At 29.9% G+C, this 57,671-nt stretch carries 50 protein-coding genes, 1 pseudogene and 1 riboswitch (1 of these 52 running past the window's edge); of the genes and pseudogenes, 13 read left to right on the top strand and 38 right to left on the bottom strand.

Annotated elements, in window-relative coordinates; all coding sequences use genetic code 11:
• A pseudogene (locus EII29_RS05405) lies at positions 1-232 on the bottom strand (hypothetical protein); the annotation flags it as partial.
• 181 nt (positions 233-413) lie between these two features.
• Between EII29_RS05405 and EII29_RS05410 the strand changes: the two are divergent.
• Positions 414-1,106 carry a S24 family peptidase gene (locus EII29_RS05410; RefSeq protein WP_158612475.1) on the top strand — a complete coding sequence of 231 codons (693 nt, stop codon included), beginning with the start codon at positions 414-416 and terminating at the stop codon, positions 1,104-1,106.
• A 195-nt stretch (positions 1,107-1,301) separates the two neighbouring features.
• Here EII29_RS05410 and EII29_RS05415 read toward each other — a convergent pair whose 3' ends face one another.
• From EII29_RS05415 to mutS, 24 genes are all read right to left on the bottom strand, one after another.
• Positions 1,302-2,906, bottom strand: coding sequence for a peptide ABC transporter substrate-binding protein (locus EII29_RS05415; RefSeq protein WP_125236523.1), 1,605 nt, complete (start codon positions 2,904-2,906; stop codon positions 1,302-1,304).
• A gap of 29 nt (positions 2,907-2,935) precedes the next feature.
• The gene (gene metK / locus EII29_RS05420) at positions 2,936-4,087 is read right to left on the bottom strand and encodes a methionine adenosyltransferase (protein WP_125236524.1); all 1,152 of its coding nucleotides are present in this window, start codon (positions 4,085-4,087) and stop codon (positions 2,936-2,938) included.
• Positions 4,088-4,170: 83 nt separating this feature from the next.
• Positions 4,171-4,275: riboswitch (SAM riboswitch) on the bottom strand.
• 449 nt (positions 4,276-4,724) lie between these two features.
• Complete coding sequence (gene recR, locus EII29_RS05425; RefSeq protein WP_125236525.1) at positions 4,725-5,312, bottom strand: recombination mediator RecR; 588 nt, start codon at positions 5,310-5,312, stop codon at positions 4,725-4,727.
• Positions 5,313-5,477: 165 nt separating this feature from the next.
• Entirely contained in the window at positions 5,478-6,893 is a 1,416-nt protein-coding gene (gene pykF, locus EII29_RS05430; protein WP_148096406.1) for a pyruvate kinase PykF, read from the bottom strand.
• 46 nt (positions 6,894-6,939) lie between these two features.
• Positions 6,940-7,902 (bottom strand): 6-phosphofructokinase, encoded by a 963-nt coding sequence (gene pfkA / locus EII29_RS05435; RefSeq protein WP_125236526.1) that lies wholly within the window; start codon positions 7,900-7,902, stop codon positions 6,940-6,942.
• A 211-nt stretch (positions 7,903-8,113) separates the two neighbouring features.
• Entirely contained in the window at positions 8,114-9,310 is a 1,197-nt protein-coding gene (locus tag EII29_RS05440) for a dicarboxylate/amino acid:cation symporter (protein ID WP_125236527.1), read from the bottom strand.
• Positions 9,311-9,353: 43 nt separating this feature from the next.
• A complete protein-coding gene (locus EII29_RS05445) occupies positions 9,354-10,316 on the bottom strand; it encodes an L-threonine 3-dehydrogenase (RefSeq protein WP_125236528.1) in 963 nt (320 codons plus the stop codon).
• Between the two features lie 83 nt (positions 10,317-10,399).
• Positions 10,400-11,590, bottom strand: a complete 1,191-nt coding sequence (locus EII29_RS05450) for a glycine C-acetyltransferase (protein WP_125236529.1) — start codon at positions 11,588-11,590, stop codon at positions 10,400-10,402.
• 437 nt (positions 11,591-12,027) lie between these two features.
• The gene (locus EII29_RS05455; RefSeq protein WP_125236530.1) at positions 12,028-12,981 is read right to left on the bottom strand and encodes an acetyl-CoA carboxylase carboxyltransferase subunit alpha; all 954 of its coding nucleotides are present in this window, start codon (positions 12,979-12,981) and stop codon (positions 12,028-12,030) included.
• Positions 12,982-13,017: 36 nt separating this feature from the next.
• Entirely contained in the window at positions 13,018-13,869 is an 852-nt protein-coding gene (gene accD / locus EII29_RS05460) for an acetyl-CoA carboxylase, carboxyltransferase subunit beta (RefSeq protein ID WP_125236531.1), read from the bottom strand.
• A gap of 131 nt (positions 13,870-14,000) precedes the next feature.
• On the bottom strand, positions 14,001-14,906 hold the full coding sequence (locus tag EII29_RS05465) for an RluA family pseudouridine synthase (protein ID WP_125236532.1): 906 nt from the start codon (positions 14,904-14,906) through the stop codon (positions 14,001-14,003).
• A gap of 23 nt (positions 14,907-14,929) precedes the next feature.
• Complete coding sequence (gene rodA / locus EII29_RS05470) at positions 14,930-16,036, bottom strand: rod shape-determining protein RodA (RefSeq protein ID WP_125236533.1); 1,107 nt, start codon at positions 16,034-16,036, stop codon at positions 14,930-14,932.
• A 2-nt stretch (positions 16,037-16,038) separates the two neighbouring features.
• The gene (locus EII29_RS05475; protein WP_125236534.1) at positions 16,039-17,265 is read right to left on the bottom strand and encodes a pitrilysin family protein; all 1,227 of its coding nucleotides are present in this window, start codon (positions 17,263-17,265) and stop codon (positions 16,039-16,041) included.
• A gap of 169 nt (positions 17,266-17,434) precedes the next feature.
• Positions 17,435-18,511, bottom strand: coding sequence for an LptF/LptG family permease (locus EII29_RS05480; RefSeq protein ID WP_125236535.1), 1,077 nt, complete (start codon positions 18,509-18,511; stop codon positions 17,435-17,437).
• A 4-nt stretch (positions 18,512-18,515) separates the two neighbouring features.
• Positions 18,516-19,613 (bottom strand): LptF/LptG family permease, encoded by a 1,098-nt coding sequence (locus EII29_RS05485; RefSeq protein ID WP_125236536.1) that lies wholly within the window; start codon positions 19,611-19,613, stop codon positions 18,516-18,518.
• Positions 19,597-20,190: a CvpA family protein gene (locus EII29_RS05490; protein ID WP_125236537.1), complete on the bottom strand. Its 594-nt coding sequence runs from the start codon at positions 20,188-20,190 to the stop codon at positions 19,597-19,599. The genes EII29_RS05485 and EII29_RS05490 overlap by 17 nt, the downstream gene beginning before the upstream one ends.
• A gap of 17 nt (positions 20,191-20,207) precedes the next feature.
• A complete protein-coding gene (gene alr / locus EII29_RS05495) occupies positions 20,208-21,299 on the bottom strand; it encodes an alanine racemase (protein ID WP_125236538.1) in 1,092 nt (363 codons plus the stop codon).
• A gap of 22 nt (positions 21,300-21,321) precedes the next feature.
• Positions 21,322-22,281 carry a protein translocase subunit SecF gene (gene secF / locus EII29_RS05500; protein WP_125236539.1) on the bottom strand — a complete coding sequence of 320 codons (960 nt, stop codon included), beginning with the start codon at positions 22,279-22,281 and terminating at the stop codon, positions 21,322-21,324.
• Positions 22,281-23,483 (bottom strand): protein translocase subunit SecD, encoded by a 1,203-nt coding sequence (secD, locus tag EII29_RS05505; protein ID WP_125236540.1) that lies wholly within the window; start codon positions 23,481-23,483, stop codon positions 22,281-22,283. Before secD ends, secF begins: the two co-directional genes overlap by 1 nt.
• Positions 23,484-23,541: 58 nt before the next feature.
• Positions 23,542-23,958 carry a Holliday junction resolvase RuvX gene (ruvX, locus tag EII29_RS05510; protein ID WP_125236541.1) on the bottom strand — a complete coding sequence of 139 codons (417 nt, stop codon included), beginning with the start codon at positions 23,956-23,958 and terminating at the stop codon, positions 23,542-23,544.
• 36 nt (positions 23,959-23,994) lie between these two features.
• Positions 23,995-26,607, bottom strand: coding sequence for an alanine--tRNA ligase (gene alaS, locus EII29_RS05515; RefSeq protein WP_125236542.1), 2,613 nt, complete (start codon positions 26,605-26,607; stop codon positions 23,995-23,997).
• 55 nt (positions 26,608-26,662) lie between these two features.
• On the bottom strand, positions 26,663-27,397 hold the full coding sequence (gene lptB, locus EII29_RS05520) for an LPS export ABC transporter ATP-binding protein (protein ID WP_125236543.1): 735 nt from the start codon (positions 27,395-27,397) through the stop codon (positions 26,663-26,665).
• 43 nt (positions 27,398-27,440) lie between these two features.
• Entirely contained in the window at positions 27,441-29,636 is a 2,196-nt protein-coding gene (locus tag EII29_RS05525) for an LptA/OstA family protein (protein ID WP_125236544.1), read from the bottom strand.
• Entirely contained in the window at positions 29,636-32,269 is a 2,634-nt protein-coding gene (gene mutS, locus EII29_RS05530) for a DNA mismatch repair protein MutS (protein ID WP_125236545.1), read from the bottom strand. The genes EII29_RS05525 and mutS overlap by 1 nt, the downstream gene beginning before the upstream one ends.
• A gap of 271 nt (positions 32,270-32,540) precedes the next feature.
• Between mutS and EII29_RS05535 the strand changes: the two genes are divergently transcribed.
• From EII29_RS05535 to EII29_RS05555, 5 genes are all read left to right on the top strand, one after another.
• Positions 32,541-33,779 carry a DUF1576 domain-containing protein gene (locus EII29_RS05535; protein ID WP_125236546.1) on the top strand — a complete coding sequence of 413 codons (1,239 nt, stop codon included), beginning with the start codon at positions 32,541-32,543 and terminating at the stop codon, positions 33,777-33,779.
• A 2-nt stretch (positions 33,780-33,781) separates the two neighbouring features.
• Positions 33,782-34,123 (top strand): hypothetical protein, encoded by a 342-nt coding sequence (locus EII29_RS05540; RefSeq protein WP_125236547.1) that lies wholly within the window; start codon positions 33,782-33,784, stop codon positions 34,121-34,123.
• Positions 34,124-34,269: 146 nt separating this feature from the next.
• On the top strand, positions 34,270-35,412 hold the full coding sequence (locus tag EII29_RS05545) for an SIMPL domain-containing protein (RefSeq protein ID WP_125236548.1): 1,143 nt from the start codon (positions 34,270-34,272) through the stop codon (positions 35,410-35,412).
• 23 nt (positions 35,413-35,435) lie between these two features.
• Positions 35,436-36,485, top strand: a complete 1,050-nt coding sequence (locus EII29_RS05550) for an SIMPL domain-containing protein (protein ID WP_125236549.1) — start codon at positions 35,436-35,438, stop codon at positions 36,483-36,485.
• Between the two features lie 361 nt (positions 36,486-36,846).
• Entirely contained in the window at positions 36,847-38,286 is a 1,440-nt protein-coding gene (locus EII29_RS05555) for a nicotinate phosphoribosyltransferase (RefSeq protein ID WP_125236550.1), read from the top strand.
• A 379-nt stretch (positions 38,287-38,665) separates the two neighbouring features.
• On the opposite strand, the gene EII29_RS05560 is transcribed toward EII29_RS05555, so the two are convergent.
• Positions 38,666-38,857: a hypothetical protein gene (locus tag EII29_RS05560; RefSeq protein ID WP_125236551.1), complete on the bottom strand. Its 192-nt coding sequence runs from the start codon at positions 38,855-38,857 to the stop codon at positions 38,666-38,668.
• Positions 38,858-39,421: 564 nt separating this feature from the next.
• Here EII29_RS05560 and ahpC point away from each other — a divergent pair.
• Together ahpC and EII29_RS05570 are read left to right on the top strand one after the other, a co-directional pair.
• Positions 39,422-39,988 (top strand): alkyl hydroperoxide reductase subunit C, encoded by a 567-nt coding sequence (ahpC, locus tag EII29_RS05565; RefSeq protein WP_125236552.1) that lies wholly within the window; start codon positions 39,422-39,424, stop codon positions 39,986-39,988.
• A 40-nt stretch (positions 39,989-40,028) separates the two neighbouring features.
• Positions 40,029-40,661, top strand: a complete 633-nt coding sequence (locus EII29_RS05570) for a thioredoxin family protein (protein WP_125236553.1) — start codon at positions 40,029-40,031, stop codon at positions 40,659-40,661.
• A gap of 304 nt (positions 40,662-40,965) precedes the next feature.
• Here the strand turns inward: EII29_RS05570 and EII29_RS05575 are convergent, their stop codons facing one another.
• The 12 genes from EII29_RS05575 to EII29_RS05630 form a co-directional block, all read right to left on the bottom strand.
• Entirely contained in the window at positions 40,966-42,039 is a 1,074-nt protein-coding gene (locus EII29_RS05575) for a MupG family TIM beta-alpha barrel fold protein (protein WP_125236554.1), read from the bottom strand.
• A 13-nt stretch (positions 42,040-42,052) separates the two neighbouring features.
• Entirely contained in the window at positions 42,053-43,858 is a 1,806-nt protein-coding gene (pbp4b, locus tag EII29_RS05580) for a penicillin binding protein PBP4B (protein WP_125236555.1), read from the bottom strand.
• A gap of 11 nt (positions 43,859-43,869) precedes the next feature.
• A complete protein-coding gene (locus EII29_RS05585) occupies positions 43,870-44,379 on the bottom strand; it encodes an alpha/beta hydrolase family protein (protein ID WP_255411021.1) in 510 nt (169 codons plus the stop codon).
• The gene (locus EII29_RS13050; RefSeq protein ID WP_255411022.1) at positions 44,313-44,657 is read right to left on the bottom strand and encodes an alpha/beta hydrolase-fold protein; all 345 of its coding nucleotides are present in this window, start codon (positions 44,655-44,657) and stop codon (positions 44,313-44,315) included. Before EII29_RS13050 ends, EII29_RS05585 begins: the two co-directional genes overlap by 67 nt.
• A 5-nt stretch (positions 44,658-44,662) precedes the next feature.
• Positions 44,663-46,084 carry a PTS transporter subunit EIIC gene (locus EII29_RS05590; protein ID WP_125236556.1) on the bottom strand — a complete coding sequence of 474 codons (1,422 nt, stop codon included), beginning with the start codon at positions 46,082-46,084 and terminating at the stop codon, positions 44,663-44,665.
• A gap of 17 nt (positions 46,085-46,101) precedes the next feature.
• The gene (locus tag EII29_RS05595) at positions 46,102-46,938 is read right to left on the bottom strand and encodes a MurR/RpiR family transcriptional regulator (RefSeq protein WP_125236557.1); all 837 of its coding nucleotides are present in this window, start codon (positions 46,936-46,938) and stop codon (positions 46,102-46,104) included.
• Entirely contained in the window at positions 46,916-47,827 is a 912-nt protein-coding gene (gene murQ, locus EII29_RS05600) for an N-acetylmuramic acid 6-phosphate etherase (protein WP_125236558.1), read from the bottom strand. The genes EII29_RS05595 and murQ overlap by 23 nt, the downstream gene beginning before the upstream one ends.
• Positions 47,828-47,961: 134 nt before the next feature.
• Complete coding sequence (locus EII29_RS05605; protein ID WP_125236559.1) at positions 47,962-48,615, bottom strand: HAD family hydrolase; 654 nt, start codon at positions 48,613-48,615, stop codon at positions 47,962-47,964.
• A gap of 70 nt (positions 48,616-48,685) precedes the next feature.
• Positions 48,686-49,411, bottom strand: a complete 726-nt coding sequence (locus EII29_RS05610) for a hypothetical protein (RefSeq protein WP_125236560.1) — start codon at positions 49,409-49,411, stop codon at positions 48,686-48,688.
• 202 nt (positions 49,412-49,613) lie between these two features.
• The gene (locus EII29_RS05615; RefSeq protein ID WP_125236561.1) at positions 49,614-50,132 is read right to left on the bottom strand and encodes a ClbS/DfsB family four-helix bundle protein; all 519 of its coding nucleotides are present in this window, start codon (positions 50,130-50,132) and stop codon (positions 49,614-49,616) included.
• A gap of 142 nt (positions 50,133-50,274) precedes the next feature.
• Positions 50,275-51,366 (bottom strand): effector binding domain-containing protein, encoded by a 1,092-nt coding sequence (locus EII29_RS12805; RefSeq protein ID WP_233573263.1) that lies wholly within the window; start codon positions 51,364-51,366, stop codon positions 50,275-50,277.
• A gap of 173 nt (positions 51,367-51,539) precedes the next feature.
• Positions 51,540-52,433 (bottom strand): YafY family protein, encoded by an 894-nt coding sequence (locus EII29_RS05630; protein WP_125236562.1) that lies wholly within the window; start codon positions 52,431-52,433, stop codon positions 51,540-51,542.
• Positions 52,434-52,575: 142 nt separating this feature from the next.
• Here EII29_RS05630 and EII29_RS05635 point away from each other — a divergent pair, with 142 nt between their 5' ends.
• From EII29_RS05635 to EII29_RS05655, 5 genes are all read left to right on the top strand, one after another.
• Complete coding sequence (locus EII29_RS05635) at positions 52,576-53,310, top strand: hypothetical protein (RefSeq protein ID WP_125236563.1); 735 nt, start codon at positions 52,576-52,578, stop codon at positions 53,308-53,310.
• 4 nt (positions 53,311-53,314) lie between these two features.
• Entirely contained in the window at positions 53,315-53,551 is a 237-nt protein-coding gene (locus tag EII29_RS05640) for a helix-turn-helix transcriptional regulator (RefSeq protein WP_125236564.1), read from the top strand.
• 471 nt (positions 53,552-54,022) lie between these two features.
• Complete coding sequence (locus tag EII29_RS05645) at positions 54,023-55,765, top strand: ABC transporter ATP-binding protein (RefSeq protein ID WP_125236565.1); 1,743 nt, start codon at positions 54,023-54,025, stop codon at positions 55,763-55,765.
• The gene (locus EII29_RS05650) at positions 55,759-57,489 is read left to right on the top strand and encodes an ABC transporter ATP-binding protein (RefSeq protein WP_125236566.1); all 1,731 of its coding nucleotides are present in this window, start codon (positions 55,759-55,761) and stop codon (positions 57,487-57,489) included. The genes EII29_RS05645 and EII29_RS05650 overlap by 7 nt, the downstream gene beginning before the upstream one ends.
• A gap of 96 nt (positions 57,490-57,585) precedes the next feature.
• Positions 57,586-57,671 carry the 5' portion of a hypothetical protein gene (locus tag EII29_RS05655; RefSeq protein ID WP_125236567.1) on the top strand. It continues 331 nt past the right edge of the window, so the window shows 86 of its 417 coding nt (coding positions 1-86); it begins with the start codon at positions 57,586-57,588; its stop codon lies off the right edge, out of view.

Raw genomic sequence — 57,671 nt, forward strand, 5'->3', positions numbered from 1 at the left:
TCTCAAATACTTTCTCCTTTCCCTGCTCTTTTGATTTCAAATCTTCCACTTCAGCTTCAAGCTGTACTTTCTGTGCTTCAAATTCTCTTTTCTTTTGCACTTCCTTTTCAAGAAGATCATTAAATTTTGCTTCTATTGCATTCAGACTTTCAGCTAAGCTTTTTTGTGGTGCTGAATAACTTACTGATGATAACACCAGTATTTCGACTAATAAAAATATTACTTTTTTCATAGTTATCCTCCTTTAGAATATTAATTTATATTTTTTATTTAAAAATTTTTCATTTTTTTTAAATTATGTACCATATTTTATTTTAATTATACCTTATATATTTACAAAAAGTAAAATATAAAATATATATTTTTCTAAAAAGTAATAAAATAATATGTATAATAGCATAAAGGAGATGCATATGAGATTTGAAGTCAATGATGATAAATTACTTGAATTCAGTAATTTTCTCAAAAAATTAAGAGCTGAAAATAACTATACATTTGAATATATTAGAAAGCATACAGGTATTAATATAGCTGACTTAAATAGGCTTGAGAATGGAAGTAAAAAGAAAATCAATCCTTTTCATCTTATTGAACTTTCAAAAATATATAAAATTAATGTTTTGAAATTTTATGAAATACTAGGTTATATAGATCATGATAAAATTGACAGTTATGTTGAAAAAAATGTTATTGAAGAAAAAGTGGCGGATTTTTTAATTGAAAAAGAAAATCGAAATCAAAAAATCCCTTTATTCTCTTCAATTTCATCCAGCATTGAAAAAATGAAAAATTCTATTCCTGAAAGTTTTATTCAATTTCCTTTAAAGAATGAAAAAGCTTTAAAAGCAGCCTATCTTTTGGATAATACTATGGAACCTACTTTAAATAAGGGCTCTATAATAATTTTTAATTCTGATATTACCGAGTTAAGTAATAGTGAAATAGGAATTTTCCATTATAATAAAGAATATTCTGTAAAAAGATTCTATAAAGTCAAAGATGAAACTATTCTTCAAAGTGACAATTATGATTATCCTCCTATAATTATTAAAGAATATGATAATTTTAAAATTTTAGGAAAATTTGTAGGTGTAATTACTATTTAAATATACAATTAAATTAAAAAATAACGGTTATATTTTAATAAGAAACTTTTATTAAATATAATCGTTATTTTTTTATTAATTAAAGAAATAGTTTTATTTTTAATATAATTTTAGAATTTAAAAATATAAAAAACTTGAAAAAACTGAATACTTAAAAATCTATAAATTGCAAACCATACTTACAACTTCTATATATTATTTTCTATAGGCATGATCAAAAGAGGCAATTCCCGTAATCGGTCTTCTTATTATCCCTTTTATCTGAGAATTTCTATAATGATTTTCCACAGAAAAATATAACGGCACTATTACAACTTCATCAATCAGTATACGTTCCGCCTGATTTATTTTTCTATCTCTCTCTATTCCGTTCCCTAGAACTAGTATTTCATTTATAAGAGAATTATATTTATTTTTAGACCATATATCCTGATTTTTTTCATTTTTCTGTTTCCATCTTTCTAAATATGACAGAGAGTCATCGTATTTCGGTGACCATGTATTTAAAACTATATCATAATTCCCCGCCCTTGTTCTTGTAAGCCTTTCCTTAAAAGAAACCGTCACCACTTCAGTTTCCAGTCCGAGTTTTGTTCTTAATTCTTCTTGTAAAAACTGTATTTCAAGTATTTCAGGATCTGAATTTCCGGTTAAAAGCTCAAGCTTAAGTTTGCTAATTCCCAATTCTTTTAATGCTTCTTTATAAAGTCTTTTAGCATTTTCTATATCATTATCCTTAAAATATTTGTCATCAGGATAGTTATCCCTATATTTTCCGTTATATCCCGTTATTATATTACTTATTACGGATTTTGCAATAATAGAACCGTCTTTTTTTATTTCTTTTACATATTTTTCTCTATTTATTGCAAAAGATATAGCTTGTCTTAATTTTTTATTTTCTAAAAACTGATTATTAAAATTAAAATCAAGATACCATAATCTTCCATTTATAAAAGTGTCAAGTGTACCTTCTTTCTTATATTCCGGTAAATTATAATGTTCCACTCTTGACATGTCTATTTCCCCATTTTTTATAAGGTTATCGACTACTCTGAAATCCCTTGACACTATATATTTTATTTTGGGAATTTTTATATTTTTACTATTCCAATAATTTTCATTTTTTTCAAGAAGTATTTCATCTTCTTTTAAACCGGTAATCTTATAAGCACCGTTAAAAAGAAATCCTTCAAGCTTTACAGCATACCTGTCTCCTTTTGATTTATAAAATTCTTCTTTTAAAGGAACAGCAATAGGTAATGTCAATATATATTTAAAATATGGAACAGGATTTTCAAGCTCTATTTCTAAAGTTTTATTATCAAGTGCTTTTATCCCCAAATCTTTTTCTTCCACTTTTCCCTCATAATACTTTTCGGCATTTTTTATAGGAAATAACATTTCAGAAAATTGAGCTGCTGTTTCAGGATTAAGAACCCTTTTAAAAGCAAATACAAAGTCGTTTGCAGTTATTTTGCTTCCGTCACTCCATTTAGCATTTTCTCTTAATTTAAAAGTTATTTTATTATCAACTTCAGTGAAACTTTCAGCCACGCCTCCCGTATAATTACCTTTTTTGTCCAATATAAGCAATCCTTCATAAATACCTGAATCTATCTGTACAGCTATCATTTCGGTAAATAAATGAGGATCCAGAGTGTTATAATCACTCCCTAAATTAAAAATAACCGGAGTTATGCCTTTTCCTTCATTATTTTTTTTCGGATAAAAAAACAACACTGTAAATATTCCTATTACTAATAATATTCCTATAATTTTTTTTATATTTTTCTTCATTTATATCCGTTTCCTTTTTTATTTCAGCATTACAAATGTTTTTTTATTTCATCAGCTTTATTTACTTTCTCCCATGGTAAATCTATGTCCGTTCTTCCGATATGTCCAAATGCCGCTAAATCCTGATATCTGAATTTCGGATTTCTTAATTCCAACGCTTTTTCAATCCCTCTCGGTGTCAAATCAAATACTTTCTCTATGGCTTCTTCTATTTTCCCCTCATCAACTGTTGATGTACCGAATGTTTCCACTCTTATAGATACGGGTTCTGTCACCCCTATAGCATAAGAAAGTTGGACTTCACATTTTTCAGCAATTCCTGCTGCAACAATATTTTTAGCTATCCATCTTGCAGCATATGCAGCAGATCTGTCTACTTTTGAGGGATCTTTCCCTGAAAAAGCACCTCCTCCATGTCTGAAATATCCTCCATAAGTATCTATTATTATTTTTCTTCCTGTAAGTCCTGAATCTCCATGTGGACCTCCGATTACAAATCTTCCGGTAGGATTTATATGGTATTTTTCAACTTTGTCATAATCTAAACCGTATCTTTCAAGTACAGGTTTTATAACAAATTCTTTTAAATCCTTTTCAATTTTTTCTTTTCCGGTATCTTCATCATGCTGAACTGACAGTACAATTGTATCTACATTTAAGACTTTTTTCGCCGTTTCATCATATGCTAAAGTCACTTGTGCCTTAGCATCAGGTCTTGCCCAACTTAAAGTACCATTTCTTGTAAGTTTTGTGAGAAGTATTATAATTTCTCGTGCCAATGTCATAGCAAGAGGCATTAATTCTTCAGTTTCGTTCACTGCACCTCCAAACATTATCCCTTGATCTCCTGCCCCTCCATAATCTACTCCCATTGAAATATCAGGAGATTGAGAATGTATAACATTCATTACACCACAATCCGAGTCGAATCCCATTCCGGGCTTATATCCTATTTCCATTATTTTATTTCTTACAATGTCCTGTATGTCAATATATGTTGTAGTAGTTATTTCTCCTCCTACTATTACAAGTCCGGTTGTAGCAAATGTTTCACATGCCACTCTTGCATTAGGATCTTCTTTAATACATGCATCCAACACAGCATCCGATATCTGATCACATATTTTGTCAGGATGTCCCGGAGATACAAATTCCGATGTAAAATAAACTTTTTTTGACACTTTATTCCTCCTTAAAAAATTTTTTTAATTTATTTCAAGAATTTTTTCTAAAAAAAAACTCTTCACCAAGAAGAGAATGTAAATTTTTATCTTTGCATTATATATGCCGGGAATTGGCACCTTATATTTTCATATAGGTTGCCGGGTACTATTAGCGGGCCCGTCCCTCATACCTCTCTTGATAAGTTTCATATTTAATTGTGATATTATTATAATATATTTTTTTTATTCTGTCAAACTTAACTTTTTTCATAAAGGATTTACAAACCTTTTTGAAAAAAATTTACAAAAAACTTTCAACTCAAATTATTTTATACTCGAAAATACTTCATTCATTGAAAGTAATAAACTTACTCCGCTCAAACAATAATTTTTCTTTGTAATCGTTCTCACATTTTTTCATTGAAATAATTTAAATATTTTGATTTTACGGTACACTTATATTTATTTTATTATTTTTTTGGGTCCTGACATTCAAAATTTTCCGAAAAATATGAAATTTTTTCAAACAGAAAAACTGCTGTTTGAACATTACAGGTTTGTTGTTATTCAAGAATAAATAAGTATTTTTAAAGTTTTAAAAATTTTGTAGTTGGTAACTGAAGAGTGAAGATAGGAATCAACCTCTACAGAAAAATCACTCTACTTCAGTTCTTCCTTCAAGAGATTTCCCTAACGTTGCCATATCAGTATATTCTATATTTCCCCCCATAGGTATCCCGCTTGCAATTTTTGAAACTTTTATATTCTTCTCTTTTAATATTTTAGTGAGATAAAGAGCTGTTGTTTCTCCTTCCAAGTCAGGATTTAATGCAAGAATAATTTCGTCAACTGTACCGTCAAGCCTCTCTATAAGTTTATTAATATTCAGATCTTCAGTTGTGACACCGTTCAAAGGGTCTATTTTCCCGCCAAGCACATGATAAAGTCCATTATATATTGCTGATTTTTCAAAAGCAATTATATCACGTACTCCTTCAACTACACATATTATATTTTTATCCCGTTTTTCATTTAAACATATTTCACATATTTCATTTTCCGATAAATTACCGCAAGTAGTGCAATGCTTTATATTTTCATAAGAATCTTTTATTATCTGAAGCATTCTGTTTACTTCTTTCTCATCTTTTTCTAAAAGATCAAAAGCTATTCTTATTGCACTTTTTCTACCAATTCCGGGTAACTTTGCAAAAACATTTATTAAATCATCTAATTTTTTCATTTTTCACCTTGATTTTTATTTTATACTTAAATCTAAAAAAAGAATGTCTCGAAAATAAGAAACTGCTTTATTTCAAAACTTTCCAACAAATCGAATTCAGACAGTAAACTTTAACTTTTGGACATCCTTTTTTCAAAAAATTTCAGTTTTTAATCAATGACTTTATTAAATTCTTTCAACTTTAAATGTATTAGTCGTTCCTGTTTCAGAAATACCCGTTACCAATACTACTAATTCTCCTCTTTTTACTTCTTCATGTTTTGAAGCAACTTCTTTCGCCTTTTCAAAGAAATCATCAGCTTTATCAAGATTTTTCTCAACATAAGCTCTGACTCCTCTTACCAATGCAAGCTGTCTTGCTGTCTGCTCACTGTCAGTAAGAGCTATTATAGGTACAGTAGGACCGTATTTTCTTAACATTCTTGCAGCTCTTCCCGTTTTTGTCCAGCAAATTATCAGCTTAGCATCAAGTATTTGAGTAGATTCCACTGCCCCCAGTGATATTGCCTCAGTAACTGTTACGGTTCCTGTTTGAGGTACTGTTATATTTTTAAATTTCTTAAACTCATCTGTTCTTTTTGAAATACTTGCCATCATTTGTACTGATTCTACAGGATATTTCCCCTTTGCAGATTCTCCTGAAAGCATTACTGCATCGGTTCCGTCCAAAATAGCATTTGCAACGTCTCCCGCCTCAGCTCTTGTAGGTCTCGGATTTCTTATCATTGAATCAAGCATTTGAGTAGCTGTAATTACAGGCTTCCCTGCCGCATTACATCTTCTTATCATCATTTTCTGAACAAAAGGAACTTCTTCAGCAGGAATTTCTACTCCTAAATCTCCTCTTGCTACCATTATTCCGTCACTTAATTCTAATATTTCATCAAAATTGTCTACACCTTCTTGATTTTCAATTTTAGAAATTATTTTTATATTTGCTCCTCCATTTTCATCCAATACCTTTCTCACTTCCGCAACATCTGAAGCTTTTCTTATAAATGAAGCTGCAACAAAATCAACACTCTGTTCACAACCGAACTTTAAGTCAGCTATGTCTTTTTCAGATAACGCCGGCAATCCTACAGACACTCCCGGTAAATTTACTCCTTTTGTTTCTCCCAATTCACCTGTATTTTTTACTGTACATAAAACTTCATTTCCGTTTATTGATTGAACTTCAAGCCCTATCAGCCCGTCATCCAATAATATTACATTTCCCGGTTTCAAATCATTTACAATTCCCGGATATGAAACGGATATTTTATCTTTATTTCCTATATGTGAATAATCAGTAGTTACTGTTATTTTATTTCCTGCTTCAAGTAATATATCTTTTCCGTTTTCCAATTTTCCCGTTCTTATTTCAGGACCTTTCGTATCTAGTAATATTCCTATATTTTTACCTGTTTTTTCCATTACTTCTCTGATTCTTTTAATTCTTGTCCCGTGTTCTTGAAAATCTCCATGAGAAAAATTGAGCCTCATAACATTCATTCCGCTTTCTACTAATTTTGTAAGCATTTCCTCACTTTCAGTTTTAGGACCTATTGTACACACTACTTTTGTCATTTTTATTTTCATTTTTTCCTCCTTTAAATTTATGACATTAAAAATATTATTCTTTTATTTACAGTGATAGCATATTGGCTATTGCATAATCTGCAAACGAACTTTTTGTATAATTTTCCCAAGCATAAGATAAAGAATGAGTAGTGACTTTTTCACTTTGAAGTCCTACCATAAGTCCTCCTTTTCCTTCTACAAGTAGTTCTACAGCTTTTACTCCCAATCTTGTTGCAAGTATTCTGTCAAATGCTGTAGGAGCTCCTCCTCTTTGAACATGACCCAATATTGTCACTCTTATACTTGTATTCACTTTTTGAGAAAGTTCTTTTTCTATTTGAAGTACATTTCCCACACCTTCAGCAACTACAATTATATCATAAAGTTTTCCTTCTTCTCTTCTATATCTTATTACTTCAGCAATATCATCTATTGAAGATTCCACTTCAGGAATAAGTACTCCGCTCGCTCCTCCTGCTATTGCCGAATATAATGCTAAATCTCCACAGTTTCTCCCCATAACTTCCACTAAATAAGTTCTTTCATGTGAGATTGCAGTATCTTTTATTCTTGATATTGCATCTAATATTATATTCAAAGCAGTATCATAACCTATTGTATAATCAGTCCCCGCTATGTCGTTATCTATTGTTCCGGGTATTCCTATTGTTTTAATTCCATGTTCTTCGTATAAATAATGTGCCCCGTGAAAAGAACCGTCTCCTCCTATTACTACCAGTCCTTCTATTCCTCTTTTTTTCAAATTTTCAGCTGCTTTAGCTCTAACTTCAGGATCTTTAAATTCAGGCAATCTTGCTGACAGCAATATTGTCCCTCCCTGATCTGCAATTCCGCTTACATCAAGAGCATTCATTTGAAATATCTGATCTTCCAGCATTCCTTTATAACCTCTTCTTATTCCGAAAACATCAATTCCTTTAGTCATGGCCGTTTTGGCAACAGCTCTCACAGCGGTATTCATCCCCTGAGAATCTCCTCCACTCGTTAAAACTGCAATTTTTCTCATAACATTATCTCCTTCTTACTTTCAAACTCTTTAACTAATAAATAGTACCATTTTTTCAATTTTTTTTCAATGACTATTTTTAAACACTAAAAAGAAGTTCTTAAATCTTTTTTCAATTTAAAAACTTCTCTTTAAAAGTTTATTTTTAATATAAAAATAAAATTATAATATTGTCCATTTTCAGCAATTTTACTTTTTTTATAAATCCACTTTATTCATCATCCTTTACAAAAACACTTGTAACTGCTGCTATAGCTCCATCTCCTGTAACATTACATGCTGTTCCGAGTGAATCTTGAGCTATATAAAGAGCTATCATAAGAGACAGCATTGTTTCATCAAATCCTAAAACTGAACTTAAAATCCCCAATGCAGCAACTACAGCACCTCCCGGAACTCCGGGAGCCGCTACCATCGTTACACCCAAAAGTAAAATAAACTTTATCATTAATCCCCAGCCCGGAAGCATTCCATGCTGCATAAAGAATACTGCTGTAGAGCACGACACCAAAGTTATCGTACTTCCTGACAAATGAATAGTGGCACACAAAGGTATGGCAAAATTGACAACTTCTTCCCTTATCCCCATTTTTTTTGCCGATTTAAGTGTTACAGGTATTGTCGATGCAGAGGATTGAGTCCCTAAAGCGGTAAAATATGCAGGCATCATTGTTTTAAGCATTTTAAATGAATTTTGCTTTGTCATTATTCCTGCTATTGTATATTGAAAAATAAGTATAGAAGCATGAAGAATAAGAATCATTATAAATACTTTTATAAATACACTTATTATGCCTGTTATCTGACCTGCCGCGGTCATGTTGGCAAATACTCCCAAAATATAGAACGGAAGAAGAGGAACTATAATTTTTTCCAACATTCCTTCTATAATTGTCTTGAATTCATCCATAACATTAAATAAATGATTTGTTTTCAGTACCGACATTCCCAAGCCCAGCACAAATGCCAACACAAGTGCTGTCATAACCGCCATAGGAGCGGGAATATCAATAATAAAATATCCTTTTAAAAGAGCTTCTTCAGGATTTGCAAAGTTTGCTACTGACTGTCCTTTCAGTATAATAGGATATAAAATTGATGCAGTTATAAAAGCGGTCATTCCTGAAATAATAGTAGACCCGTAAGCAAATCCGGTAGTAATTCCTAAAAGCTTTCCCGCTCCCTTTGCCAAAGCACCTATACCGGGAGCTATAAAAGCTAATATAATTAAAGGTATAAGGAATTTAAGCAGCTGTCCAAATATATCCGAAAAAGTTATTAATATTCTGACAAGATTAATACTGAATACTTTAGTTATCATCAAATCTTTTGATGCAAATTTCCCAAGCAGAATTCCCAAAATAATAGCTATAACAATCTGAAGCAGTAACGGAATTTTTTTTAACATAACATTCTCCTTAATATTATAATTTTTTATTTTTTATCGATACTTAAAATTTCACGTTAGATTTTACTTCAAGCTTTTTTGATAATTCTTTTAACATAACTTCAGTCATTTTATCCAAATCATATTTAGGAGAAAAATTCCACTCTTCTCTGGCACAAGAATCATCTAAAGAATTCGGCCAGGATTCAGCGATTTTCTGTCTGACAGGATCTACATCATACTTCAGTTTAAATTCAGGTATGTATTTTCTTATAGATTCTGCAAGCTGTTCAGGCTCAAAACTCATAGCAGTTATATTAAAGCTGTTTCTATGTTTAAGTTTTGAAGGTTCAGCATTCAAAATGTCCACTATAGCATCAACGGCATCATCCATATACATCATATCCATATAAGTTTCCTTATCTATAAAACTTGTATATTCACCTTTAGTAAGAGCATCATAATAAATATGAACAGCATAATCCGTTGTCCCACCACCGGGAAGAGTTTTATGAGAAATCAATCCCGGAAATCTGACTGATCTCGTATCAACTCCAAATTTAGTATAATAATAGTCACATAAAAGTTCTCCTGAAACTTTTGTTACTCCATATATAGTATTAGGACGCATTAATGTATCTTGCGGTGTATTATCTTTCGGAGTATTTTCTCCAAATGCCGCAATTGACGATGGAGCAAATAATTGAGTCTTGCACTCTTTTGCAATTTCCAAAGCATTAACCAGCCCATTCATATTTAAATTCCATGCAAACAAAGGATCCTTTTCCGCTGTTGCGGAAAGAAGAGAAGCCAGATGGATAATAGTATCTACATTATTATCTTTAGCAATCTTCAAAAATTTTTCATAATCCGTTACATCCATAATTTCAAAAATACCTTCATTAGCCACTTCTCCTGATTTAATATCCGTAGCTATAACATTTTCAACACCTAAATCCTTTCTAAGTCTTGCAGTTAATTCAGTACCTATTTGTCCGGTTGCTCCTGTTATTAAAACTTTTTTCATGGACTTTTTCCTCCTCAAAATTATTTTTTAATTTCGTCATTTACTATTTATAATATACTTTAATAACCTTAAACTATAAGATCTTAAATTACTCCCAACTCTTTCCCGACTTTTTCATAAATACGTATCACTTCATCAAGCATTTCCTTTGTATGACTTGCTTGAGGCATATTTCTCACACGTCCTGTTCCTAAAGGCACAGTAGGATATGTAATAGACTTTGCATACACTCCTTCCTCTATAAGTCTTTTTGAAAATAGTTGAGTTTTCTTTTCATCTCCAATGATAACAGGAGTTATAGGCGTTACTGAAACACCTGTATCATATCCTATTTTTTTCAATTCTTCTTTAAGATATGCACTGTTTTCCCATAATTTTTTCACCAATTTTTTTTCATTTGAAATTATTTCTATTGATTTTTTTGCTGCTCCTGCAGCTCCCGGAGTAAGTGAAGTAGAAAATAAGAAAGGACGTCCACGTACTCTCAGCCAATCTATTAATTCTTTACTTCCTGCGACATATCCTCCGACAACACCTACAGCTTTTGAAAGAGTTCCTACCTGAATGTCTATATCTTGTGAACATCCGAATTCTTTTACTGTTCCTGCTCCGTCACCCATTACTCCTGAACCGTGTGCATCGTCAATATATGTAATTAATCCGAATTCTTTTGCAACTTCTACTATTTCCTTTATTTTCGCTACATCTCCATCCATTGAAAATACTCCATCGGAAATGTACATTATTTTATTGTATAATCCACTTTCTATAGCTTCTTTAGCCTTTAATCTTAAATCTTCCATATCCTGATGTTTACAACGTATTATTTTTGCACCTGATAACCTACATCCGTCAATAATGGATGCATGATTAAGTTCATCTGATAAAATAGCATCCTGTTTATCCATTATAGCTGATACTGCTGCCATATTACAGTTAAATCCTGACTGAAATGCTATAGCAGCCTCAGTATGTTTAAACTTTGCAATGGCTTCTTCCAATTCCTTATGTATTTTCATTGTTCCGTTAATAGTTCTTACTGCTCCCGCTCCTGCTCCATACTTTTCACATGCTTCTATTTCAGCCTGTTTAACATCTTCTCTATTTGCCAAACCTAAATAATTATTTGAAGACAGATTTATGAGCTTTCTTCCTTTTATAAAAATTTCAGGACCGTTTGCTCCATCAAGGACATCTATTTCATTATAAAGTCCTTTTTCTTTCAGTTCTTCAAGTCTGGGAAATAAAAATTCCTTTAATACGCCGTTACTCATTTTCAATACCTCCATTATAATTTATAGTTACTTTTTATATACCTTAAAATTTATTTTTTTACACATCAGATTTGTCAGAATTTTTCAAAATTTTTCATTTAAAAGTTTTACAATAAGATTATACCTTGAAAAGATGAAAAGTCAACAAGTAATTCCACAATCCGTTATTACTGCTTTCCAAGCATAATGGATGTTTTATTTTACAGTTGATACCCTGAATATGAAGACTGAAATAAGTTTTCATAGAAAGAAAATTGAGTTTAAAATAATTAAGTATTGTATTTTACTTAATTTTTAATTTTATATCTTTACTGTCATTACAGTTTAAACTATAATTTTTTATTTAATAATATTTTTAAATACCGAGGGAAACTAAAATTCCCCTCGGTACTAAAATTTAAAAACTTTTCCCAAAAATCTAAATATATTTTTATTCTTTATTCTTCAGTTTCAAAATATTCTCCCATATTTCTAAATTTTTCATATCTTCTTTCCAATAATTTTTCAATAGTAAGTTTATCTATTTTTTTAAATTCTTTTAAAACCGCATTTTTTAAACTTTTTGCAGTTTTCTCAAAATTTCTGTGCGCTCCTCCGAGAGGCTCTTCTATTATTTCATCTATTATTTTCAGACCTTTCAAATTAATCGCATCCATTTTTAGACTTTTGGCAGCTTCAGAAGCTTTAGATGCATCATTGAAGAGTATAGATGCACATCCTTCAGGAGAAATTACAGAATACACACTGTTTTCAAGCATTAAAACCGAATCTGCAACACCTATTCCCAAAGCTCCTCCACTTCCTCCTTCTCCTATAACTACTGAAACAATAGGAACCTTAAGCCCAAACATTTCTGACAGATTTTTGGCAATAGCTTCACCTTGCCCTTTTTCTTCAGCCTCAATCCCGGGATACGCTCCTGAAGTATCTATAAGAGTAAGTATAGGCAACTTAAATCTTTCAGCCATTCTCATTAACCTCAATGCTTTTCTATACCCTTCAGGGCTTGCCATCCCAAAATTTCTGTACATATTTGATTCAATATCTCTTCCTTTTTGATGACCTATTATCATTATCTTATAACCATCTACTGTTGCAAGCCCCCCTATTATAGCATGATCATCTTTAGACAGTCTGTCTCCATGAAGTTCAACAAAATCTTGAGTCAGTTCATTTATATAATCAAGAGTATAGGGTCTTTTGGGATTTCTTGAAATCTGAATCCTCGCCCATGAATCCATTTCTTTTTCAGAAAACTCCATATATTTTTCTTCAAGATTTTTTTCCAATTCTTTTACCTGTTTTGAAAAATCAATTTTTTGATCATCTGAAAAACGTTTTAATTCTTCTATTTTATTTTCCAGTTCTTTTATTTCCTCTTTTATACTCATTTTTCCTCCAAAATTGTAAAATGTGTAAAACTGCTCTTATATAAGTTTTTCAAGTATACGGTAAATCGTCATTTTCAATTCTTTTCTTTCAGAAATTACATCTACCATTCCATGTTCAAGTAAAAATTCGGCTCTTTGAAAGCCCCTAGGCAATTTCTGGTTTACTGTCTGCTCTATAACTCTTGGTCCTGCAAAAGCAATCAATGCATTAGGCTCTGTAACAATAACATCTCCAAGCATTGCAAAAGATGCTGTAACTCCTCCTGTAGTGGGATCTACAGGCACTGAAATAAAAGGTATCCCCGCTTCATTAAGTTTTTTAACTGCTCCTGATGTTTTTGCCATTTGCATAAGCGAAACTATACCTTCCTGCATTCTTGCTCCTCCCGAGCTTGAAACAATAACAACCGGAATTTTTTTTTCAAGACCTCTTTCCAAAGCCCTCGTAACTTTCTCCCCGACAACTGAACCCATACTTCCTCCCATAAAACTGAATTCCATAGCGGCAATACTTACTTCAATCCCGTTTATTTTTCCGGTTCCGCTTATAATTCCGTCAAGCATTCTGCTTTTTTCTCTGGAACTTTCAAGTTTATCCTGATATCCCGGAAAATTTAAAAAATCCTTTGAATTTAAAGTCATATCCTCTTCTATAAATGTACCTTCATCAATAAGTAACTCTATTCTTTCAAAAGCTGTCAATCTAAAATAATTTCCACACTTAGTACATACATTCAAATTATTTTTCAAATCCTCGTTATATATTATTTCATTACATCTGCTGCATTTTTTCCATTTGTTGTCATCGACTACATCTATAGTCAACTTTGATTTTGAAGTAACCGTTGCATATTTATTTTTTGACTTTTTACTTGAAAACAATCCCATTTTTCTCACCTTTCTGAAGATTTTCAAACTTATTTTATATTTTTATTAATTCAGATTAATAAATAACTCATGTTATCTTTAAATTTTACCTTACGAAACTTAGAAATAACTTTGCTTAAAGATTTAAACAGCTATTTAAAATAATCTTTTTCTTCTTTTAATATAAATTCATATTCATCAAATAATATTGAATAACAACATAAATACAGCTTGTCTTTTTTTTGACCTTTTCCGTATTTATTGTCTCCTACTATGGGATAACCGGCATTTGACAGCTGAACTCTTATTTGATGTTTTCTTCCTGTTATAAGGTCAATTTCTACTAATGAAGTTTTTTCCCCATTATTTATTTTTATAGTATTTAAAAAACTATTTTCTATTTTTTTATATTTTGTAATACTTCTTTTTGCTTTTCTGTCATTTTTTTCTTTTACTTCTTTTACTCCATTTTCAGTAATTTTTAAATAACTTTCTATTATAAATTCTTTTTTTTGGAGGATTCCATGAACAACTGCAACATATTTTTTCCTGACTTCATTATTCCTTATTTTTTCAGAAATATACCTTAAAAATTTTAAATTTTTACAGCCTATGACAAGCCCGGAAGTTTCATAATCAAGTCTATTGGCAAAATTTATATGTTCATTTTCATATATTCTTTTGTAAATTTCGGAAAGACCGTATTCATGTCCTGTTCCTTTGTGCATAGGAATATTGCCTAATTTATTTACAATAAAAAAATTATCATTTTCAAAAATTATCATTTTTTTATATTTTTTCTCATCAATTTTAAATTTATTTTTATAATTAAAAATTATTTTGTCGGTATCTTCTACACTCAGATATTTTATAAATACATTATCATTTAAACATAATCTATAATTTTCCTTGGATTTTTTACCATTTACTTTTATATCTCCTTTACGTAATGCTCTGAAAATATTACTGAGATTTTCATTTTTACATATTTTTTTTAAATATCTATCCAGTCTCATCCCTTCTGTTTCACTGTCGATAATATATTCAAAAACTTTCATTTATCACTCCAAATAATTATTTTTTAATCTTCTATATTTATTTTAATGCTTTCAGCAAGTCCTATCATAATAAAAGAAGATAAAAAGGAACTTCCCCCATAACTTAGAAATAACAAGGGTTTTCCGGTTACAGGTACTAAACCTATGGTCATCCCGATATTTACTACAACATGCATAAAAAATATCCCTGATATGCCGTACAATATAAGCCTTCCAAAACGATCTTGAGTAAGTTTGCTTATTCTCATTAAATTAAGTATAAGTAAAAAATAAAGTATTATTACTGTTGTAGAGCCTATAAAACCTGTTTCTTCAGAAATTATGGAAAAAATAAAGTCAGTCTGAGCTTCTGGAAGAAACTCAAGTCTGCTTTGACTGCCTTGAAGTACTCCTTTACCGTATAATCCTCCTGCTCCTACTGAGATTTTTGACTGAGTTACATGCCACCCGCTTCCTTTACTGTCTTTTTCAGGATTAAGGAATGTTTCCACTCTCGTTCTCTGATAATCGCTTAATACAAACCTGTACACAGGATATACAGATAAAATGACAATTATCCCTATAATCCATATAGGTTTCATATCCGCTCCATATAAAAATATCATAAATACAAAAGAAAACACAGTTATAAGTGTAGTTCCCAGATCTGGCTGTATCAGGATGAGTAATATAAGGGGCAACACCGGAAAAAAAGCTCCTATTATATCTTTCAGATTATTTATCCCTTTCCTGTATCTTTCAACTATCCAGAAAGCTATTATAACTATTATTGCTATTTTCACAAATTCGGACGGTTGAAGCTGAAAAGGTCCCAAAGCTATCCATCTCTGAGCTCCCAAGGTTTTTTTTCCTGCAAATCTTACAAGAAGAAGAAGTATAACACTTAAACCGTAAATTTTCCATATATGTTTCTTCATATCTCTATAATCAATAAAAGATACACCTATCCAAAGAAAAGTTCCTATACTTATCCATATAAGATTTCTAATTACAAAACCGGTAGATCTCGTAGCACTATATACAAAAATCGTACTTATAGTTACAAGAGCATAAACAAACAGTAACAGCATTTTATCCATTTTCAATATATTGCTTTTTATTATTTCCGTTAATCTCTGATTTTGAAACATAGTTATTTATCTCCCTTTAAATTTCCTAAAATAGTAATATTTTTATTTTTATATTGATTTTTCAAAAATTTATTTATATTTTCCAGATTTACATTTTCAATTTCCTGTTTCAACTTATTTATATTTATTATTTCTCCTTTTCTCACATAGTAATTTCCGATAATACTCATTCTCGATCTCGGATTTTCCATTGAAAAGGCTATCTTACTCAAATATTTATTTTTAGCCTTTTGAAGCTCAATAGGAGTAATCCCTTTTTCTCTCATTTTTTCAAATTCATTTAGTGTTATTTTCACGGCTTCTTTATAGCTCTCTCTACTGGTTCCGATATAAGTACTTGTAATTCCTCCTTCTTTATAATACTGATTATATGTATAAATGGAGTAGGCAAGTCCTCTTTTTTCCCTAATTTCTTGAAAAAGCCTTGAGCTCATGGATCCCCCCATAATGTTTGTCAGAATATCCGCATAAATCCTATTTCTACTGTTATAAGATTGTCCTTCATGGGAAATACATATATTTACTTGATTTATATCTTTTTCATAACTGTTTTCCCCACTTTTAAATCCAAATTCTATTTCTGTTCTTCTGTCGATTTTCCTATCTTTTAATTTTGAAAAGTATTCATTAGATTTTCTTATTATCTTTTCTTTGTCGAAATTTCCTGAAACAACTATGACAATATTATCTTTTGTATATCTTTCATTATAATATTTTTTTATCATTTCCGATGAAAAACTTCTTACACTTTTTTCAGTTCCTATAATCGGCTTTCCGTATTGACCGTGAATACAATCCGAATAATTTAATTCAAAAATAAAATCATCGGGACTGTCCTGATACATTTTTATTTCTTCAACTATTACATCTTTTTCCTTCTTCAACTCTTCTTCAGGAATCAATGAATTTGTAACAATATCAAATAAAATGTCTACCGAATTTTCCAAAAATTCAGTTAAAGCATTTATGTAAAATACTGTTTCTTCCTTTGTTGTATGTGCGTTTATACTTGCTCCGAGATAATCCGTTTCTTCTGATATTTCAAAATAATTTCTTTTAGCAGTTCCTTTAAAAATCATATGTTCCAAAACATGTGAAATCCCTTCTTCTTCATCGCTTTCATCTCTAGAACCTGTTTTGACAAATACACCTACTGAACAAGTAGAAATATTGTCAAGCTCATCGAAAATTATTTTTACCCCCTGATTTGTTATTATTTCTTCCGTCATTTTTCCTCCGTATTATTTTTTATACTTTTGTACCAATAATTACTAAAAAATACAAATTAAATACTTTGCTGTTATCCGAACAAAGTCTAATCTGAAATAAATTTACTATTTATCATAAAAATTTCTATCCGTTACTTTTTATCATTTTTTAGGAAAAAATGAGTCCGGATTAATATTCTGCATTTGAAAACAGTTTTATTCCTACTCCGAAATAAATTAGAAGAGGTAGAAAACACGCCAAATATACAGGTACCGTCCCTGTAGAAGCTAATGATTTCAATATAGTACTGAATCCATAGTAGGAATATCCTATTATTACCGACAATCCTATATTTACAGCTGCTCCCCCTCTCACATAACGGCTGCCTAAAGACAATCCTATAAAACACATTACAAATGAAGCAAGAGCAAATGATATTCTATAATAAAAATCAATGAGCAAATCTATTGAATCAGCTCCTACCCTTGTGAAATAAACTATTTTTTCTCTCAATTCTTTCATTGTAAGATTTTTCGCTTTTACAGGATCTGCTAATATGTCATCTATAGGAACTTTAAACTTAAATTTAGTCATATCAACTGTTTTAGAAACATTTGAAGCTATGTCATGTTCTTTCAGATTTTCAAAATTCCAGTTATTTGTTCCTTTTTCCATGACAGCTCCTGTTGCCGTATAAACCGATTTTATTTGTTTAAAATTATCCGACATTTCTATTATTTCTATTTCTTTCATAATACCATCTTTTTTATTCACATAACCGCTGTATAGCACTTTATTTTTATCAATTTTTACAAGTACAAAATTCTTTTCTATTTTTACCGGCTCCGTTTGCTCCAGTTTAACCAGTTTCATATTACTTTTTCTACTATTGGCTTTACCGAGTATATTTATATTTACAAAAAGAACGAATATACTTACAACAAATGAAAAAATCAACGGAAAACAGGCTATCCTCAAAAAACTTATTCCACTTGTTTTCATTGCGGTTATCTCGAGCTGCTTTGCCATTTTACTTATTGCCAAAAGACTTCCGAGAAGTATTCCTAAAGGTGCAGTATTAGTAATAATTTCAGGTATACCATAGGACAGATATTCAAAAGCTTCTTTTAAAGTGAACTTTCCATCCATTATCCAACCTGTAAGACTTATACTTTCTGCAAGAATAAATATCAGGAAAAACATCATCATTCCGAGAAAAAAACTTTTTATGTAACTTGAAATTATATATTTATCCAGTTTATTCATTAAATTAATGTCTCCTATATTTTTTTATTGAAAAATAAACACATAATACAAACAAAATAAAATTCGGTATCCACATTGCCACTGAAACAGGAATATTATTTTTCAGTATCATAATTTTTGCATAATTTACAATAGCTATATATCCGAATATTACTATCAGACTTATTCCGAAACTTATTCCTTTTCCGCTCCGCTTGTTTCCTACCGACAGTAGAACTCCCAGCCAGCAGAGAAACACACTTGCAAGAGGTCCTATCAGCCTTTGATAAACTTCTATCAAAGCTTTTAATGCAGCTTCTTTCATATCGGGATTATTTACATTATTTCTATAAAATTCCTTTAATTCTTTTAAATTCATTTCGCTACGTTTTTTCTGATGTTCTCCTTCTCCGGAAGAGAAAAAAGTCGAAATAGGTACTTGCTGTTCTTTATATTCTGCAGCTACCTGACTATTTCCTTCTTTATCAAAAGAATATCCTTTTACATCATTCAGCACTATTATTCCCGGATCAAATCTCGCATTTTCAGCTAAAAATATCACAGGATAAGGATTGTTCCCCTGTTTGTTAAGTAAAAGAAACTGACTTGCGGAAGCTTTCTTATTGTCAACTTTGTCTATATAAAATCCAAAGCCTTTTTCAGGATTTGTCAAGAATATTTTTTCTTCAGTCAGTGAACTCGGTCTGGTAGACAATAATACTTTCGTTTGTTTATTAATATTTTCAAGTGCTCTGGGATTTACATATATTTCAAGTCCCAATCCTATGAATGTCAATATAAGTCCAAATATAAAAGCAGGTCTTATAATCCTGAAAAGACTTATCCCCGAACCTTCCATAGCTATTATCTCATTTGTTTCAGAAAGCCCTCCGTAAACGAGCATTACACCGAGAAATGCCCCCATAGGTATTGTCTGTACAAGAATGCCGGGTACGACATAAAAGAAATAATCAACTACCGATAGAAAAGGCAGATCGCTTGCAAACAACCTTTCCATTGCTTCAATAAGAACATTAAGCATCAGGATAAATGTAAATATACTGATCCCGAATATTGAAGGCAGCACAAGTGAATTATAAATATATTTATCTATTATTTTCATTATTTTTTGTTCCTTCATTCAGATTATTTTTACTAAGTTCATTCAATATATTTTTCTTCAATTTTTCTTCTCTTCTTTTTTTTCTATATTTATTTACATCATTTTTTATAAAGTCAGGAAACACATCCGAATACACATATATATACTCGGTTATTCCCTTTACGGCAAAACTTTGATTTCTTATATCCTGTAATCTTTTGCTGTGGGATGAACCTATTAATATTATTATATATATAATAAAAATTATAAAAGTTGCTTTTATTATACCTAAAATTCCTCCAATAAATTCATCACCTTTTTTCAGCTTTATAGTTTTAAGAAATTTGCTGCTCAATTTTAGTAAAACTGAAAAACTGATATATAGCAAAACAAAGGCTATAACATATATTTTTAACTGATCCCTCGAATCTTTTTCAGACAGTTTAAATATAATTTTTACCGCTCCATAAGTGGATTTCATCATATATATAATAAGAAGATACTTAAATACACCGAAAAATTCCAGTGTAAATCCTCTTTTTCTTCCTAATAAAAAGGATAAAATCAATAATACTACAAATCCCACATCTAATATCATTTTTTCTCCCGTAAACTTTATTCATTTTCATTAATATATATTCTCGGAACCCTCTGACTTATTCCACATAAAATTTCATAGGATATTGTACCGCATATATCCGCAACTTCCACTGCACTTATATTTTCTCCAAAAAATTCTACTATATCTCCTTTTTTCGCTTTTTTTACAAGAATTTCGGGAAGCAGTATTATTAACTGATCCATACATACTCTTCCCACTATTCTGCACTTAAATCCTTTATAATACACATATCCGCTGTTTGACAGCTCTCTTCTGACACCGTCCGCATATCCTATAGACACCGTAGCCAGAGTTTCTCCCTTTTTTCCCAGATAAGTATTTCCATAACTTATATAACTGTCTTCATGAAGAGTTTTTATATAGCTTATTTTAGCATAAAGAGACATTACAGGTTTAAACTTATAAGGTACCGTTTCCTTTTCAGTAACACCTCCATATGCTATTATTCCGACTCTTATAAAATCATATTTCTTTTTGCAAGATTTCAAACTTCCGAAACTATTATGTAAATGTCTATATTTTATAGTCGAGATTTCTTTCATCATAATTTCTGATATCTCTTCAAATCTTTCCGATTGCATATCAGTATAATTTCCGTCAGAATCGGAAGATGAAAAATGCGAAAAAACACCTATCGGTCTGACATATTTACAGTTTTTTAATATGTCCGTCATTTTCTCAATCTCATGGGACTGAAACCCTACTCTTCCCATTCCTGTGTCTATTTTAATGAAAACATCTACATTACAATGATTTTTTTCGAGGTAATCAATTTCCTCAAAATCAGTTACTGTAAAATAAATATTTTTTTCAGAAACTGAATTTACATAGTCATTTTCAATAGGTCCGAGAATGAGGATATTTACACTTTCGTTCATCTTCCTTATTTCAAGAGCTTCATCAGCAGTAGCAACTGCAAAATTCAGAATTCCTTTTTTTATAAGTAAATTGCATATTTTAAGCATTCCATGACCATAAGCATCAGCTTTTATTACTGCCATTATATGTTCTTTTGATGTTATTTTTTCAAGTTCCTTAATATTTTCATATAAGTTTTTTATATTTATTTCTGCCCAACAACGCATTTATTTTCACCTTCTGAAATAATTACACAAGTACTTTTTCATCTTCATTATAGCCATTTACAGTTTTCTGTAAGCCCTTTTTAATATTTCCGTCATGTCCCGAATTCTTTTTCTTTTTTCTGTATTTTCTCATGAGATATACTAACGGGCTTGCCACAAATATTGAAGAATATGTACCGAAGATCATACCTATAAACAAAGCCGTATTAAATGTTTTCAAAGAATCTCCTCCGAATATAAGAAGTATTGTTATGGAAAGTAGTGTTGTCAGTGAAGTAAATAATGATCTCATATAAACCTGATTTACACTTTCCTGAATAATTTCACCGAAGTCCTTTGTTTTTCCATTTTTGGCATCATTTTCCCTAATTCTGTCAAATACTACGATAGTATCATTCATAGAATACCCTAAAATAGTAAGTATTGCTGCAATAAAAGGAGTATTTATTTCATATTTCAGAAATGCTATCAGCCCCATTGCTATTATTACATCATGTAATACCGCAAGTACTCCTGCTATGGCATAAACAAACTCAAATCTTATAGTAATATAAATAATTATAAGTAAACTTCCTATAAGCAGAGCTGTCATAGCATTCGAAGTCAGTTCTTTTCCTATTGTAGGACCTACAGTATCATATTTGACAAGTTCATATTTCCCCGTTTTTTCATCCAACGCTTTCAAAACATTTTTTTTCTGTAATTCCGTCAACTGTTCAGTTCTTAGAACTACTGTATTATCTTCAGAGTATTGCAATCTTCTACTTTTCAACTGCGGAATTTCTCCTGCAAGACTGTCAAGAGCGCTATTTAAAGCTTCCTTATTGATTGCTTCTGCATAATCCAATTGAAGCAGATCTCCTCCTTTAAAGTCAACCCCTAAATTCAGTTTCACGGTAAAGAATAAAATAATAGAAACTAAAACCATAACAGCTGAAAAACTTAAATAATATTTTCTTAATTGTATTACTTTTAAATTCATTATTTTACTCCTTTCCAGAATAACTGTTCTTTTTTTATTTTAAATGTTGATATTATAAGTTTAAAGAGTACTTTTGTTATAAATAATGCAGTAACTATTGTAATGACCACTCCTAATGTAAGCGTAACCGCAAATCCTTTTACAGGTCCCGTACCGAAAAAGAATAATACCGAAGCTACCAGTAGTGTTGTTATATTTCCGTCAAGTATTGCAGGAAGACCGTTTTTAAAGCCGTTTTCCACCGAATCTTCAAGAGAATATCCTTTCTTCAATTCTTCCTTTATTCTTTCAAATGTAATAACATTTGCGTCAACAGCCATTCCTAAAGTCAATATAAATCCTGCTATCCCCGGAAGCGTAAGTGTCGCCCCTATCATACTGAAAGAAGCCAGCACTAAAAATCCGTATATTGCCAAAACTGCATCAGCTATTAATCCCGGTATTTTATAAATTATGAACATAAATAAAGAAATCGCTATCATTGCTATTATTCCTGCCATTTTTGTCTGCTGTATGGATTCATTTCCTAATGTAGCTCCTACAGTTCTTGTTTCAAGTATTTTTATATTTACAGGTAATGCTCCCGATTTCAACAAATTTGTCAATGCTTTTGCATCTTCAGGGTCATTTGTAGTTATTACTCCTCTTCCCCCCGGTATTTCAGAATTTATTCTCGGTGCCGATTGCTCTTTACCGTCAAGCATTATAGCTAACTGTCTATCAATATTTTCTCTTGTAATTTTTGCAAATTTTTCCGCTCCTTCACCGTCCAGTTCAAATGCCACTTCAGGTTGTCCGAACTGTCCTTGAGAAAGATTTGCATTTTTTATGGCAGAACCTTCAAGAAGTGTAGGTCCGTATGTTCCGTCTTCATTTTTAATTTTAAATTCCAATTTAGCTGTAGTCCCTATTAAATCAATAGCTTTCTGAGGATCTTTAATACCTGCAAGCTCCACTATAAGTCTGTCATTTCCGTTTATTTGAATTACAGGCTCGGAAACTCCGAGACTATCTACACGTCTTTCTACTATATCCCTTACTTTATCCATAGTATCCGCCTCCACTTTTCCCTGAGCCTGTAATACTACATATGTTCCTCCTCTTAAATCAAGTCCTAACTTTATTCCGCTATTGTACAATATTATTCCGGGAATAATAAGTATTACCAGCAGCAGAATATAATGTATCATTTTATTCTTCATTACTCACCTTTCCACAAATATAAATTTGTTATTTTTATTTATCTTTTAAATTAAATATTTATTTTATTGTATCCAGATATTTCTGTAATATTATGGAAGCTGCTACCATATCTACTACTTTACGTCTTTCCTTTCCATTTTTTTTGGAATAATTTTTTAAATAACGCTCCGCTTCAGTAGTTGTATATCTTTCATCTACCATAAATATTTCTATATCAGGTATTTCTTTTTTTATTTCTTCGACAAATTTTTCAACTTTTTCTACTTGACGTTTTTCTGTTCCGTCAAGACTCTTAGGAAGTCCGACTACTATTTTTTTTGTATTCTCTTCTTTTAATATTTCTTTTAATCTCTCAATAGGATTTACAATATTTCTATCCATTACTTCAAGAGCAGTGGCAAGAATACCCAAAGGATCGGATTTTGCAACTCCTATCCGAACATCTCCCACATCGAGACCGATAAATTTTTTCATATTTTTCCCTTTTCATATTTTTTAATTGTGAATATATCATGCAAGTTTTGAAGCAACATATTCTTTACTTTTTTCCACAGCTTCTTTTACGGCATTTCCGTTTTTTCCTCCGGCCTGAGCAAAGTCGGGACGTCCTCCTCCATTACCGTCTGCTGCCTGTGCCATAATTTTTACAATATCTCCCGCTTTAATTCTTGATGTGAGATCTTTTGTAACCCCTACTACAAATACCGCCTTTTCATTGTCAGAGCCGAGGATAACTATTCCACTTCCAAGTTTTTCTTTACCTCTGTCCACTATTTCTTTTAATTCTTCAATACTTTTGTTTTCAAAGGCTTTAACTAAAACTTTTACTCCTGAAATATCTTCGGTTTTTTCAAAAAGATCATTTATCTCATATTTCAAAACTCTACTTTGTAGTTGTATATAGGATTTTTCAAGATTTTTAAATTCTGTCTTGAACTTTTTCAAAACTTCAATTATATTATTTTCGTCCGACTTCATCGTTGAAGATATTTCTGCCAGTTTCGCTTCCACTTCATTTACATAATCCAGACTTTTGTGGCCTGTAGTGGCTGTAATTCTTCTTACTCCTGATGAAATCCCCGTTTCAGATTCTATATTAAAAAGTCCTATTTCACCTGTGGACTGTACATGTGCCCCACCACATAATTCTATAGAAAATCCGGGTATCTCCACTACTCTGACTACATCTCCGTATTTATCCGAGAAAAGTGCCATTGCCCCTCTATCCTTAGCCTCCTGAATATTTTCATAACCTATTTTCATTTTTATATTTGAAAGTATTACATTATTCACTTCAGCTTCTATTTCTTCTATAATTTCTTTAGAAATAGCTTCATAGTGGGAAAAGTCAAATCTCAACTTATCACTTTCTACAAGGGATCCTGATTGTTCTACGTGAGTTCCCAACTTTTCTCTCAATACTTTATGAAGTATATGTGTCGCAGTATGATTTCTCTGAATGTCTTTCCTTCTTTCAATATCAATTTCCATTTCCACTGTTGTATCTTCAGGAGGAATAATGCCTTTCACTACTTCGACCTGATGAATGAATATATCTTTTTTCTTAACGACATCAATTATTCTCCCTTCAAATTCACCTGCAGTTATTTTACCTGTATCCGATACCTGTCCTCCAGACTCCGCATAAAAAGGAGTTCTGTCAAATATCATTTCATATCCGCTCATACCTTCACTTTTAGCAACATACAATATTTTCCCTTTATCTAAAAACTTTTCATATCCTGTAAATTCAGTTTTTCCATGTTTTTCAAAAAATTCATCAATAAAGTCATCTTTAATCATGTCAGATATCGTAACACGGCTTCTCTGGGATCTTGTTACCTGTTCTTCCAATCTTTTTTCAAAATCTTCTTCAGAAACTTCTATTCCGTTATTATTTAAAATAAGTTTTGTTAATTCAAAAGGAAATCCGAATGTATCGTACAACTTGAAAGAAATTTCCGAAGATAATTTTTTTCCGTTTTCATTTTTTAACTTTTTTATTTCATCAAAAAGCATTTCAGTTCCGTTTTTCAATGTCGTAGAAAATCTCTCTTCTTCTATTTTTATTACTTTTTCTATGTATTCTTCCTTTTCAGACAATTCAGGGTAGGCTTCTTTCATAGTCTCCACTACATAAGAAACTATTTTATGTAGAAATATATCTTCCTTTTCAAATACTTTACCTTTAGCAACACTCCCTACTCCAAATGCTCTTCTTATTATTTTCCTTAATATATACCCTCTCCCCTCATTTGATGGCAATACTCCGTCACTTATAAGAAAAACTGAGGCTCTTATATGATCGGCAATTATTTTTACCGTTTCATCGTATTTTTCTTTCTCCACTCCAAGAATTTTTTCAATTCCTTTGATAATGGGCATAAATAAATCAGTTTCAAAATTATTTTTTTTATTTTGAACAACAGAAGCTATCCTTTCAATTCCCGCCCCCGTATCTATATTTTTTTCGGGCAAAGAAACTAATGTGCCGTCTTCAAGCCTGTTCCATTCAGTAAATACCAGATTCCATATTTCAAGAAATCTATCCCCTTCATCTCCGGGCTTACAGTTTATTTCTTCATTATTTTCCCCCATATTTTGAGTATCATAGTAAATTTCACTGCATGGACCGCACGAACCTACAGGACCTGCCGCCCACCAGTTATCATCTTCTCCTAATCTTACAAGTCTTTCTTCAGGAATACCTATTTCTTCATTCCATATTTTATATGCTTCGTCATCAGTTTCAAAAACCGAAACCCAAAGTCTTTCTTTATCCAGTTTCAAAATTTTCGTTATATATTCCCATGACCATTCAATAGCTTCCCTTTTAAAATAATCACCAAAGGAAAAATTTCCAAGCATTTCAAAAAATGTATGATGTCTTGGTGTCTTCCCCACATTTTCCAAGTCATTGGTTCTTATACATTTCTGATATGTAGTTATTCTTTTAAAAGGTGCTTCCTTTTCTCCAAGAAAAAACGGCTTAAAAGGAACCATTCCCGCCACTGTCAGCAATAAACTTTTATCATCAGGTATTAGTGAAGCACTTTCAAAATGCTTATGTTCTTTGGACTTAAAAAAATCAATAAAACTTTTTCTCAATTCATTTCCCGTCATTCATTTTCTCCTTAATTTTTACTTTTATTTAATTTCTATTTTTATTTTCTTATTGTTAATCCAGCTTAAAGTTATCTCCTAAATATACTTTTCTTGCAGTTTCATTATTGGCAATTTCTTCCCCGTTTCCTGATATGAGTATGGTTCCCTCAGCCATAATGTAAGCTCTTTCAGTAATTCTCAACGTTTCTCTCACATTATGATCGGTTATCAATATTCCAAGACCCTTTTCTTTCAATTGTATAATAATATTCTGTATATCTTCAACTGCAATAGGATCGACTCCTGCAAAAGGCTCGTCAAGAAGTATAAAATCCGGATTTGTAGAAATGGTTCTCGCTATTTCCACACGTCTTCTTTCTCCCCCTGAAAGGGCATATCCTAAACTTTTTGCCACATGAGATAACTTGAATTCTTCTATAAGATTGTTCATTTTTTCTATTCTTTCTCTTTTAGGAATACCTCTCATTTCCAGAACTGAAACAATATTTTCTTCAACAGTCAGATTTCTAAAAACTGAGGCTTCCTGAGGAAGATATCCTAGCCCCATTCTTGCTCTTTTATACATAGGAAAATTTGTTATATCCTCCCCGTTATAAGTCACTCTTCCGTTATTCGGTTTGATAATCCCCGTTATCATATAGAATGTTGTAGTTTTTCCTGCACCGTTAGGACCGAGAAGTCCTACTACTTCACCTTTTTCCATATTTAAACTGACATTTTTCACAACTTCTCTGTTTTTATATATTTTTTTCAAATTATCGGCTTCTATGCTGATTTTTCTACTCATTGTATCTCCCGCTATTCAATATTTCCTTTTTTAAAAATTATTTTTAAAATTGTTTTCTGTGTTCAACATTCTCATATTTAAGTACCGCTGTAAGTCCTTTTGTCCCCGTTTCCTTTCCTGAAGCCTGACTTTGTCGTATCCATGTAATAGGGACATCCAGAGTTCCCTTTGCAACATTTATCTTTACACTATCAGGTAAGTTTCGTCCTATTTCAGGTACATAAATATTTCTTGCTGCTCTTTCCAACATCTCATTTACTGTTTCTGCCGGAATATTTACATTAAAAGTTTTTTCCCTTTCTTCAGAACCGGCTCTTACAACTGCTTTTAATACAACATTCCTGTCTCTTCCACCGAGAAATTCCTTATTTATCTTTCCTGTAACAGCTAAAAAGTTCGAATCTGAAGAATTCCACTTTATATTTACCTGAGTTTCATTCGAAGCTCTTATTGATTTCGGAAGTTCTATTTTAGATTTTCTGTTTACTTCATTTTGAGAAACTGACAGTTTTTTTATGACTTCTTCTACCGCTTCAGTATCTTTAGGATTTGCCTTTCCCGAATTTACAGCCCCATTCTGAACATAATACTCCATTTTTATATTTCCGTCATTTTCAAGTATTTTTTTATTAATATCATAAACTGCTTTTTTAGAGGACACTTTAGTTTTCCCCTGATAAGTCGTCACATTTCCGAATAAAATCACTTTCTTCTCTTTCATATTGACAGTCGCTTTATCCGCACTCGTGTTTAAATTTACAAACTGAGGTAATTTACTTACTATTTTTACATTATTCTGTGCATTGCCGATTTCACTGTTCAAATCCAAATAAAGAAAATTTGAAGTCATTTGTGTTTCATTTCTGAAGTCAAGTACCACTTGATCTCTTGCTAACACCAAATTTTTCGAAGTATCTATTTCATTATACTGAGAATCAAGATTCACTTCTTTATATACCATATGGACATTTTCCTTTATTTCACTCCGCGTAATACTCATATCGTTGTTACTGTGAGACAGGAAATATATCTTTGCAGTATTCCCTCTAAAATGGACTGCTTCATAATCTACAAGCTTTGTCGGATTGTTTACAAAGTCCTTTACATTTCCTCTTATTTTCCCATTTATATTTCCGTCAAATCTGAATTCTTTTTTCTCGAAACTTCCCTCTCCCGTTTTTGAATTTATTCTATCACCCTGAACACTGGTCATTACCATATTATTTGCGAAAATATTTTTTACTATCGTATTCATTGTACCACTTGAACCATTGACGGTAAAATTCTGTTTTGTCACGGAAAAATTACTTGTCAGTGTGGCATCTCCCGTTTTAAATAGATACACAAGTCCCGATCCATTCATTTTATAATCGTCATAATTCATTGTATAATACTGATTGGTAGTCAAGATTTCATTAGCAAGATCATAGACTCCGCTTCGAAATGTTCCTGTAGAATTTCTGGGAAAATAATTAAATTTTCCGTTTCCGTCTGCATTGGCAATCTGTTTTACTTCGTCATAAAATACATGATCAGCTTTTACATTCAAATCTTTATTCTTGTAATCTACATTTCCTCTTGCATCTACTTGCTTTTTTTCTATAAAATATAATCCTCTGTTTGCTGAAATATCACTTTTTTGATCTTTATATTTTACGTTTCCTTCAGCTTCAGCTTGTTTATTTATATCATTATATTTTATTTTATCGGCTTTAAGTTCTTTTTCCTCTTTTTTATATATAACATTTCCTGTTCCTATTATTTCTTCAAATTTGACTGTTGTTTGAACTTTATCTGCTTCCAGCTCTGTTTTATCTTCATTATTTACAATTTTTGTCCTAGTATCGGAAATAATCAAATCTCCTTCTTTTTTATAGTCTATATGATTTGTAAATATATTCCACTTGTTGTCTTTTGTCCTTCCTGTAACATTATTTTTCAAAGTTATGTCAGATGTCTTCGTATTAACTTCTCCATTTTTTGCAGATATAAGCATATCCTTTTTCAGCAAGTCTATTACAACCCCTTTAAATCTTATAATTCCATCTCCCTGATTCTGAGCTCCTATCTGCTCATCGGCATATATTACTGCATCATCTTTAAGTTTATATACGACATTTTTAGCTTTCATCTCCTGTTTCATCTTTTCCACAGGAGTTTCTATTTTCTTGAAAAACACTGCATATAAAAAATATAATACAATAATTATCAAGCCGCCGTAAGCTATTTTCTTCCACATTATTTTTTCTCCTCTAATTTTGCTTTTATTTCAGATAAAAATTTTAATGCTTCCATAGGTGTGATATTGTTTATATCTTTATTTTCAATATCATATATAACTTCATCCGCTATTTTGTCACTTTTATCTTCAATATAAAAGTCAGGATTATAGCCTTCATATTGCTCTTCAATTTCAAGAACCTGCCCAAAAAGAGAAAGCTGTTGAACATCTATTGTCTTTTCTATAAGCTCTTTTTTTTGTTCAAGTCTGTGAAGTATTTTTCTGCTTTCGTGCAAAATTTCTTTAGGAAGTCCTGCAAGCCTTGCCACTTCTATGCCATATGACTTATCTGCACCACCTTTGACAATATTTCTGAGAAACATTACTTTCCTCGATTTCTCCTCTACCTCTATACGATAATTTACAATATTTTCATATTTATTTTCAAGTTCTGTAAGTTCATGATAGTGAGTGGCAAATATTGTCTTAGCTTTTATATTTTCATGGATATATTCCGAAATCGCAGTGGCAATGGAAACTCCGTCAAATGTGGAAGTTCCCCGTCCTACTTCATCAAGAATGATGAGACTTTTTTCAGTAGCACTGTTTATAATATTGGAAACTTCACTCATTTCTACCATAAACGTACTCTGTCCTGTAAGAATATCATCAGAAGCTCCTATTCTCGTAAGATATTTATCTACAACAGACAATTTAGCCTTTGTTGCAGGTACATAAGAACCTATTTGTGCCATTATACATATAAGTGATACTTGCTTCATATATGTGGACTTCCCTGACATATTCGGACCTGTCAATACTGCAAATCTCTCTTTTTCAGTAAACATCGTGTCATTTGAAACAAAATCCGATCTTCCTATAAGTTTTTCCACTACAGGATGTCTGCCGTCTCTTATGTCAATAGAAAACTCTTCGGTAATTTCAGGTCTGATGTAATTGTTTTCTATGGCTATTGTAGAAAACGAAATTATTACATCAAGATAGGCAAGTTTTTCAGCAAGTTTTGACAAAAGTGATTTCTCTTCTTTAACCTTACTACTCACTTCCTTAAATAAATAATACTCCATATCTTCAATTTTTGCCTTTGAATTTATAATGGTGTCTTCATATTTTTTCAGCTCGGGAGTAACAAATCTTTCGGCATTTGTAAGTGTTTGTTTTCTTATATATGTATCAGGTACCAAATCTAAATTGGACTTTGTGACTTCTATAAAATAACCGAAAACTTTGTTATACTTTATTTTCATATTTTTTATACCGGTAGCTTCTTTTTCTTTCCTTTCAATTTCCAATAAAAAATCTTTTCCGGAATTCATTATACAATGTATTTCATCAAGCTCTTCATTATATCCTCTTTTTATTATATTTCCTTCTCTCACTGTAAAAGGAGCATTTTCATCTATACTTTCTTCAATAAGTTTATAAATATTTTCCAGTACATTTATATTTATCTCATCAAAAAAAGGTGTATTCTTTAAAATATTTATTATTTCTATTGATGCTTTTACAGTATTTTTTAATGCTATCAAATCTTTACCATTTTCATTTCCGAATATAATTTTCCCTAAAAGTCTTTCCAAATCATATATATTTTCAAGCTTTTCCTTTAAGTCTTCACGTATAAGAATGTTATCAATAAAATACTGAACATTATTCTGTCTTTCATTTATTTCACCTATATTCAGTAAAGGATTATTTATGTATCTTTTCAGGAGTCTCGTTCCCATTGAGGATTTACACTTATCCAAAACCCACAATAGAGAACCGTATACAGTTTTTTCTCTCTGATTTTTAGTAAGTTCCAGATTTTTTCTCGTTATAGAATTTATTTCCGCATAATTTGATACATTTAAAAATTCTATTTTTTCAACTGTCAGATTATTTTCTACCTGCATTGTCACGGCATAATCCAATACAATGGCAGCAGCTTCTATTACTGATTTTTTCTCTTTTATACCGTAACTTTCAAGAGAGACTACACCGAAATAATCTGTCAACAGTTTTTCCGAGTCCCTCACTTTATTTACAAAACTTACTGTTGCATTATTTTTCTGGATAAAATCATCAATTCTTTCTTTTATCGTCTCATAAAAAGAATTTGTCAAAAGTATTTCTTTCGGTTCTATTTTATTTAACTCATTGAAAAGCCTAAGACAGTCGGAATCATTTTCAATTTCAGTTACTTTAAATTCTCCTGTAGTAATATCTATATACGCTATTCCTATTTTATTTTCAACTACTTTTATACTCATTAAATAATTATTACTTTTTGAGTCAAGTGAATCCACATCAATAACCGTTCCCGGAGTTATAATTTTGACTACTTCCCTTTTCACTATCCCTTTTGCAGATTTCGGATCCTCAATCTGTTCACAGATAGCTACTTTATAGCCTTTAGATATTAATTTTGATATATATGAGTTTGCAGAATGATAAGGTACTCCCGCCAAAGGGACATTTTCATTTTTCTCCTTATTTCTTGATGTCAGTGTAAGTCCCAGTTCTTTTGATGCTTTTATTGCATCTTCAAAAAACATTTCATAAAAATCTCCTAACCTGAAAAACAATATGGAATCTTCATATTCTGCTTTTATTTCTTTGTATTGTTTCATTAACGGTGTTTCTTTCATTACAAATCCCTCTATTTCCAACTTATATTTTCATTGATATTTTTTCATATAAGTATAGCATAAATCAAGTATTATTTCCACTTCTATTGATAATTTCAAAGAAATATAGTAAAATTTAACGGAGCAGGAATTAATCAAATACATTATAAATTTTATTTATTGCTTATTCCATGCTTGAATGGCTGTATTTTTAATATTTACCAAAGTTTAAATTTTTTTATGTTTAAAAGTATAGTCGGATTAAAAAAACGAAAGGAAAAAATTAAAATTTATGACAAAAGAAAAAAAGCAGGAATATCTCGTTATTTCATTCTTACCTTTTATTATGTTGATTTACTCACTCATTCTATCTACTCCTTTTAAATTGTATGAAGGAATAAAAAATATTCTTTTATCGGACGGGATTCTGCTGACCGACTACTTTATAATAGGAGGTAAAGCTGCCGCTATTTTTAATGCTTCTGCTATAACATTGATAAATATTTATCTTTTATATAAAATGGACATGAAAATAAACGGTTTAAATATATCAGGTATATTTTTAATGTTCGGATTTTCATTTATGGGCAAAAACCTTTTGAATATTATACCCTTCTATATCGGGGCATACCTTTATGCGAGAATGAACGGGAAAAGTTTCAAAACTGTTGCTGTAGTATGTATGTTTTCGACTTCTCTTTCACCCTTTGTAAGTGTATTGGCAGAAGCTTACGACTATTCTCTGCCGGGTATTTTAGCCGCTCTTATTTTAGGAACCGTTTTAGGATTTATTGTTCCGATAATCTCTGTTCATATTCTTCCTATACATGGTGGTTTCAGTTTATATAACACGGGATTTGCAGCGGGACTTGTAGCAATTGTTTCATATTCTGTCCTGAAAGCTTCAAACATCAGTGTATCCTTTAAGAAATCTTTTATTGAGACTATGGATTACGAAATGTTGCTATTATTTATGGGTGCCTACTTATTTTATATAGTTTATGGCTATGTTAAAAATGGATATTCCTTTAAGGGGTTGAAAAACTTGTTATCCCACTCAGGAAGGCTTGTAAGTGACTTTACCGTCACAGAAGGTTTTCCCATTGTTATTATGAATATGGGAATACTGGGATTTTTATGTTTAGGAATAATATTTCTTTTATTTCCTATGTTTAACGGTCCCATCTTATCAGGAATGCTTACTGTAGTCGCATTTGCAGGTTTCGGAAAACATATAAAAAATGTTTTGCCTGTAATAATTGGAGTAGTTGCAGCATTTTATATATTTAAGACCGATACTTCATTAACCGCTTTTGCAGTTACTTTGTTTTTTTCAACTACCCTTGCACCTATAAGCGGAAAATTCGGTATTCTGGCAGGAATTACAGTAGGATTTTTAAACTACTGTCTGGTTTTAAACATAGGAGCTGCACATGGAGGATTAAATCTTTATAATACAGGACTTGCAGCAGGTATAGTAGCAAGTGTAAGTGTCCCTATACTTCAATTTTTTCAAGGAGGTCAAAATTAAAAATGAAGACTAATATTAAAATTATTTCTAAAATTGTAAGTGAAATTACTTCTTTTTATTTAGGAAACGGGGTGGAAGACTTTCACATTAAAATTGATAAAAAAGCTGAAAAAAATGAATATGTAATTTACACTCACGGATTTACAAAGCTATCCGAAAAAAGAGTTGACGAAATGAAAAAACTCATGTCCGTTCATCATGATATGGAATATGACGAGTATTGGGAATTAATGGGTGAAGGTGAAGCTGCAGATGAGCTGATACTCGTTGCAAGAATTTGCGATTCTGTTATTATTCAGTATGAAAACGGAATATTGGAAATTATTTTAAGAAAAAGCATATAATTTATATAAATCGACTGAAAATCATATATGTTATATACATAAAAATATATGATTTTTCAGTTTATTTTAATATTAATCTGATAATATGGTCATATATTAAAAATATATTATCTTTTTAACAACATAAACTAAATGGAGGAATTAATATGAAAAAAATTTTCACTGTATTTTTTCTTTTTTTATCGGCACTTTCTTTTTCGGAAAATGTCATTAGGAAAATAAGTGTTACAGGCAATTCCGAAAGAGATGTCATGCCCGATACTGCAAAAATTTCCTTTCAGATAAATGTGAAAAATGAAAACCTGAATACTGCTACAAAGGAACTTCGACAAAAAGTCGATAAATTTAAAGCAGCTCTTAAATCAAAAAAAATAAATTCGACAGAATTTGAAACAATTTCTTTTTATAATAAGAAACAGAAAGATTACGAAAATGATAATAACGACTTTTACTATACTGAAGACATTCAGGAAGATTTCAAAGGAAAAAAAACTGCTTCAGAACCTGACAAAAAAAAGAAAAAACCGGTTTCATATACTATATATATGACAGTTATAATAAAAAATACCGATTTCGGAAAAATTTCAGATCTGATAGAATTTTCGGATAAAAACGGAATCAACAAAATTAAAAAAATTGATAATACACCTGACTCTTATTACTTTACTCTAAGTGAAACCGATACTACTTCGGAAAAAGCTCTCAATAAAATATCCGACAAATTCCTTTCAATAAGGAGAAAACTCCTTTCAACGGGAATTTCTGAAAGTAACCTTGTGTTCAATAATTTTAAAGTTATTGAAAATGAAAATATACAAACAAAAAACACGAAAGATATATTTGTAGTAACCGAAATTTTTACCGTAACTACAAAAAATCTGAAAAATCTGAATGATATCATTTCCCTTGCAGACGAAAACTCCATTAACATCGGTGGAACTATTTCCTTTGATATTTCCAATAAAGAACAACTTGCTTCGGAAATGTATAATGAAGCTTTTAATCAGGCAAAATATAAAGCTGTAAGCATACTAAAATCAAGTAATATGAAACTTTCTTCTCCTCTTGTAGTAAGTGAAGATATAGCTTTTCAACAGAAAATGATAAATCGTATTGATGAAGAATGGAGCGTATCTGCTGCTTCTGCAACTTCAATGAAAAGCAGAGCCATAGTCGGAAATTCTATTCAAGCTGCAGAATATTCAGACAATTTCTCTAATAAAGTGGACTATACACCAAAACCGATTAAACTTTCTCAAAATATATCGGTTATTTATGAAATAAAATAATTTTATGAAAGAGGTTGAACACAATGAAAAAAATTATAACTTTACTTTTTCTAGTATGCTCGGCATTTTCTTTTTCAGATACTGCTTCAGGAAAAAGAATACAAGTCAGAGGAACATCTGTAAAGGAACTTGCACCTGCTTCGGCTAAAATACATTTTAATATTGTTACAGAAGGAGAAAATCTTGAAAAAGCATCTAAAGAAAATTCCGATATACTGGCTAAATACAAAAGTTTATTAAAGAAAACAAATACGAAGTACGAAAAGATAGAATCTACAGATTACTCTACTTATAAAAACTATACTTGGGAAGCAGTCACTGTAAATCAGGGGAAAAAATCATTTCAAACTACATTGACAATAGAGACTTCTCCTTTCAATACCGATTTACTGAAAAATTTTATGGATATTCTTATTCAGAAAGACATTTTTAGCATAGACAGAACACCTAACGGAAACTATAGTTTCAATATAGTAACTGAAGATACCGACAATAAATCTTCCTACCGTAAAGCTCTCGATATTTTTAATGATATACATAAAAAATTGGTTTCAAAAGGTTTCAGTCAGTCTGCTGTCAAAATAGGAGGATATGAGAACAAAGAAGTCAATCTTGAAGATAAAAAAACTGTAAAAAAAGAAAAACACATAGTTTCCCATTCCATAGAAGTAAATACAAGAGATATGAAAAATTTGGGAAATGTAATAAATCTGGCTCATTCTCTGGAAATAAGCTCCACAGGCGTTATAGAGTATGACATTGACAATAAACAACAACTTGAAGATCAATTATATGAAACTGCTTACAAAGAAGCATTGAAAAAAGCTCAAAATATTCTTAATAAAACAGAACTCAAATTAAAAAAACCCGTAACAATAACGGATAATTCAAACGGAACTATAAAACCTTATTATTCTTACTATAACAGAAATTACACAAACGGTTATAATTCCGCTATATTGAAAAAAAGTGATACGGAACTTATAGAAAAAGCACAGCAAAATTCCGTAATAATAAATCCGCAAAAATATACTTTTTCAAAATCAGTATACATAGAATTTGAAATGAACTAAAACATAATGTTTTAATAATTTACAGAAATATAAGAAAAACAGAAAACTATACAGTTACAATTATAAATATAAAATATCCGGTTTATTTTAAATTACAGCTTTTCGCTGTCTTTAAAGCTGACATTGATTTTAAAATCCCGATTTCATATACAAGCATACAATAAGTTAGTTAAGTATTTTTTCTATAAACAGAAATTTTATTACGAAAATTCAGGATTTTCATAGATACTGAAATTAGGACTGTTCTGAAAAAAAATTTATACATTTTTTCAGAAACGGTCTTTTTTATTTTGTTTGTTTTGAATAATTACGGTTTTTATGATAATATTTAAAAAACTACAGTTTCAGAAAGGATCGAAATATGAAAAATTTAATATTAATGACAGACTCTTATAAAATGACACATCCTAAACAATATCCTGAAAATATGACATATATGCATGACTATATAGAAAGTCGGGGAGGGCTATACGGTTATACGAAATTCTTTGGATTGCAGTATTATTTAAAAGAATATCTTACTAAAACCGTAACCGAAGAAATGGTCAAAGAAGCTGAAGAAATATGCACACTTCACGGATTACCTTTTTTTAAAGACGGTTGGAACTATATCGTAAAAAATTTGAACGGAAAACTCCCCCTCAGAATAAGGGCCGTTCCTGAAGGTGCCGTAGTAAAAAATCATAACGTTCTTGTAACTATAGAATCTACAGACTCTAATGTCCCCTGGATTGTCGGTTGGGTTGAAACATTATTGCTGAAAATATGGTATCCTATTACTGTAGCTACATTTTCATATAAAGCAAAACAAATTATAGAATATTTTTTAAAAGAAACCGGGGACAATGTAAAAGATGAGCTTCCTTTTAAGCTACATGATTTCGGATACAGAGGAGTTTCCAGTGAAGAAAGTGCAGGAATAGGCGGACTTGCCCATTTAACTAATTTTATGGGAACGGATACTCTTCAATCACTTGTATTCGCTAAAAAATATTATCATAGTGAAATGGGCGGCTTCAGCATTCCGGCTTCGGAACACAGTACAATGACTTCATGGACAAGAAAATATGAAAAAGAAGCTTATGAAAATATGCTTGATTCTTTTCCGAACGGAACTATAGCAATAGTCCTTGACAGTTATGACTACTTTAATGCAGTGGAAAATATAATCGGAAAACAGCTTCGTGAAAAAATACAGAATAGAAACGGTATCCTTGTCATAAGACCTGACAGTGGAGATGCGATTACAAATATATTGTTTGCCCTTGAAAGCCTTGAAAACAACTTTGGATATACTATAAATTCCAAAGGATATAAAGTTATTAATAAGGTAAGAATTATCCAAGGAGACGGAATTAATGAAAACATTATATGGGATATTTACAAATCTCTTAAAGATAACGGATATTCAGCTGAAAATGTAGCTTTAGGTTGTGGAGGTTCTCTTCTTCAGGGAAATTCCGATTCTCACATAAATAGAGATACTCACAAATTTGCTATGAAATGTAGCTGTATAAAAATAGGTGACAAAATAACAGATGTATATAAAAATCCAATTACGGATAGAGGAAAAGTAAGCAAAAAAGGACGTCTTGATCTTATAAAAACAGAAAGTGGAAATTATACGACTGTTAATATTTCTCATTTAAAAGAAAATAAATATCATAAAAACTCGGTTTTGGAACTTGTTTATGAAAACGGTATTTTAAAAAAGGATTATACTCTTGATGAAGTAAGAAGTAACGAGTATCTACTTTTTTCTCCTAGTAATATACTTAACCTTTTTTCTAAAAAAGAGTAAATTAAAAACTATTAATTCAAATTTTGTGGATTTTAAATAATATTTATTTGCTATCAAAACAAAAAAGATGTTTTTTGATTTTCATTTCTTATATTTTTCTCACTGTTAAATTTAAATATTAAAAAAAAATAAAAAACAATTTTAAGTTAAAGTATAATAATATTAGAAACATATATTTGAATTATAAGAAAAAATCCAAAATTCAAATTATTTCAATAAAAAAATACAGGAATAAACATAAAAAATAACTAGTGAGTTTCTGATTTTTAACGAATGAATATGAAACAATCCAAATCATTAATGTTTTTAAAAGTTTAATAAAAAAGTATGAGGGCTATAATAAGCTCTCAATCCTTTTTTATAAATTCTTCTCTTTTACCTATCTATCAGGACTCCATATTTTTCCTAAAGAAAGAGGCAGTTCTCTTACTTTTTCAGATTTTCCCGCTATCTGTACCATATAAACTTTTCCATTATAATCTATAAAAGACAGCACTGTCATTTCTCCATTACCTAATCCGATCATTAATGTTTTTGACGGATAACTTCCGAAAGTCGAAAGAAATACCACTATCGCTTTACTGTCTATACTTCTACTTAAAAAATATCATACGCTGTCTGTAAAGCATTTCCCGTCATACCACCAGAAACTGTCGCTTTCGATCCGCCAGTTAATGTCATTGAATCCGGAGTAGGTTTATATTTGACTGTTTTAAATCCCTGAGGCTGAATTATATATACTACAGCAGAACTTCCATTTTTTTCGACTCCAGAATGCTGTTATTCCTAAAATTATTATAAAAATTACTGTTAATTTAATCCTTAATTTCATTATTTTCCACTTTGATATAAATTTTATTATTTAACTATATTATGTCTAAATTATGTCTGATTATAAAAAAATCAAGAAATACTAATTTATTTCGATATATATTAGATTTCCTATTCTTTTTTAATGTATAATTTACTACATTTCAGTAATCCGAGAACATTATTATAAATTTTTTTATCCTGTATTTTATAGAAATGATGAATAAACTTATTGACAAAAAATATAAATTTATATATAATTATGACAAAGAAAATATTTGTAATCATTTTAAATTAAAAACAATAACACATAGGAGGAAATAAAATGGCATTAATCGGAAAAAAATTGGAAAATTTTACGGTTCAAGCATATCAAAATGATGAATTTAAAGAAATATCTTTTGAGAAGGACATCTTAGGAAAATGGAATGTTTTTATGTTCTATCCTGCAGATTTCACATTTGTTTGACCCACAGAACTTGAAGATTTGGAAAATCATCACGAAGACTTTAAAAAATCAGGGTTTAATGTTTATTCAGTAAGTACTGATACTCATTTTTCACACAAAGCATGGCATGATAATTCAGAAGCTATCAGAAAAGTAACTTATACTATGATTGGAGATCCTTCAACTGTTCTTTCAAGAATGTTTGAAGTATTAAATGAAGAAACAGGATTGGCTTTAAGAGGAACTTTCATTGTAAATCCTGAAGGAGAAATTGTAGCCTATGAAATAAATTCTGACGGAATCGGAAGAGATGCTTCGGAACTTTTAAGAAGAGCAAAGGCGGCAAAATTTGTAGCTGAAAATAACGGTCTTGTCTGTCCTGCAAAATGGAAAGAAGGAGAAGCTACATTAAAACCGGGATTGGATCTGGTAGGAAAATTATAATTTCAAATTAATATAAAAATCATTTATGAAAGGAGAAGAGATGGCACTGCTTGATGCAAATATCGTTGAACAGTTAAAAACATATTTTGATAAAATTAGCGAACCTATTGAAATTGTTTCTTTTCTGGGAGACTGCAACAAATCAAAAGAACTTGACAGTTTTCTTCTGGAAGTTGATGCTATATCCGATAAACTGAATTATACAAAAAAACTTATAGGCGAAGATAAAGTTTTGGAAGAGAATACAGGGATAACAAGACCTATATCTTTTACGTTACTGAAAAATGGAGAAAGAACAGGAATTAATTTTTACGGAATTCCCGGAGGACATGAATTTAACAGCTTTATTCTTGCAATTTTGGGACTTGCCGGACTTGGAAAAAAACTTGAAGATGAACAGTTGGCTAAAATTCAATCTGTTACAAAACCTTTAAATATTGAAACGTTTATTTCATTATCATGTACAAAATGTCCTGAAGTAATACAGGCTTTAAATGTTATTTCTTTGAGCAACCCGAATATAACAACTTCATTAGTCGACGGAGGCATCTATCCTAATGAAGTAGCTGAAAAAAATATTCAAGGTGTCCCTGTAGTATATATAAACGGAAAGCAGGCAGCTTTGGGAGAGCAATCTATTGAGCAACTTATAACATTAGTTGTCAATGCTTAGTCAATAAATTAAAATAACTATAAAAGGTGTTTTCAGTAAGAAAGTTTTATTTTCTTAATTAAAACACCTTTTATACTTGTTAAAATACTTTATATTTTTTCAGCAAAACCTCTCCAAAATCTCCAATAAATTTATTATGCACTCTAATAAAATATATGTAATTAATTTATTTTAAAATTAAATTATTATAAAATATAAAAACTTCTGTTTTATTTTATCTCCTATTTATTTTTTAACCTTAATTATTATGAAGTTTGAAAATTCACTTATTTAATGAAAACTTTTTAATGTTTAATATTAAAAACTAAAAATTAGAGTAAAATCTGAATTTACCAAGAATTTTTACATATTCAAGAAGCTCAATATCTTTTTCATCTATTTTTGAAACTACACATCTTTTTTCATCTATTCCAAGATCCTTTAATGCAATTTCAAGCTCTCCCTCATATCTTAAATATTTCTCATTACTTATAAGAACATCTCCTCTTTTAATGAATGTATTTTCGCTCTGTTTTTTTTGAATATCAATTTTTTTATTTTTCAATTCTTCTCTGATATATTCCGAAAAATCTTTCCTTGTTTCTCCTATATTTGAAGAAACAGCAACTCTTATAACATACTCCGAATAATCGATCCTATTTTCAAATATTTTACCTGAAAATAACCTCTCACTACTTCTCAGTGGAATAACACCTTTATTTAAGTATTTCAGTTCCATCCATTTTTCATCAGATATATCAATATCACCCACTAAAATTATATCAGTACAGAGAGAAAGCAGTCTAAGACATGATGTCAGAAATCTCCTGTCCCTATGTTCCTCTACTGTAGGAAGTCCTTCATAAACAGGACCTCTTAATTCATCGCCTCTTACAAATGCCATTGTTTTTATCCCGTATTTTTTATATTTCAGATTCTGCTCCTTTAAATACTGTTCCGAAATGCCTGTAAATTTTTTAGGATAAAAATTATGTAAACTTAATATTTTTGAAAAATCAATATTATTTTTCTTCAGATATTCCAAATCTTCTTCTGTTATCGTACTGGCATTTAAAACTATTTTATTTTTTTCTGAAAGTTTTAAAATCTCATCTAATGTTAAACCTTCATCTATCCTTAAATAAATGTTTTCCAAATTGAGATTTACATTATCTTTAGTTACATTATTTATATCCACTATAAGATTAAGATTTTTTTCAGTGCACATTTTCACAATCTGTTCTAATTTAAAATTCTTATTTACTTTTTCTTCAGAAATATTTAAAGACGTAAACACATACTTTGATCCTGATTTTTCAGCTTTATTAATAACATTTTCTATTTTTTTTATATCTGTACTTAGATAAATTGAAAATCCTATTCCAAAATTTTTTTTCATATATTTTCCTACCCTATTTGTCAAATTTAAATTGCTTCAATTCTTCTTTTATCTTCTCGTATTCCGAAGTTATTTTTTCTGTTCTTTTATTTAACAAATTTATCAGTTCAATAACATTTTTTATATCTGCTGAATTTTTATATTTATTATCATTTTTTATCAAATTATATTTTCCTATTATTAACTCTTTTAAAATACCGTTCATTCTTAAATTTGTATCTTTTTTACTGTTCCTATTTGAAAATGCATCTATTATTAACGTACTTATAACTCCATAATTAGTTGTATAATAATGATTTCCATAAAAATCATTAGGCTTTTTAAGAGGATCTATAACTCTTGAATTTTTAGCATTCGTAAGCAATACTATCACCAAATTCTGTGAAGGTTCTATAACTGTAAGTGTTCCTGTCCACCCTGTATGCCCTATTGTTTCACTTGATGCCAATCCTGAAAATGCCCACTTATAAATCCTGTCTCCTTGTCTTCTCCATCCTAATCCGTAACTGGAATTAATGTCCTTAGGTTTTATAAAATTATCCAATGTTGTCTTATCAAAAAATTTAATATCTCCATAACCTCCATCATTTATAATAATTTGAGCCAATTTTGCAACTTCATAAGCATTGGAAAATAATCCCGCATGTCCTGAAACTCCATCCATTGAATAATATGCCTTTTCATCATGAACTTCACCTTGAATAGTATATTTTCTCACATTTATAAAATCTATTGTATTGTCTCTTGTATTTCCATTCAATTCCGTCGCAGCTGTCATATTTTTTTCAATACCGTTTTTTAAAGGATTAAACATTGTCTTACTCAAATTCAGTTTATTATAAATATTTTCTTTTAAGTAAATATCCAAATCTTGAGAAGTAATTTTCTCAACTATTAATCCTAAAAGCATATAATCCACATCGAAATACTTGGTAAATGTTTTAGGCTCATATACTAAAGGAGTTTTTAAAATAGCTTTTTTTACATTTTCCTTGCCTATTGCATATAAATCATTTTTACCGTTGGGAATCCCGTCATCTTTATCATACTTATCATTAAAATATTGAGGATCCGGAGGAAATCCCGCTTGATGTTTCAGCAAATCGTTTATTTGAATTTTTTCTTTATTACTTCCTTTGAATTCAGGAAAAATCTTATATACATAATCGTCTAAATTTAATTTTTTCTCGGAAACAAGTTTCATAACTGCATAATTTGTAGCATACATTTTAGTATTACTTGCTAAATCATAAACTGTTTCATCGGTAACTTTTATTTTATCTTTTATTTCCGTTCCATCCTGATTGTAATTATTTACATATCCGTAGCTTTTCAGAAATTCAAGTTTTCCATCTTTTACAACTGCTATTTGAACTGAAGGAAGTCCCGCTTCAATTTCAGCTTTTATAAATTCATCTAGAAATTTTAGAGTTTCATTATTATAGTCTTTTCCCTGAGATTTCTCAATAATAACAGGATAAGGTATTTTAACATTAACTTTCCCGTTTAAATTTGAAATCTGAAAAATATTTTTATCATTTTCAGTAATTCGGGAAATATCTATTTTCTTCATTCCTTTATCTTTAAAATCATCCGTTTTCAATTTTACCCCATTTATATAAATATCCGCATATTTAAAATTTTCATATTCCAGAATTATATACCCCTGTCCTTTAAAAGCCTTAAATTCGAACATATTATTTGTTAATATGGAATCATCAAAATTTTCTTTACTGACAGGAAAACTTTTTTCCATTTGATAAGAAAATATATTTAAAAATATTACTAAGTTGAATAAAATAAACATTATTTTTTTCATAGGAAACCTCCTTATTCCTTATTAAATTTCTGGCTAAAGAAAAAAGTCTGATACTTTATGGAATTATTCCAATAATCCCAACTGTGTACTCCCGGTCTTTCAATATATTCATGCTTTATATTTAAGTCGAGGAATTTTTTATGTAGCTTTCTGTTAGGTTCTATAAAAAAATCATCCACTCCATAATCTATTATTATATTGGATTTCGTTCCTATTAACTGGTGAGCTATATCCTCTATATTATATTCCTTCCAGTTACTGTCAAATACTTTTCCTATCCACCAGTTTCCCTTATATTCTTCAGGATGCATTCCTCCGCTCATACTTCCGATATTTCCGAATATACCCTGATTTTTAATACCTATATAAAAAGCTCCGAATCCTCCCATGCTCAATCCTGTTATTGCTCTATACTCCTTATCACTGTAAGTGGAAAAATTCAAGTCAATATATTCTACCAGTTCCTTTGAAATAAAAGTATAGTATTTTGAATTTTTTTTACAGAACTGTCTATATACCAACTATCATAATTTCCATCTGCTGAAACATAAATAATCCCATATTCATCAGAAAGTTTCCCTATGGAAGTTTTTTCAGGAAAATTTCTGTTTGAACCTGACCAACCGTGCAAAACATAAATTGTACTATATTTCTTTCTCTGTGAATAACTGTCCGGTAAAATTACGGTCACAGGTATATCTTTTTTCATTGATTTACTGTGAACTTTTATGTTTTTTTCAGTAAAGGAAAATACTGAAAAAGAACAGAAAAAAAGTAAAATAAACGTTATTTTCTTCATTCTAATCACTCTCCATATATTTCTTCTATTCTTTCATCATCTACTCCGAAGAAATAAGTCAAAATAAATCCTCCTGCATATGCTCCGAGCATTGCTATTAAATAAAGATGCCATGTTCCTTTAACAACTATAAGTAATCCGAACAAGCCTGAAACTCCCAATGTTATAGTACCTAAATGAAATAATACCGCTAAAGCCCCTCCAAATCCTGAACCTAAACATGCAGTAATAAAAGGTTTACCTAAAGGTAAAGTCACTGCATACATCAGAGGTTCTCCTATCCCCAGTATTCCTACAGGTATAGAATCCCTTAACATATTTTTGAGTTTTTGATTTCCAGTTTTCATATATATAGCAATTCCTGCACCCACTTGTCCTCCTCCTGCCATCATTAATATAGGCAATAAATAATTAATACCTTTTGACGGTCCGTCAGGATTATTAAGCAATATATGAATAGGAGTCAAAGCTTGATGAAGTCCTACTGAAACCAGAGGTAGAAATCCTGTTGCAAGAATGTATCCTCCAAATATTCCTAATCTATTGTAGACAAAATCAAGAATATCAAATATTCCTTTCGTCAAATATGAACCTAAAGGCTGTATGAAAAGTAAAGCTATAAATACACTTATTATTAAAGTAAACAACGGAGTAAAAAAAGTATCAAGCATTGAAGGCATTATTTTTCTCACTCTTTTTTCAATATAAGCTACTATCATTCCCATAAATAAAGCTGCAAGCAGACCACCGATCCCCGGAGTAAAAGGCTTATTTGTAAGAGGCAATATAACTGCATTTTTATCTTCAACTTTTAAAAGTAAAGGGAGTGCAGGATTTGTAACAAATATCGACCCCATAATCCCACCTAATACTGCTGTTCCACCAAATTCTTTAGCGGAATTCATCCCTACATATATAGCAAGATAGCCAAACATGACAAATCCTATACTTCTTAAAGCTGCAAACCACCAAACTGTATTATACATATTTTTAGTCGATACATTTATTACATTTGTAAGTCCCATTATAAGTCCTGCTGCAATAATTCCCGGAAGCAAAGGAACAAATATATTTGCAATTTTTTGAAGAAATCTTTGAACAGGACCGTTATGCTTAGCTTTATTAACTTTTTTATTTTCATTTGCAACATTTTTTACATCGGATTTCATATCAGAAAATCCGAGAGACATTCCTGTAAGTTTAGAAAATTCCTCTCCCACTGCATTAACTTTTCCCGGTCCAAGTACTATTTGCAATGTATCCGCTTCCACTACATTTAGAATCCCCTCAATTTTTTTCAATTTTACCAAATCCACTTCTTTCTCGACTTTTACTCTTAATCTTGTCATACATACGGCATTTGAAAGTATATTTTCTCTACCGCCTAAAACATCATAAATTTCTTTTGCTGTTTTCTTTGTATCCATAACTCTCATCTCCTTTTTTATACTTTATTTATTTTTGTTTTTCTTATTTTTTCCGAAACCTGCTCATAATTCTTATTGGAATAAGCAAAATATAAAACATCTATTAAATTCAACATAGATATTCTTGAATAAATTGCTGCACTTCTTACCAATGCTTCTTTTGAAGTTACAAATAAATTATACTTACACTTTTTTACAAGACGATTATTCCCATAACCTGTGACAGATATAGATACTATATCTTTTGCAAGCAATATTTCAGCTATATCCGTTATTTCTTTAGTCAATCCCGAATATGAAATCAACACTGCCAAATGCTTTTTATTACTGTTTATTGCCTGTACATGTTGTAAGTCTGTGCCTTCAAAACAGTTTACAGTTTTTCCGGCTCTCATAAATTTATAACGAGCATCAAGACAGACTATATATGATGCTCCTATACCGTAAAAATCGACAACTTCCTTTTCAGTTATGAGATTTACAACGGTATCTATCATATCAGGCTCCTGTAAAAGCATAGTTTCTTTCAAAGAATCTATACTTAATCTATTCAGTTTTTCTATGACTGTTTTTGTGTTATCTTTCCCATCTATGTCGATACTATCAAAATGAATTTCTTCATTTTCAAGGTTTACAACTTCTTCAAGCATTTTCAGCTTAAATTCTTGAAATCCGCTAAAACCTATTTTCTGACACATTCTTGTAACACAGGCATTACTTGTAAATGTTTTCCTTGAAATAATATTAGTATCCAGCTCTCTTATTTTTCTATAATTTTTTATCAAATATTTGGCAACATACTCTTCATTGACTGTAAAGTCTTTATTTTCTCTAAGCTTTATCAGTATGCTCATGAATAAGTCTCGCTACATTATTATCATATTTTTTCAATTTTTTAGTTGCCGTTTCTTTATCAATGTTCAGTAATATCATTGTTATAGCCGTTTTCACATTATTCCCCGCTTCTATTAAAATCATGTCCGCTTTTTCATATTTACAGCCTGTGGTCTCCATTATTATTCTTTTCGCTCTTTCAATGAGTTTATAATTAGACGTTTTTACATCTACCATATACCCTGAAAATACTTTTCCAAGCTTTATCATTACCGTGGTAGAAATCATATTAAGTATCATTTTCTGTGCCGTTCCCGACTTCATTCTCGTTGAACCTGTAACAATTTCAGGACCGACAACAACTTCTATAGGATATTGGCTTATTCGTGATAATTCCGAATTTTCCGAACATGTTATACTTCCTGTTACTGCACCTATACTATCAGCATATTCTATAGCTCCTATGACATAAGGAGTTCTACCCGAAGCTGTTAATCCTATAACGACATCATTTGAAGTTAAATTCATACTCATAATATCTTTTTTCCCTTGCTCCCTGTTATCTTCCGCATTTTCTTTAGCAAAAAACATTGCTTCTTTCCCACCGGCTATTATTCCTTGAACCTTTTCAGGAGAAACTCCGTATGTAGGCGGACATTCAGAGGCATCAAGGATACCTAATCTCCCTGAAGTTCCCGATCCCACATATATTATTCTTGTATTTTCATTATATACTTTTAATATTCCATCTATAAGTTTTGAAATATCTTTCAGCTTTTTTTCAACACAAAACGCAACTTTTTTGTCTTCATCGTTTATTCTCCTCAAAATTTCAAAGCTATCCTGAAGCTCTATATCTTTACTGTTCTTATTATTTTCTTCTGTTGACAATCTGTTTAAATCTATCATTTTTATCACTCCCTTTAAAATAATTATATCCTGATTTTCGATAAATGGAAGTATTTTTGAAAATGATTTTCAAAAATTGAAAAACAAAAAATCCGATATACTCAAAGATCGGTAATCGGATTTAAAACAATTTATTATTTTTTTATATATTCTATTAAGTTCAATGGATTATCAACCATAAAATCGGGATTTTCATTTTTAAGCATATCTACACTATGGCTACCCCATGTAACACCGCATGTTTTTACATATGCAGACTTTCCCATTTTAATATCAAATATTGCATCTCCTATCATGAGAGTGTTACTTCTATCAAGTCCGTATTTTTCAATGATAGAATTTACTCCTTCAGGATTAGGCTTATGATTTATAACTTTATCCGCTCCTATAATTTCCATAAAATAATCTTTTATTTTGAGTAATTCGAGATTTCTTTCCAAAACTTCAGATTTTTTACTTGAAACTATAAAGCATTTTATCTTTTTTTCTTTTAAAATATCCAATAATTCTTTTATTCCCGGAAAAATTTTTAAATACTTACTTTCCAGACTTTTATACAATTCCCTGAATATTTCAATTAATTTTTTAAATTCATCTTCTGATAATTCTTTCTCAGACATTTTCCTAAAAGATTTCTCAATGGGAATTCCCATATAATACTCTATTTTTTCTTCATCGGGAATATTCAATCCTATTTTTTCAAAAGCTTTTTGAGTGGCTACTATACCACATTTTTTAGAATCTCCCAAAGTTCCGTCAAAATCAAAGATAAATGTATCTAAACTCATTTTTTATTCCTCCTAAAAGCAAAAATGCCGTGATAGTTATTATACCATATATCTCGGCATTTTCCTATTCTTAATGTTCTATTGATTCATCAAGAGTTTCTTCAAATTTTCCTTTTTTATTTTTCTTTAACACTATTACTCCCAGTATTACCAAAAATGCTATTCCCATCATTCCTAAAACAATTCTGAATACTCCGTTTTTATTCTTATACTTAAAGTTCACTCTATCTCCCTGATAGAAAGTTATTTCTTTTTTATTTTTATCTATTGTTCCTGCGGCATTTTCTTCCGAAATTATTTCTCCATCAACTTTTACAGTTAATTTAGCGATTCTTGAACTTCCCATATCCACTATAACTATATTTTTGTCTTTTTTAAAAATTTCTGTATTCGAAGTTGCTTCTACTTTATTATTTTCAATGTCAGCAGAATTTGTTTCAGTATTATTCACCGAATTTTCAATACTGTTTAGACCAGTTGTTCCTGCACCTATGAATTTTAATATTTTCTTTAAATCTTCTTCTGTTTTCCAGTTAATTTCTATAACATATCTGTCTATATTAGAGTCACTGTCTTTTTCTTTTTTCAAAGTATATTTTTCAATTCCCAGTTTTGATATTTCAATTTTTAAATCTTCTTCTTTTATTAAGCCCTTTGCAATAGCAAGTTTTGAAACGGTATTTCCTGAAAAATCTTTATTAACTTTCATATCCGTTTCCACTGTTGCACAGCTTTGTATTATAAATACAAATAGCAATAATACTGATATTTTCAAATTTTTTTTAAGCTCATCCATCATTTACTCTCCTTTATTTTAATTATATCATATTTTCAAAAAAATTTTAAGAAAAAATAAACTTTCAATAATTTCAATAATAATGATTAATTATTTTATTCATTACCCGAGACTGTTCTCTCATTTATTATTAGATACTTTTTAACACTTTTCATTCAAAAAATTTTCATTGTAAAAACTGTTTTTGCCTATTCCCTATATTTTATTTTTCATCATATATTTTTTTCCACTTCCTTATTTTTGTCCTAAACGTTTTAAAAGGAGCAACAGTATTTATATGTATCCACTTCCAGATAGGCCAGTTACTCGGAGTCGACATCGCCCACTGTCTTCCTCCCCGCTTAAATAATTCCTCATCTGTATATTTTTCTATCAATTCAATAATTTTTTCGATTTTCCTGTTAAATTCATTTCTTAATTCCATTATTGAAAAGTTTTTGTATTTTTCATAAAAAGACTGGTAAAGCTCTCTTAAATTATTCCATTTATAATTTTCCACAGGAGTTGTTACTTTTTCACCTTTCATATTTCTTTCTTCCCATAAAAGTATTAATCCCAACCAGCCCAATTGATAAGCTATCATTTGTGCAGGTGTCCTGTCCACACCATCTAATAAAGTATCTTTATTTCTATCATTAATTTGTTCAAATTCTCCGATAAAAAGTTCTGCTCTTTTATTTATTTCATTTATAAGTTCATATTTATCCGCATATTCCTGCATAATATTTCTCCTTTAATATTTTTCTTAACAAATATAGTTGAATCCAATATTGTAAATAAAACTGTTTTAATAATCACTTTTCCTATATAATTTATCATAAATCATTGAAAAATCTAAAATATTAACAAAACTTTTTTTGATATTATTTTATTCCTATATAAATATGTATTTCGACATTATCAAATCCGTTTCCGCCTATGTATTCTTCAAAATCATAATTGAATGATCTTTCCAGATTCCTTTCTTTTAAATAACCGTCTAAATTCCCCCAAAATTCTGCCAATATTTTTTTAGGATCTCCTAAAATTTTAAATTTTGCATATTTCCCTGACGGAATATTTATTTTCATAATATTTTTATATATTTCTCCATTTTCATCAAAAATTTCACATCCTACAAGATTATCATATTCAAGTCTATCATCCATAATATAATTATAATATACTCCTGTATAATTATCGTTAATTCTTCGGTTATTTTTTAATATCCTTTCTTCTTTAAACAAGTTATCCCATAAATCTGCTATTTTTTTAAACATTGTATCATTATCATCTTTTATTCTTTCCTTTAATCCTATAATGGTTTTTTCATTTATCTCCACTATTTCATAATTTATTTTATCGGCTTTATTAAAATTTTCCATCGCCTTAGGATAGCCTAATGTATACATATCATAAAAGAAATTTATATTCTTTTCGGAAATATCACCCAGAGCTCTCATCACATTTGCTGCAAAACAAATTGCTCCCGTTCCCGTAGCAGTTACCATTTTTCCGTCAATTACAGAATCTATGTCAGTATATATAAAATTTTTATGATTTGTATACTTTTCACTGTTTTTTATTTCTTCAAAATCATTTACTGTATGACGACAGTCATTTAAAATTCCGTTTACTGCAAGATAACGAGCAGCATCACAAATTGCTCCTACTACCTTTCCGTTATTTTTAAACTTTTTTACAAGATTTATTATTTTTCCGCTTATTTCATTGTCCAATTTTCTCCAGTTGTATGAGCCCACTAATACTATACCTGAAACCTCATCGGATATTTCATCTATTGTCATATGAGGGATAACTTTCAGCCCTCCTGTTGAAATCTTTATTTCTTTGTCGATCGAAGCATATTTTACAGCATAACCTGTAGAAAATTCTCTTACATTTAAAGCCGCTGATAAAAAAGCCGCTTCCCAATCTGCAAATCCGTTTAAAATGATAAATATAAATTCTTTCATTTTATCCTCCCATATATTTTTTGAAAATTCTTGATTACTCTCAGAACTTAACTATCTTAGTTAAGTCCGCTTTCATATATAACCCGACATTAAATCCCTGTTAATTTGATTATAACATACATAATATGACTACATTATGTCATATTTAAATAATTTATATTTTTTGTGAAATATTATTTATAATTGCTTTTCATTTTTTCAATTTTTTCGGATAAAATATTTTTTATCCTTAAAGGCTCAAATATTTTTATATTCTCTCCAAATGACAGTAAATAACCGTATAGCCATTCATTTTCAACATTTTCTGTCACAACTTCAAAATTCCCGTTTTCTTTCTTTTTTATATTTTCTTGAGAAAATTCGTCATAAATACGATATGCCTGAGATTTATCGGCTTCAAAAATAACTTTTACAGTTTCTGTTTCACTGTATTCATTTTTCAAAGGAATTTTTTCTACTAATCTCTCAAAAATTTCTTCCGTTACTTGAAGATTTTTAATTCTTGTTATTTTAAAAGTCCTCATTTCACTGTTTTTTCGACAGAAAGCATATAAATACCATGCTTTTATTTTAAACCATAATTTTAAGGGTTCAGCACTACGTTTTGACTTAATTCCATTACTGTTATAATATTCAAAATTTACTACTTTTCTATTTAATATTGCATTTTTTATGTTTTCAAATATTTTCTTCTGTACTTCATTATATCCTGAAAAATCTACTTCTATCCAGTCAACTGATGATTTATTGAAAATTGTATTCAATTTTGAAAGAGTTTCTCCAATTTCAGGATAATTAGCTGCTTTTAAGCTTTGCAGTGCATACAATATATCATTTTGTTCACTTTTGGAAATTATTGATTTATCTAAAACATAATCTTCAAGAAGTTTTATACCCCCATTTTTTCCTCTTGAAGAATAAACGGGTATTCCTGCAAACATCAATGCTTCTATATCCCTGTACACCGTTCTTATCGAAACTTCAAAATGATCTGCAAGCTCTTTTGCCGTTACATTTTTTTTATTTAATAGTATATAAACTGTTTCAAAAAGTCTGTTTATTTGCATATAAATTTCTCCTATCTGTTATACTGTACTAAATTATACCACGGAATTTTCAATATATTCATTTATTATATTTATTTGTTGACAAATTTTTCATTTTATTTTATCATACAAACAAATTTTATTTTTTATGGGGTGAAAAAATATGACTAAAAATATTAAAGTAGTTGATTCATTTTTTGAACAACTCGAAAAAATTACAAAACCACATATAGAAGATTCTATTTTTGGAAAAGAATATATTATAACAAATCCGGATAATTCATCAACAGTTATAAAAAGATTTACTTTTGATAATAAATATGAACTCTGTTTTATGAAATCTAACGGAAAAATGAATTATGAATATATTTCTCCAAATGAAAAAATTAGAGAAAATATCATTGAAATTGTATATTATTATGACGGAAAAACAAAAATGATCTCTCAACCAGATAATAAAATATATCATTTAAAAAAAGGAGACATTGCTATTCATTATACTAAAAACTGCTTTTCAGGTTATTTCGAGCATAATAACATTTCCGTTATTTCAATAAATCTCTATGTAAAAAAGTTAAAGAACGATCTGAATCTAAAAACTGTAGATAAACTTATTTCAGAATGGGAAGCCAAAGTTGAGAATATTTTCAAAGATGATAAATGTATTATTGAAAAAGCAAATACCGAAATTAAAACTCTAGCTCTTCAAGTTCAGAATGTATCTTTAAAAGAAATTAATGATTATTTTGAGTTTAAATCAAAAATTATTCAATTATTTTTTTTAATTTTAAAAAGCAACTTAAAATCTGTTTCTACTGAAAAATATGATGCCTCTGTTACTTCTGAAAAAATAAAGTCGGTTATAAGCAGAAATTCCTACTATAAAAGAATTATGTAAAATAATGAAAACAACCAACTACCATCTCCAGTCAATCTTTAAAAATAATGAAGGCATGAGCATAAAGTATTATATTCTAAGTCTTAAAATGAATCATGCCAAATTTCTTCTGAAAACTACAAATTATAGTATATTCGATATTTCAGTTGAAGTAGGGTATGAAAATCCAAGTAAATTTGCCAAAGTTTTTAAAAATTATTTTGGAATTTTTCCGAGTAAATATAGAAAACAATCTAAATAACAAATATCTCCCGAAATATTTTATTTTGGGATTTTTTATTAATTTAAAAAAAATTAAAACAAAACTATATAAGTCCAATCAATCCCTTTTTTAGGGCTTTTTTTATTTTGGAGTATTATTTTTATATATTCATGCTATAATTTTATTAGAATTAAAAATTTGAGAGAGTTGTATCACTTAAAAAACAAGTGTAATTTTATTTTTATTGAATATTTTATTTTTCTTATTAAAATAAAATTTAATAAAGGTTTTTCTTTAAAACAAAAATATAAATTTAGCAGTAATAAATTTAAAATACACCAACTTATAATATATGAGAATAACCAAAAAAGCCGATTTTAAATTGGGCTTTTTTTATTATGGGTTTGTTTTTATCTTAAATATAATGTATAATCTATTTAAAAATTAATTTGATTATCAAAATATTAGCAATAAAAATTATTATCAATATTTATCAGGAAAGGAGAAATTATGAAAAATTTAAAATTTTTATTAAAATTATCAGGGCAACACAAAATAAAACTTATTATTTCAGCATTATTCAGTGTAATAAGTACAAGTTTTTCAGCCGTCCCTTATATTCTTGTATATAAAATCATTTTGGAACTTTTTAATAAGAATGTTGATTATGAAAAAATAAAAATACTTGTTTTCCTAACAATATTTTTTGTAATATTTAGTGTTATCACTCTTATTTTATCAGGAATTTTTTCCCATATTTCGGCATTTAACATTCTTTATAAAATAAGAATAAATTTAATCGAACATATGTCAAAACTGAATATGGGATTTTTCAGAAAAAATCCGTCAGGAAAACTGAAAAAGATTATTAATGAAGATATAGAAAAACTGGAAAATTTTATTGCACATCAAATTCCCGACTTATCTTCAGCATTTTTTACTCCGTTAATTTTTCTCGGGATTATGATATATTTTGATCGAATGCTTACTTTTGTTTTATTTATTCCCTTTATTTTAGGATTTATTGTTCAAAGCGGTATGTATAAAAATTACAGTACAAAAGTCGACTGCTTCTATAAACTATCTGCAAAATTAAATTCCACAATTATGGAATATATAAATGCAATGAATGTTATGAAAGCCTTTAACCTCACTGCAAAATCTTTTAGAGAATATAAAAATACTACTCAGGAATATGCCGACTATTGGATCAAACTCACTAAAATGAGTGTCCCTTACTACTCCGCTTTTCTCTGCCTTATAGACACAGGACTACTCTTCATTATTCCCATAGGAGGAATAATGCTCCAAAAAGGTAATATTTCCGCTGCAACTTATATTTTGTTTATTATAATGAGTTCTATATTTCTAAATTCATTAAAATCCCTTTTTGAACTTTCCTTTAATCTTTCCTTTCTTTTAAAAGGAATGGAAAAAATCACTGAAATTTTTGAAGAAAAAGAACAGAAATCGGGAAATCTTAATTTCCCCAAAAACTTTTCCAAACATTTAAAATATGAAAATATATCCTTTTCTTATGATAAAACCGAAATTATAACAGATTTTTCTCTTACTGTTAAAGCAGGAAGCACAGTTGCTCTTGTAGGTCCCTCAGGATCCGGAAAAACCACTATCGGACTTCTTGCGGGAAGATTCTGGGACGTGAATAAAGGAAAGATAAGTATGGACAATATTGATATACGAGATATTTCCTATGAAAATCTTATGGAAAATACTTCTTTCGTTTTTCAGGAAACATTTATGCTTCATGATACAATATATGAAAATATAAAAATGGGAAAAGAATATACTCGGGAAGAAATTGAAAATGCTGCAAAGCAAGCACAGATTCACGACTTTATACTTTCTCTTCCTAACGGATACACAACTAAAATAGGAGAAGGAGGAATTAAACTGAGTGGTGGAGAAAAACAGAGAATTTCTATAGCAAGAGCTATTTTGAAAAATACTCCTATTATTATATTGGATGAAGTTACATCTTATTCAGATATCGAAAATGAAGCTGAAATTCAAAAAGCTCTAAAAATGCTCCTCAAAGGAAAAACGGCTCTAATTATAGCTCATAGACTTTACACTATAAAAAATGCAGATAACATTATATATATGGACAAAGGAAAAATTATAGAACAGGGAACTCACGAAGAACTGCTTAAAAATAAATCTGCTTATTGGCATTTATGGTCTCGATACAATGAAGAAAATAATAATGGAATGGAGGCGGAAAAATGTTAAAGGAAATAAAAATTTTATCAGGCGTGCAATTTAAAAATCTCAAAAAACCTGTACTGCTTCTTGTTACGGATTCAATATTTTACATGATAAATTACATGATGTTTTATTTCACTGTTATAGATTTGATAACAAATATATTCAGCTTGAACAAAATCTTTATTTACACTCTTATTATGTTTATAGCAAATATACTCAGATATCTTTTCAATCGCACAGGTTATACGGGGATACAATGTCAAGGAGCAAAAATTATTCAAGATTTACGGCTTCGTATGGGAGACCATTTAAGAAACCTCAATTTAGGATATTTTAATAAACATAATATAGGAAACATTATAAATATCATGACTAACGATTTACAAGAATTTGAAAGAGTATTAACTCACAGTACATCAGAAATTATAAAACTTTCCATATTATCTTTCTATCTTCTTCTTGTCACTTTTGCAATTTCTCCTGTTTTAGGAATAATACAGTTATGTGTTGCTACAATAGGAATTATATTTGTGGTAATAGGGGCAGGAAGAGGGGCAAAAATTGCTTTAAAGAAAAAACATACAATGGATGATGTAGTTTCACGTATGGTTGAATATATTGCAGGAATGGAAATTTTTAAATCTTATAATCTCGTTGGAGAAAAATTTGAAAGATTGAAAAACAGTTTTGTTAATTTAAAAAAAGAAAGTATAAACACTGAAATTGCTCTTGCTCCTTATGTTCTTATTTTCAGGCTGATTACAGACATTTCCTTTGCACTACTTCTTTTATTTTCTACACAGCTGTTTATAAAAGAATCCGTGAATAAAATAGAATTCTTTTCATTTATTGTTATAGGACTTTCTCTTACCAATGTTTTAAAAGCTCTTTCAATGCAATATACATCTTTACAGTATATGAAACTTGCAACTGATAAACTTATCAGTGTATATTCTGAAAGAGAAATATCTTATGAACTTGAAAAAGTATCTTTTAAAAATTATGATATAAAATTTGATAATGTAAGTTTTTCTTATGAGAAAGATAAACCTGTACTGAAAAATATCAGTTTTGAAGCAAAACAGGGAACTTCCACTGTTCTTGTAGGTTCATCAGGCTCGGGAAAAACCACTGTCACAAACTTAATAGCAAGATTTTGGGATTGCCAGTCAGGTACAATCACAATTGATGACATCGATATAAAAAAAATATATCCTGAAGAGCTTCTCACGAATATAAGTATGATTTTTCAAGATGTATACCTTATAAATGATACTATTGAGAATAATATAAAGCTTGGAAAACAAGAGGCTTCCCGTGAAGAAGTCATTGAAGCTGCCAAAAGTGCACATTGTCATGAGTTTATTATGGATTTGGAAAATGGTTATGATACTATTGTAGGAGAAAAAGGATCTACTCTTTCAGGAGGGGAAAAACAACGGATTTCAATTGCCAGAGCCTTACTGAAAAATACTCCCATTATTTTACTCGATGAAGCTACTGCTTCCCTTGATGCAGATAACGAATATGAAATTAGAAAATCTATCGAAAAACTTGTTAAAAATAAAACTGTCATAACTATTGCTCACAAACTTAATACTATAAAAAATTATAATCAGATAATTATGATGTCGGACGGCAGAATTGAAGAAATTGGTACTCATAATCAATTAATGGAAAATAAAAGACGATATTATAAGATGTATACTGAAATGATAAAATCTCAAACCAATTACAACCTTGTATAAATACATAAATCAAAAAAATAAATATATTCATTGACAAATATCAATTTTAATCTTATTATATAATAAAATAAAATTGATATAGGAGAAAATATAAAAATGAAAAAAATTATTTTAATATGCTTATTTTTAATTACTGCATTAACTTTTACAATACCTTCAAAAGACAGTAGAGGTGTGCTTAT

This window comes from Leptotrichia sp. OH3620_COT-345 (assembly GCF_003932895.1).
Classification (GTDB): domain Bacteria; phylum Fusobacteriota; class Fusobacteriia; order Fusobacteriales; family Leptotrichiaceae; genus Pseudoleptotrichia.

Bases quoted from the DNA above. Each gene is read 5' to 3' on its own strand.
- EII29_RS05605 (WP_125236559.1), bottom strand. From the start codon at position 48,615: ATGAGTTTAGATACATTTATCTTTGATTTTGACGGAACTTTGGGAGAT.
- EII29_RS05450 (WP_125236529.1), bottom strand. From the start codon at position 11,590: ATGAGTAACGGCGTATTAAAGGAATTTTTATTTCCCAGACTTGAAGAA.
- alaS (WP_125236542.1), bottom strand. From the start codon at position 26,607: ATGACGGGAAATGAATTGAGAAAAAGTTTTATTGATTTTTTTAAGTCC.
- EII29_RS05455 (WP_125236530.1), bottom strand. From the start codon at position 12,981: ATGAGTATAAAAGAGGAAATAAAAGAACTGGAAAATAAAATAGAAGAA.
- EII29_RS13050 (WP_255411022.1), bottom strand. From the start codon at position 44,657: ATGAAGAAAATAACGTTTATTTTACTTTTTTTCTGTTCTTTTTCAGTA.
- EII29_RS05610 (WP_125236560.1), bottom strand. From the start codon at position 49,411: ATGGATGAGCTTAAAAAAAATTTGAAAATATCAGTATTATTGCTATTT.
- EII29_RS05445 (WP_125236528.1), bottom strand. From the start codon at position 10,316: ATGAAAAAAGTTTTAATAACAGGAGCAACCGGACAAATAGGTACTGAA.
- EII29_RS05410 (WP_158612475.1), top strand. From the start codon at position 414: ATGAGATTTGAAGTCAATGATGATAAATTACTTGAATTCAGTAATTTT.
- EII29_RS05595 (WP_125236557.1), bottom strand. From the start codon at position 46,938: ATGAGCATACTGATAAAGCTTAGAGAAAATAAAGACTTTACAGTCAAT.
- EII29_RS05545 (WP_125236548.1), top strand. From the start codon at position 34,270: ATGAAAAAAATTTTCACTGTATTTTTTCTTTTTTTATCGGCACTTTCT.
- EII29_RS05555 (WP_125236550.1), top strand. From the start codon at position 36,847: ATGAAAAATTTAATATTAATGACAGACTCTTATAAAATGACACATCCT.
- EII29_RS05630 (WP_125236562.1), bottom strand. From the start codon at position 52,433: ATGCAAATAAACAGACTTTTTGAAACAGTTTATATACTATTAAATAAA.
- lptB (WP_125236543.1), bottom strand. From the start codon at position 27,397: ATGAGTAGAAAAATCAGCATAGAAGCCGATAATTTGAAAAAAATATAT.
- EII29_RS05575 (WP_125236554.1), bottom strand. From the start codon at position 42,039: ATGAAAAAAAATTTTGGAATAGGATTTTCAATTTATCTAAGTACAGAT.
- EII29_RS05650 (WP_125236566.1), top strand. From the start codon at position 55,759: ATGTTAAAGGAAATAAAAATTTTATCAGGCGTGCAATTTAAAAATCTC.
- alr (WP_125236538.1), bottom strand. From the start codon at position 21,299: ATGCGTTGTTGGGCAGAAATAAATATAAAAAACTTATATGAAAATATT.
- murQ (WP_125236558.1), bottom strand. From the start codon at position 47,827: ATGATAGATTTAAACAGATTGTCAACAGAAGAAAATAATAAGAACAGT.
- EII29_RS05635 (WP_125236563.1), top strand. From the start codon at position 52,576: ATGACTAAAAATATTAAAGTAGTTGATTCATTTTTTGAACAACTCGAA.
- EII29_RS05465 (WP_125236532.1), bottom strand. From the start codon at position 14,906: ATGAAAGTTTTTGAATATATTATCGACAGTGAAACAGAAGGGATGAGA.
- secD (WP_125236540.1), bottom strand. From the start codon at position 23,483: ATGAAGAATAAAATGATACATTATATTCTGCTGCTGGTAATACTTATT.
- EII29_RS05440 (WP_125236527.1), bottom strand. From the start codon at position 9,310: ATGTTAAAAAAAATTCCGTTACTGCTTCAGATTGTTATAGCTATTATT.
- mutS (WP_125236545.1), bottom strand. From the start codon at position 32,269: ATGAAAGAAACACCGTTAATGAAACAATACAAAGAAATAAAAGCAGAA.
- EII29_RS05640 (WP_125236564.1), top strand. From the start codon at position 53,315: ATGAAAACAACCAACTACCATCTCCAGTCAATCTTTAAAAATAATGAA.
- EII29_RS05535 (WP_125236546.1), top strand. From the start codon at position 32,541: ATGACAAAAGAAAAAAAGCAGGAATATCTCGTTATTTCATTCTTACCT.
- pykF (WP_148096406.1), bottom strand. From the start codon at position 6,893: ATGAAAATAAAAATGACAAAAGTAGTGTGTACAATAGGTCCTAAAACT.
- EII29_RS05485 (WP_125236536.1), bottom strand. From the start codon at position 19,613: ATGAAAATAATAGATAAATATATTTATAATTCACTTGTGCTGCCTTCA.
- ruvX (WP_125236541.1), bottom strand. From the start codon at position 23,958: ATGAAAAAATTTATCGGTCTCGATGTGGGAGATGTTCGGATAGGAGTT.
- EII29_RS05540 (WP_125236547.1), top strand. From the start codon at position 33,782: ATGAAGACTAATATTAAAATTATTTCTAAAATTGTAAGTGAAATTACT.
- rodA (WP_125236533.1), bottom strand. From the start codon at position 16,036: ATGTTTCAAAATCAGAGATTAACGGAAATAATAAAAAGCAATATATTG.
- recR (WP_125236525.1), bottom strand. From the start codon at position 5,312: ATGAAAAAATTAGATGATTTAATAAATGTTTTTGCAAAGTTACCCGGA.
- EII29_RS05615 (WP_125236561.1), bottom strand. From the start codon at position 50,132: ATGCAGGAATATGCGGATAAATATGAACTTATAAATGAAATAAATAAA.
- EII29_RS05475 (WP_125236534.1), bottom strand. From the start codon at position 17,265: ATGACGGAAGAAATAATAACAAATCAGGGGGTAAAAATAATTTTCGAT.
- EII29_RS05415 (WP_125236523.1), bottom strand. From the start codon at position 2,906: ATGAAGAAAAATATAAAAAAAATTATAGGAATATTATTAGTAATAGGA.
- EII29_RS05525 (WP_125236544.1), bottom strand. From the start codon at position 29,636: ATGTGGAAGAAAATAGCTTACGGCGGCTTGATAATTATTGTATTATAT.
- EII29_RS12805 (WP_233573263.1), bottom strand. From the start codon at position 51,366: ATGAAAGAATTTATATTTATCATTTTAAACGGATTTGCAGATTGGGAA.
- secF (WP_125236539.1), bottom strand. From the start codon at position 22,281: ATGAATTTAAAAGTAATACAATTAAGAAAATATTATTTAAGTTTTTCA.
- accD (WP_125236531.1), bottom strand. From the start codon at position 13,869: ATGGGATTGTTTTCAAGTAAAAAGTCAAAAAATAAATATGCAACGGTT.
- EII29_RS05480 (WP_125236535.1), bottom strand. From the start codon at position 18,511: ATGAATAAACTGGATAAATATATAATTTCAAGTTACATAAAAAGTTTT.
- EII29_RS05490 (WP_125236537.1), bottom strand. From the start codon at position 20,190: ATGATATTAGATGTGGGATTTGTAGTATTATTGATTTTATCCTTTTTA.
- pbp4b (WP_125236555.1), bottom strand. From the start codon at position 43,858: ATGAAAAAAATAATGTTTATTTTATTCAACTTAGTAATATTTTTAAAT.
- EII29_RS05645 (WP_125236565.1), top strand. From the start codon at position 54,023: ATGAAAAATTTAAAATTTTTATTAAAATTATCAGGGCAACACAAAATA.
- EII29_RS05550 (WP_125236549.1), top strand. From the start codon at position 35,436: ATGAAAAAAATTATAACTTTACTTTTTCTAGTATGCTCGGCATTTTCT.
- pfkA (WP_125236526.1), bottom strand. From the start codon at position 7,902: ATGAGAAAAATTGCAGTTTTAACGAGTGGAGGAGATTCTCAGGGGATG.
- EII29_RS05590 (WP_125236556.1), bottom strand. From the start codon at position 46,084: ATGGATACAAAGAAAACAGCAAAAGAAATTTATGATGTTTTAGGCGGT.
- EII29_RS05570 (WP_125236553.1), top strand. From the start codon at position 40,029: ATGGCACTGCTTGATGCAAATATCGTTGAACAGTTAAAAACATATTTT.